The 44593-nt window shown below is 42.1% G+C and carries 34 protein-coding genes; 10 read left to right on the top strand and 24 right to left on the bottom strand.

Features of this window, described 5'->3' with window-relative positions:
* A partial coding sequence (locus F6K63_RS00440; protein WP_287310323.1) for a hypothetical protein occupies window positions 1–5754 on the bottom strand: 5754 nt, incomplete at its 3' end.
* A gap of 430 nt (window positions 5755–6184) precedes the next feature.
* Here F6K63_RS00440 and F6K63_RS00435 point away from each other — a divergent pair.
* Both F6K63_RS00435 and F6K63_RS00430 read left to right on the top strand, forming a co-directional pair.
* A complete protein-coding gene (locus tag F6K63_RS00435) occupies window positions 6185–7474 on the top strand; it encodes a glucose-1-phosphate adenylyltransferase (protein ID WP_287310321.1) in 1290 nt (429 codons plus the stop codon).
* 460 nt (window positions 7475–7934) lie between these two features.
* Window positions 7935–8960 (top strand): DnaJ C-terminal domain-containing protein, encoded by a 1026-nt coding sequence (locus F6K63_RS00430; protein ID WP_287310319.1) that lies wholly within the window; start codon window positions 7935–7937, stop codon window positions 8958–8960.
* A gap of 83 nt (window positions 8961–9043) precedes the next feature.
* On the opposite strand, the gene F6K63_RS00425 is transcribed toward F6K63_RS00430, so the two are convergent.
* From F6K63_RS00425 to F6K63_RS00320, 22 genes are all read right to left on the bottom strand, one after another.
* Window positions 9044–9586 (bottom strand): peroxiredoxin family protein, encoded by a 543-nt coding sequence (locus F6K63_RS00425; protein ID WP_287310696.1) that lies wholly within the window; start codon window positions 9584–9586, stop codon window positions 9044–9046.
* A gap of 298 nt (window positions 9587–9884) precedes the next feature.
* Window positions 9885–10034 carry a hypothetical protein gene (locus tag F6K63_RS00420; protein ID WP_287310317.1) on the bottom strand — a complete coding sequence of 50 codons (150 nt, stop codon included), beginning with the start codon at window positions 10032–10034 and terminating at the stop codon, window positions 9885–9887.
* Between the two features lie 321 nt (window positions 10035–10355).
* The gene (locus F6K63_RS00415) at window positions 10356–11435 is read right to left on the bottom strand and encodes an endo-1,4-beta-xylanase (protein WP_287310315.1); all 1080 of its coding nucleotides are present in this window, start codon (window positions 11433–11435) and stop codon (window positions 10356–10358) included.
* A 91-nt stretch (window positions 11436–11526) separates the two neighbouring features.
* Entirely contained in the window at window positions 11527–12591 is a 1065-nt protein-coding gene (locus F6K63_RS00410) for an acyltransferase family protein (RefSeq protein ID WP_287310313.1), read from the bottom strand.
* Between the two features lie 342 nt (window positions 12592–12933).
* A complete protein-coding gene (locus tag F6K63_RS00405; RefSeq protein WP_287310312.1) occupies window positions 12934–13449 on the bottom strand; it encodes a class I SAM-dependent methyltransferase in 516 nt (171 codons plus the stop codon).
* A 67-nt stretch (window positions 13450–13516) separates the two neighbouring features.
* On the bottom strand, window positions 13517–14230 hold the full coding sequence (locus tag F6K63_RS00400) for an aspartyl/asparaginyl beta-hydroxylase domain-containing protein (protein ID WP_287310310.1): 714 nt from the start codon (window positions 14228–14230) through the stop codon (window positions 13517–13519).
* Between the two features lie 54 nt (window positions 14231–14284).
* Complete coding sequence (locus F6K63_RS00395) at window positions 14285–16102, bottom strand: asparagine synthetase B family protein (RefSeq protein WP_287310308.1); 1818 nt, start codon at window positions 16100–16102, stop codon at window positions 14285–14287.
* Between the two features lie 51 nt (window positions 16103–16153).
* Window positions 16154–16825 (bottom strand): aspartyl/asparaginyl beta-hydroxylase domain-containing protein, encoded by a 672-nt coding sequence (locus F6K63_RS00390; protein ID WP_287310306.1) that lies wholly within the window; start codon window positions 16823–16825, stop codon window positions 16154–16156.
* Between the two features lie 80 nt (window positions 16826–16905).
* Window positions 16906–18027, bottom strand: a complete 1122-nt coding sequence (locus F6K63_RS00385) for a sugar-transfer associated ATP-grasp domain-containing protein (protein ID WP_287310304.1) — start codon at window positions 18025–18027, stop codon at window positions 16906–16908.
* A gap of 110 nt (window positions 18028–18137) precedes the next feature.
* On the bottom strand, window positions 18138–19133 hold the full coding sequence (locus tag F6K63_RS00380) for a hypothetical protein (protein ID WP_287310302.1): 996 nt from the start codon (window positions 19131–19133) through the stop codon (window positions 18138–18140).
* 151 nt (window positions 19134–19284) lie between these two features.
* Complete coding sequence (locus F6K63_RS00375; protein ID WP_287310301.1) at window positions 19285–20724, bottom strand: oligosaccharide flippase family protein; 1440 nt, start codon at window positions 20722–20724, stop codon at window positions 19285–19287.
* A 6-nt stretch (window positions 20725–20730) separates the two neighbouring features.
* The gene (locus F6K63_RS00370) at window positions 20731–21951 is read right to left on the bottom strand and encodes a glycosyltransferase family 4 protein (RefSeq protein WP_287310299.1); all 1221 of its coding nucleotides are present in this window, start codon (window positions 21949–21951) and stop codon (window positions 20731–20733) included.
* A 61-nt stretch (window positions 21952–22012) separates the two neighbouring features.
* A complete protein-coding gene (locus F6K63_RS00365) occupies window positions 22013–23137 on the bottom strand; it encodes a glycosyltransferase family 4 protein (RefSeq protein WP_287310298.1) in 1125 nt (374 codons plus the stop codon).
* 85 nt (window positions 23138–23222) lie between these two features.
* The gene (locus F6K63_RS00360) at window positions 23223–24455 is read right to left on the bottom strand and encodes a glycosyltransferase family 4 protein (protein WP_287310296.1); all 1233 of its coding nucleotides are present in this window, start codon (window positions 24453–24455) and stop codon (window positions 23223–23225) included.
* 59 nt (window positions 24456–24514) lie between these two features.
* Window positions 24515–25570: a glycosyltransferase family 2 protein gene (locus tag F6K63_RS00355; RefSeq protein WP_287310294.1), complete on the bottom strand. Its 1056-nt coding sequence runs from the start codon at window positions 25568–25570 to the stop codon at window positions 24515–24517.
* 14 nt (window positions 25571–25584) lie between these two features.
* Entirely contained in the window at window positions 25585–26964 is a 1380-nt protein-coding gene (locus F6K63_RS00350) for a hypothetical protein (protein ID WP_287310292.1), read from the bottom strand.
* Window positions 26961–28991 (bottom strand): GumC family protein, encoded by a 2031-nt coding sequence (locus F6K63_RS00345; protein ID WP_287310291.1) that lies wholly within the window; start codon window positions 28989–28991, stop codon window positions 26961–26963. The genes F6K63_RS00350 and F6K63_RS00345 overlap by 4 nt, the downstream gene beginning before the upstream one ends.
* A gap of 80 nt (window positions 28992–29071) precedes the next feature.
* Window positions 29072–29575, bottom strand: a complete 504-nt coding sequence (locus F6K63_RS00340) for a glycosyltransferase (RefSeq protein ID WP_287310289.1) — start codon at window positions 29573–29575, stop codon at window positions 29072–29074.
* Entirely contained in the window at window positions 29572–30033 is a 462-nt protein-coding gene (pssD, locus tag F6K63_RS00335) for a PssD/Cps14F family polysaccharide biosynthesis glycosyltransferase (RefSeq protein WP_287310288.1), read from the bottom strand. Before pssD ends, F6K63_RS00340 begins: the two co-directional genes overlap by 4 nt.
* Window positions 30034–30154: 121 nt before the next feature.
* A complete protein-coding gene (locus F6K63_RS00330; RefSeq protein ID WP_287310286.1) occupies window positions 30155–30286 on the bottom strand; it encodes a hypothetical protein in 132 nt (43 codons plus the stop codon).
* A gap of 344 nt (window positions 30287–30630) precedes the next feature.
* On the bottom strand, window positions 30631–31833 hold the full coding sequence (locus F6K63_RS00325) for a glycosyltransferase family 4 protein (protein WP_287310284.1): 1203 nt from the start codon (window positions 31831–31833) through the stop codon (window positions 30631–30633).
* A gap of 1639 nt (window positions 31834–33472) precedes the next feature.
* Window positions 33473–33595 carry a hypothetical protein gene (locus F6K63_RS00320; RefSeq protein ID WP_287310282.1) on the bottom strand — a complete coding sequence of 41 codons (123 nt, stop codon included), beginning with the start codon at window positions 33593–33595 and terminating at the stop codon, window positions 33473–33475.
* A gap of 884 nt (window positions 33596–34479) precedes the next feature.
* Between F6K63_RS00320 and F6K63_RS00315 the strand changes: the two genes are divergently transcribed.
* The 5 genes from F6K63_RS00315 to F6K63_RS00295 all read left to right on the top strand — a co-directional run bounded on the left by F6K63_RS00315 (window position 34480) and on the right by F6K63_RS00295 (window position 39691).
* A complete protein-coding gene (locus F6K63_RS00315; RefSeq protein WP_287310281.1) occupies window positions 34480–35763 on the top strand; it encodes an AAA-like domain-containing protein in 1284 nt (427 codons plus the stop codon).
* 107 nt (window positions 35764–35870) lie between these two features.
* A complete protein-coding gene (gene tmk / locus F6K63_RS00310; RefSeq protein WP_287310279.1) occupies window positions 35871–36554 on the top strand; it encodes a dTMP kinase in 684 nt (227 codons plus the stop codon).
* Entirely contained in the window at window positions 36524–37483 is a 960-nt protein-coding gene (gene holB / locus F6K63_RS00305; RefSeq protein ID WP_287310277.1) for a DNA polymerase III subunit delta', read from the top strand. The genes tmk and holB overlap by 31 nt, the downstream gene beginning before the upstream one ends.
* A 441-nt stretch (window positions 37484–37924) precedes the next feature.
* The gene (locus F6K63_RS00300) at window positions 37925–38527 is read left to right on the top strand and encodes a peroxiredoxin (RefSeq protein WP_287310275.1); all 603 of its coding nucleotides are present in this window, start codon (window positions 37925–37927) and stop codon (window positions 38525–38527) included.
* A gap of 399 nt (window positions 38528–38926) precedes the next feature.
* On the top strand, window positions 38927–39691 hold the full coding sequence (locus F6K63_RS00295) for a hypothetical protein (RefSeq protein WP_287248587.1): 765 nt from the start codon (window positions 38927–38929) through the stop codon (window positions 39689–39691).
* A gap of 114 nt (window positions 39692–39805) precedes the next feature.
* Here the strand turns inward: F6K63_RS00295 and F6K63_RS00290 are convergent, their stop codons facing one another.
* The gene (locus F6K63_RS00290) at window positions 39806–40921 is read right to left on the bottom strand and encodes a geranylgeranyl reductase family protein (protein ID WP_008186716.1); all 1116 of its coding nucleotides are present in this window, start codon (window positions 40919–40921) and stop codon (window positions 39806–39808) included.
* 1384 nt (window positions 40922–42305) lie between these two features.
* Here F6K63_RS00290 and pipX point away from each other — a divergent pair.
* The 3 genes from pipX (at window position 42306) to proC (ending at window position 44492) form a co-directional block, all read left to right on the top strand.
* Window positions 42306–42575: a transcriptional coactivator PipX gene (gene pipX / locus F6K63_RS00285; protein WP_008186718.1), complete on the top strand. Its 270-nt coding sequence runs from the start codon at window positions 42306–42308 to the stop codon at window positions 42573–42575.
* A 437-nt stretch (window positions 42576–43012) separates the two neighbouring features.
* Window positions 43013–43600 (top strand): cell division protein SepF, encoded by a 588-nt coding sequence (locus F6K63_RS00280; protein ID WP_287248583.1) that lies wholly within the window; start codon window positions 43013–43015, stop codon window positions 43598–43600.
* A 67-nt stretch (window positions 43601–43667) separates the two neighbouring features.
* Complete coding sequence (gene proC / locus F6K63_RS00275; protein ID WP_071986918.1) at window positions 43668–44492, top strand: pyrroline-5-carboxylate reductase; 825 nt, start codon at window positions 43668–43670, stop codon at window positions 44490–44492.
* Window positions 44493–44593 lie beyond the last annotated feature (101 nt).

The following is a 44593-nucleotide window of genomic DNA, read 5'->3' as shown; positions in this document are numbered from 1 at the left end:
ACTGATTTCACTGTTGTCATCGGCAGTAATGGTGATTTCTACTGCCCCAGCTGGAACAGTGTCCAGAGCAATGGTATACTCCTGTGCCTCTCCTCCTTCCGTCAGAGGGGAAATCTCGCTGATCAGTATTTGACCAGCAGCATCTGCGTCATTATCAGTAATGGTGATCTCGGTGACTGGGATAATCAGAGTATCAGGATATTTGACCTCATCTCCGGTGTTGGTAATGGCGTAGCTGATAGTGCTGGTGTGCTCACCTTCTATACTCTGGTCATCCAGCGCCTGTACCGTAATGGTTTTGGCGCTGGTATCACTCAGACTCACCACTACTTCGTTGTCGTAGATCTCCCCATCAACACTGATTTCACTGTTGTCATCGGCAGTAATGGTGATTTCTACTGCCCCAGCTGGAACAGTGTCCAGAGCAATGGTATACTCCTGTGCCTCTCCTCCTTCCGTCAGAGGGGAAATCTCGCTGATCAGTATTTGACCAGCAGCATCTGCGTCATTATCAGTAATGGTGATCTCGGTGACTGGGATATCGAGAGTATCAGGATATTTGTCTGAATCCCCGGTGTTGGTAATGGCGTAGCTGATGGTAGTGTTATGCTCACCTTCGACACTCTCGTCATCTACTGCCTGTACCGTAATGGTTGTGGGGGTAGTATCCGTTAGGCTCACTACCACTTCATTATCGAAGCTCTGCCCATCGAGACTTATTTCACTGTTGTCATCCGCAGTAATGGTGATTTCTACTGCCCCAGCTGGAACAGTGTCAAGAGCAATGGTATAAGTGCCAGACTCTCCCGCTTCCGCGATCGGGGAAATCTCCGTGATCAGCACTTGACCAGGAACAACTGCCTCATTATCAGTAATGGTGATCTCGGTGGCTGGGATATCGAGAGTATCAGGATATTTGTCTGAATCCTCGGTGTTGGTAATGGCGTAGCTGATGGTAGTGTTATGCTCACCTTCGACACTCTCGTCATCTACTGCCTGTACCGTAATGGTTGTGGGGGTAGTATCCGTTAGGCTCACTACCACTTCATTATCGAAGCTCTGCCCATCGAGACTTATTTCACTGTTGTCATCCGCAGTAATGGTGATTTCTACTGCCCCAGCTGGAACAGTGTCCAGAGCAATGGTATACTCCTGTGCCTCTCCTCCTTCCGTCAGAGGGGAAATCTCGCTGATCAACACTTGACCAGGAGCAATATCATTATCAGTAATATTGGCAGTGAATTCTGCAACTAAGCCAACAGCATAGCTTGGATCATCGGAAACCGTAATTTCTTGCCTGATTTGACTGCTGTGCTCTTCTTCAACTTGCTCATCATCTACCGGCTGCACCGTGATTTCTTTTTCCAGAGTCTCAGCGTTGAGAGTAATGACTTGCTCTTTGGCAAACTCTTCATCATCTACCTTGATTACACTCTGGTCATCAGCAGTCAGCTTAACCGTTACATCCCCAGTGGGTCGGGTACTTAAGGCAACTGTGTAAATTCCCTCTTGACCCTCTTGGACAGATACAAGACCATCCATGAACACGATTCCAGGGTCATCGTCTGCAATATTGGCAGTATATGATGGGCCTTGTCCGATAGGATAGTTCTCAGAATCTTCTGTATCGCTAACTCTGTGAGTGATGGTGCTAGTGTGAACACCTTCTACCAGAGCATCCTGAACTGCTCGTACCCTAATGGTTTCTTCGAGTTTTTCTGGGTTGAGGTTAATGATTCGCTGAGAGCCAAAGTTGATGCCATCGAGACTAATTGTACTCTGGTTATCAGCTTGGATAGTAATTTGTACTGCTCCAGTGGGAGGAGTATTCAAAGAAACTGTGTAAGTGCCTGAACCATTGTTTTCAGTGATCGTGATGGCCTGGCTGAAGATCAGCCCAGAGTCATTATCAGCAATATCGACAGTGACTTCTTCTGGTAGCTCGCCCAGGTCATAGTCTAGGTCTTCGGAAGCAATTTCATGGCTAATTTTGCTAGTGTGATCACCTTCGACCTGATCATCATCTAATCCCTGTACTGTAATTTCTTTTTCCAGGGTTTCAGCGTTGAGGATAATCTCTTGCTCAGGGGCAAACTCTCCGTCACCCACTTTGATTAGACTCTGGTCATCGGCTGTGATAGTGACTGTTACGTCACTAGTAGGCACAGTGCTTAAGCCAATTGTGTAAGTATCTTCTTGAGCTTCCTCAACAGACAAGGTGGTCTTACTGAAAACAATCCCAGGGTCATTATCTGTAATTGTGGCACTGAAGGAGCCGCTAGTTCCTAGAGGATAGTTAGTGGTATCTCCGGTTTCAGTCACTTTGTGGCTGATAGTGCTGGTATGAATTCCTTCAACCAGATCGTCATCAGCGGCTTGTACACTAATGGTTTCTTGGAGTTTTTCTGGGTTGAGAGTAATGACTTGCTCAGAGGCAAACTCCCCTTCACTTACCTTGATTAAACTATCGTCATCAGCGCTTAGAGTAACAGTTACCTCTCCGGTAGGCACAGTATTTAAAGCAACTGTGTAAGTTCCTTCCTCACCGCCTTCGATAATTGCGATCGCACCACCAAAAATTAGTCCAGGGTCATTGTCAGTAATGTCGATAGTAACATCCTTGATCTCCTGGCCTAGAGGATAATTGGTAGTATCACTTGAACCAGTAATTTCATGGCTGATAGTGCTGCTGTGGTCGCCTTCCACAGCGGTGTCATCAACCACCTGGACTGTGATAGTTTGTCGTGTAGTTCCTTGGAGCTGGATCGGAAGGCTAGGAGCAAAGTTTGTACCATCTGTGCTGATTCTAGTCTGTGGATCAGCGGTGATAGTGACTTCTACTGAACCACCTCCCACAGGAGGAGTGTTTAAACCAATTTCGTAAGTCCCGATATCCCCTTCAGTGAGATCGAGATTACTGATGATAACTACTCCAGGCTCATCATCAGTAATCTCAGCTATAACATCTGGAATTTCCAGATCCAGGGGATAGTTTGTGATGTCTTGGGATTCAGTAATCTCGTGGCTGATGGTGCTGTCGCGAAGACTCCTAAATTCAGCATCATCCTTACCGCGCACGGTAATGGTTTTAAGGGTCAGGTCACTGAATGTAACATCTTGAGTGGAAGCAAAGCTAGTACCATTATCAATACTGATTTCAGTCTCATCATCAGCTGTGATAGTAACTTTGACATCTCCAGTAGGCTGAGTGCTTAAACCAATTTCGTAGGTATCAGTACTGCCTTCAGTGACCTGAGGAGTACCAATGATAACTATTCCGATATCATTATCAGTAATTGTGGCAGTGACATCCTCAATGGGTGTGTTCTGATCGGAATAGTTTGTATCCTCTGAAGCAATGCTGTGGGTAATGATGCTGCTGTGAATCCCTTCCGGCGGCTGATCATCTACCGCCTGCACCTTGATTTCTTTTTCCAGTGTGCTTTGGTTGAGGGTAATCACCTGCTGTGATGCAAACTCTTCACCATCCACACTGATCAGACCTTGCTCATCCGCTGTAATAGTAACCGTTACATCCTGGGTAGGCTCGGTGGTTAAACTGATGCTGTAAGTACCCTCTTGACCCTCTGAGAGGGACAAAGACTTATTGGAGATAATCATTCCAGGGGTACCATCCTTAATCTCGATATCAGTAGACCATGTTCCCTGTCTTTCAGGATATTGCGGATCCACAGAATCGGTAATTTGGTGAGTGAGGGTACTGGTGTGAAGACTTTCTACCTTGTCGTCTGTTGTACCTCGCACCGTGACAGTGGTTGGTGTAGTGTCACTAAGTTGGATATTTCGACTGGTGCCAAAGTTTAAGTTGTTCTGATCCAGAGCAAGTTCACTTTCCCCATCTGTGGTGATAGTAACTCTTACGGGGTCAGTGGGGGTGGTACTTAAGGCAACTTGATAGGTTGTCAAGTCTCCACCTTCCTCAGTGGGCTCGGTTGCTGGAGTGATGATTAGACCTGGGTCATTGTCAGTAATAGTGACAATGACATCTCCAACCTTACTATTTATTTTAAAATCTGAGCCATCCGGAGCCTCAGTAATGGTGTGGGTGATGGTGCTGGTGTGAGCTCCTTCGACGGTTGAGTCATCCTTAGGCTTGACGGTGATAGTTTTTGCCGATGTGTCACTGAATCTAACCACTTGGCTGTCGGCAAATGTGGTACCTCCTTCAATACTGATCAGACTCTGGTCATCAGCCTGAATAGTAACTCTTACATCTCCACCGGGATTCTGTAGTAATCGAAGTGTGTATTTCCCTTCATTACCCTCTTCAACACTATCTTCAACACCAGTTTGACCAAGTGGGGAAGTATCAAAAAAGAAAAGGTCAGAGCTATCATCAATAATCTCAATGGTAGCGTTATCTATTGTGGTTGTAGGATAGTTGTCGGTATCGTCTGTAGCACTGATTGTGTGGGTGATTGTACTTTCGTGAGGAGTCCCTTCTGATGGGTCGTTATCTTCAGTAGCCTGCACCTTAATGGTTTGGGGTGTAGTATCGCTAAGTGTGATAGTTCCCTGGTCTACAAACCCAGTCCCATCCGGCAATTTGATCTGACTATCGTCATCAGAATCAAGGGTGATTGTTACGTCCCCAGTAGGATTGGTGCTTAAAGCAATGGTGTATTCATTTTCGTCACCTTCTTGAATCTGACCAGTAGCTTGGGTGATGATTACCCCAGGATCATTGTCAGCAATAGTGACAGTGACGTCTCCAACCTTGCTCTCTTCAAAGTTTGAACTGTTTGAATTAGTAATTTCGTGGCTAATGCTGACTTTTTGAGGTCCGGTGACATCTGAGTCTTCAGTAGCCTGCACCGTGATAGTTTTTTCGGATGTGGTGCTATTGAGGTTGATGACTTGCTCGGAAGCAAATTCTTGGTCATCTTCTACCTTGATTAGACTCGACCCATTGGCTTTGATGGTGACTTTTATGTCTCCTGCATCAAGCCCGTCTGCTTTAATGGTGTACGTACCCTCTTGACCCTCTTCAATAGACAAAGTTTGGTTATCGAAGGTGAGCAGATCTGGGTTATTGTCAGTAATCCTGGGAAAGACCTGTCTAGTTTGACCTGGAGAATATTGTGCTTGTGTTGCCTCGGATTCAGTAATAGTGTGGGTGATGGTGCTGTTGTGCTCACCTTCTAAGGTGTTGTCCTGAATCCCCTGCACCGTGATTTCGGTGGTGAAGTCGGTTTCGTTAAAGGTTATCTCTCCGGAAGAGACAAAGGTGTTGCCCCCATCTAAACTAAATTGACTCTGACCATCACTAGTTTCGATTTCGACTGTTACGTCTCCATCGGGTGCGGTACTCAACCCAAATTCATAGGTACTATTTTCACCCCCTTCAATCGGTGTGGGGGTGCCTTGGATATATAGCCCTGGGTCATTATCGGTAATTTCAAGGGTGACACCAGTAAGTTCAGTATTTACGGGATAGTTGGTTTCGTCCTCTGTGGCTGTAACAGTGTGAGTGATGGTGCCGGGGTGAATACCTTCAGGAGTAGCATCATCTATAACCCGCACCGTAACAGTTTTTTCTGAGGTGTCACTGATTACGACGGTGTGTTGGGTTCTGAACCCCTGACCATCCACATTGATTTGACTCTGCCCATCAGTTCTGAGGGTAACAGTCACGTCTCCAGTTGGCGGGGTGTCTAAGGCAATAGTATATGACTGGTCAGCACTAGTTTCAGTAAGCTCGATAGTTGTCTGTGAGAGAATAAAGTCTGCCATAGTGATTCAAAATGTTTAGTTAGTTACCTATAGCAATAGCTAGTACCAATTGCTAATTAGGGATAGCTGCATCAGAATTGGCTTGGGGTTTGGGTCAATAGGAATTGGCTAAAGCGATTTCGGACACCCACTGGTATAGGTGTCGATCTGAGTTATCCATCCTCTGGCAATACAAATGCCCGACCGGGTTTCAATTTGTCTTAAAACCTTTCCCCAATTAATTTGACCCAGCGATTTTATTGTCTTCCCCTTGACCGATTTCTGTTCACCGGGAAAGTACCGAACTTACTGTGGGGCTAACTAGGGATTTTACATAGACTTCTCGAAAACTTTGCGTTTATAATAAATTACTGGCTTACCCCCCTTGAAAACTGCCCCACACCCATCAGAGACTGGAGTTGTTCAGGCATGAGCATTTCAGAGGTGTTTTGTGAAAAAAGTTTTAGGAATCATTCTCGGTGGTGGCGCAGGAAGCCGCTTATATCCACTAACCAAGCCCCGTGCTAAACCAGCAGTGTCATTGGCAGGTAAATACCGCTTGATCGATATTCCTGTCAGTAACTGCATTAATTCTGAGATTTACAAAATCTATGTCCTAACCCAATTTAACTCAGCATCTCTCAATCGCCACATTACCCGTGCCTATAATTTCTCTGGCTTCACAGAAGGGTTTGTTGAAATTCTACCAGCCCAAAAAACTGCGGAAAACCCAAGCTGGTTTCAGGGAACAGCAGATGCAGTTCGTCAGTATCTATGGTTATTTAATGGCTGGGATGTTGATGAATACCTAATTCTATCAGGAGACCACCTCTACCGGATGGACTATCGCTTATTTGTCCAACGTCACCGGGACACTGGAGCGGATATTACTCTCTCGGTTGTACCTATTGATGAGACACGGGCATCTAGCTTTGGCTTGATGCAAATTAATGATCGGGGCAAAGTGATTGACTTTCGGGAGAAACCCACAGGGGAATTGCTCAAACAAATGCAAGTGGATACTACTGTGCTTGGACTTACACCAGAAGAAGCCAGAAATAGTCCTTACATTGCTTCTATGGGAATTTATGTTTTTAGTAAAGCAGTGATGAAAGAAGTGCTCGAAGCTAATTCTGAACACACAGACTTTGGTAACGAAGTTATCCCAGCCTCGATGCCAAAGTATAACATTCAAGCTTATTTATTTAATGATTATTGGCAAGATATCGGCACTATTGAGGCATTCTACAATGCTAACTTATCCCTGACTCGTCAACCATCACCATCGTTTAGCTTTTATCAGGAAGATGCTCCGATTTACACCCGCGCCCGTTATCTACCGCCCTCAAAGCTTTTAGACTGTCGGGTAACAGAGTCAATTATTGGGGAAGGGTGTATTCTCAAAGACTGCCGCATTAATAACTCGGTATTGGGATTGCGATCGCGAGTGGAAGCTGGAACAGTTATTGAGGACTCTTTAATTATGGGTGCTGACTACTATCAATCTTTAACAGAACGTCTATCAGCCCAAGAACAAGGTCAAGTGACTTTAGGAATTGGTAAGGATACCGTTATTCGTCGTGCAATTATCGACAAAAATGCTTGTATCGGTAACAATGTCAAAATCTTCAACAAGGATCGTGTGGAAGAGGCCAACTGTGAAAGTGAGGGATTTTATATTCGTAATGGCATTGTTGTAGTGATCAAAAATGCCGTAATTCCCCATGGAGCCGTGATTTAGTTCTATGGGCTGGAAAGGGTAAGTTCATCCACATCAAAATTAGCCACGCTGTAAGCATATGCGCTACGCGAACAGCCCTTAGCGGTCAGCCGTCAGCCCTTACACGCTTACTTTAGACAGGCTTAGCCTAAGGATTAGGGCTTAGACATGCTTAGGCTAGGTATTAACTACTAAAACCATTAACCATCTTAGGCTAGGTATTAACTACTAAAACTATTAACCATTAACCATTAGTCATTAATCATTAGCCATTGACCTTGCTAGCTAAGAGCTTGCCAAAACCGCTCAAAACACCCTTAACAGAGTATTAATATGTACGGAAATTGCGATCGCACCAGTGAGGAAGAACCGAACTAAGTTTACTTGAAACCTTTGTTACCCTGGCGTTGAGGTAGATAAACCATAATCCAAGGGCAATCACTTACCCCTTACGATCTTAGACGATTAGGAGACACTCTTGATGGCTGCGACCGACTTCAAAGACTATTACTCCATTCTAGGAGTCAGCAAAACTGCTAGTGCTGATGACATTAAAAAGTCCTTTCGGCGTTTGGCCCGTAAGTACCACCCGGACTTGAATCCTGGGGACAAACAAGCCGAGGCTCGCTTTAAGGAAGTCAATGAAGCCTACGAAGTGTTATCTGACTCGGACAAACGCAAGAAATACGATCAATTTGGTCAGTACTGGAAGCAAGCGGGACAAGGATGGTCTGGTCGTAGTGGAGTCGGTGTTGATGTTGGTGGCTTTGATTTTAGCCAGTACGGCAGCTTTGACGAATTCATTAATGAATTGCTGGGTCGCTTTAGCACTGGTGCGCCCGGTGGTGCTGGCAGAAGTAGTCAGAGCTACTCCTACCGTACGAGTACTTCTAGCTCTAATGGGTTTAATGATTTTGGTGGTTTTGGTGGCTATAGCAGCACCTCGGGCTTTAACAACACTACGGGAGCAAGTGCTGACCGGGAAGCAACCATTAGCCTCAGTTGGTCTGAAGCCTTTAATGGTGTCCAAAAGCGTTTTAGCCTAGGTAGTGAAACTATAACTGTCAAGATTCCCCCTGGTGCCAAACCCGGTAGTCGTATTCGGGTGCGAGGCAAGGGTCAGGTCAACCCTCTCAATGGGCAAAAGGGAGATTTGTATTTGAAAGTAGAACTCAAATCTCACTCTTTCTTTGAGTTCGATGGTGAGAATCTGGTTTGCGAAGTGCCAATCACACCAGATGAAGCGGTTTTGGGTGGTTCAATCGACGTACCAACTCCAGATGGCTCTGTGAGTATGAATATTCCTGCTGGTATTCGTTCTGGTCAATCTCTGCGGTTACGGGGTAAAGGCTGGTCTTTACCTAAGGGTGGACGTAGTGATCAGTTAGTGCGAATTACGATAGTAACTCCGAAAAACCTCACCAATCAGGAGCGGGAGTATTATGAAAAAATCCGTGAAAGTCGCCGCTTCAATCCCCGGAGTCACTTGTCCCAAGTTCGACTATGATTATATCTAGCAGTGCTCAATGGGGCTAGGGACTTTCCTGTTGGGTTAATTGGAGTAGGGGTAAGACAATGGAAGGTACCTCATCAGAGGGTATCGATGGCATTTAGGAGTGTCTCTACTTCGGCATTTGGATTTAGGAAAGAAAATAGATGTTGAAAGTGGAGTTTTCCTAGCTGATCTAAAAGAAATTGGCCAGGTAGGGGAGCACCCAGTGCTTGACCAAGGTTATAGGCACGAAAGGTTCTACAGTTGGGGTCGCTCAGCAGTGGCATTTGTAAACTGAGATCGTTAACAACTTGTTGGCTTTGCTTGATATCTGTACTCGTAATCATTAACACCTCAACCCCTTTCTCAGTCAAGCGTTGGTAGTTCTCATTGATGTTTTTGATGTGAGGGAAGCACAGAGGACAGTAATGCTTTTCTGTGAAAATTCGGGTGAATGCCAAGATGACCGGTTGTTTGCCCTGATAATCGGATAATTTGATCTGACGGTTATTGGTAATATCTGGTAGCTCAAAATCAGGTGTCCTTGCTCCGAGTTGTAGCGCGTTAGTTGCTGGTACAGGCACAAAATTGTGGAAGAAGCGCTGATTGATTAAGCCACTAAAGTTAAGGTCTGTGAACATCAGGGGTTCAATTCTCCTGGAGAGGGAATAGTTTATAGTCACTGTTATAGTTTACCGATAGGCACCCTCAACTGTAGGTAGTTTAGGCAAAGAAGGGCGATCGCTACCCATAAACCAGCAGGACTTACACAAAACTGGACCCATCTTCCCATCAGCACCGATTCACAATTTCAATGGGTGACAGCTTATATGGATGTTGATAGAGATAAGTGTCTGTTTTTTGGTAATGGGTAATAGACATCTCCAGGAATTGCTAAGCAATTCCTGGAGATGTCTACAGAACAGTTGGTTTTATTTTCTAACCCATTGCATTTAATCCTATATAAATTGCTGCCAATCTTGAGCCTTGAATCCGGGCATCATATTCTGCTTCTATATGCTTACGCCCTGCCTGAACCAAGTCATACCATTGCTCAGGATGAGCGACTAGCTGTTGTAAATGAGTCACCAGCCCCTCTACATCTCGTTCCTCTGCGAGTAAACCTGTAACACCATCAATGGTCAGCGGTCAGCGGTCAGCCTTGGCCAAAGGCCACGCTACGCGAACAGCTTTCAGTAACTCAGATAAAAAAATGGTTACCTGTTTTATTCACAAACTGATAGCTAATAGCTGAATGCTGATAATAGCTGAATGCTGATAATAGCTGAATGCTGATAATAGCTGAATGCTTACTGATAGTGTAATTACAAAAATATTAAAATCCTCTCTATGCAAGAAGGACTTTGATTGTTTTGAATAGAGTCTCAGTAAAGCGGATTTGGGTTCAAATCAATTTGTGATAAATGCGGGTTGGAGTTCCTCAACTAAAGCATTGTATGCTGGTTTGGGACGATAGGATTCATCAAAGAGTAAGGGTGAGTCTGGACGGTCAAAGAAGTAGGGAATCCAAGAGTAATTGTCGCTCAACCCCCAAGTTGCAAAAGATTTACAGTTGGGAGCATCTAAACAGACACTCATTATATCTCGATAAACCTCTGCTTGGGCAGCCAACTTTTCTTCTCTTGTTCCCTTGCCACTGTAGATTTGTACGTCCATTTCTGTAATCCGCACTTCTAAACCCAATTCACCCAGACGCTGAATATTGGCTGCGACTTTTTTGGGATTGGGAGGTCTCTTAATGCTAGTGTGCATCTGAAAACCGACACCATGAATGGGGACACCTTGTTGCTGCAAATCTTTGACCAAGGCATAGATGGCATTACTCTTTTTGCCTAATCCTTCTGCTTTATAGTCATTGTAGAATAATTTTGCTTGTGGGTCAGCTTCATGAGCCCAACGAAATGCCATCTCAATATATTCTGGACCAATTCCTTGCAGCCAAATGGTTTTTCTTAGGGAACCATTGTTTTCAATTGCTTCATTAACTACATCCCAAACAACTATTTGTCCACGAAAGCGACCAACTACAGTATAAATATGTTCCCGCAAGATATCGATCAATTCTTGGCGACTCCATTCTTTTTCCTTTAACCAGTCTGGTAAATTGTTATGCCACACTAAAGTATGTCCGTATACCTGCATTTGGTTAGCTTGGGCAAAATTGACGATAGTAGAAGGGTTAGTAAAATCATAGCGATCGCGTTTGGGATGCAGTCGTCCAAACTTCATAGCATTTTCTGGTGTTACCAGATTAAACTCACGAGCTAGAACTTCTTGATAAGTTTCATCTTCTCTTAAGGGTTTAGCCTGAACCGCTGTACCGATGCTGATTCCTTGCTCTTTGGCTAAAGAACGCAAGGTAGTACTCGTTGATTTTTGATTATCCTTATTCTGGGTTTGACTTATGACTGAAAAAGTAGTGGTAGTTTCTTTCGCAATCTTAGCTTGGCTATCTAATGGAGAGCTCAAAGTGAAGATTTTTAAAGTTAAAGCTAAGGAGATAAATATTAAAACAGTGAACCATTTATATTTTTTCATAATCAAGATTCTAAATCAAGAATTAGCAAACCACAGACTTTAATCCTATTTTATCTAGTAAAACGGATAAACAAAGAGAAATGGCAAGTAAGAAAAACCAGCCTAGAACCTTAATTACTAATATTTCTGAAAAATCAAAAGTAGCTTCCGCAAAAAAATTGCCGCCTAAGGAAAGTAAAATTTGACTCACGAGACCATTAATACAAAAGATGCCTAGGCTATATCTTGACAAAATGGTAACACTTTGGGTCACAAGTAAAGGGAATTTTTGTGCTTCTACGCAACTAAAGCACAGAAAAGCAACAGGTACGCTAATTAAGCAAGAAAACATTATGTATTCAAAAGGTGGAACATTGCCCGCTGTAATTTTTCCCAACCAGCTATATTCAGCCATCATCAGCAAACCACTTAGTAATAGAAGTAAAACTTTGATGTGAGCTGGAGTATGAGCAGATTTTTTCCTGATTAAAGGCAATTTGTGATAGAAATAAGCACCTAAAGCTATGTAAGCAAACCAGTAAAATAATGGAATTCGATGAAAAATTTTTAAAAATGTAGTAATTTCTGGTGCAATGATTCCAGCTAGAGAAGCCTGAATAACAACGAAAATAATAATTTGAAGTAAGAGAGCAGCCATAAGAGTTTTAAAACTATCAATATAATGCTTGGCTAAAACAAAGATAGGGATAAGTTGAAACATAATTAGTAAATAGTAAGCACCTGTAAATATTTCTCCTGTTAAAACAGCAATACTTATTGATAAAGGTGAATTGCCTGTTGCTAATTTAAGAACCGCTGCCAAGCTAAACCAAAAAGCAGTAGGAATAGCTAGACGAGACAGACGCTTGTTGAGTAAAACTAAAACTGATTGGTTGGGACGATTAGTTAATCCACGTTGTAGTAATAGAAAAGAGATTGTTAAAAATACTGGCACACAAAATCTTAAGGGAGCAAATAAAATGTCTATAAGTAAAGCACTAGAAGCATAGGTAGAGTAAGGAACAAAAACTGAGTGGTAAGAGACAACAGCAGTAATGCTTAGGGCTTTAAGAATATCAATAAAAAAAAATCTATTTTTATAAATCATAGGTCATTGGTGACAATTTAAGGTTGTGAACCAATTGTCAAAGGGGTTTCACGAAAAGGTTGGAATAAAAATTATGATTAACTTCGTTACTTATTAATACAAGGCACTATAATTAGTCTGATATTAGATTTTTACTACTGTTTTACCATCTCTAAATATTGGTGATCAGGAGCCAAAAATATTTAACTTTATTCTTACTAATTTCTGGCAATAAGCTATATATAAATAACAAAAAAACAGATAAATATTTAAATATACTTGGAATTGTTTTGGAAAAATGTAGTATTTTATGTCAATTTAAAGGAATTAAATTGACACCTATTTTCTCCTTATTTGTCTTTTCTAAAAATACAGTAAATATTGTGACAAAAGTATTTGCCAACAAATGGAAGCCAGCAGAGCAAGGAAAAGATTTTTGATTTCGGATAATACTACTTCTAAATCAAAAATATGCTCAAAAGTATCTTTCGACACAATAAAATCGAAATCCTGTTCAGGATAGTCTCGTAAGTTTACAGCCAAGAACTTTACTTTATTTTGTAGTTGAGGGTAATTTTGCTGTAAGTTCATTTGAGCAAATTCAACATCGCGATCATTTAGATCTAAACCAACTACTTGTGCTGCTCCAGACAAAGCAATATCCAAGGAAAGATTTCCTAAACCACAGCCTATTTCCAAGACTTTTGCCCCTTTAAAAGAGGGTTTTTTTTCAAGACGAGACCAAAAAAGTTCGTTGGTATTTTTTTGAGTTTGTAGATAATTTAAGGCGTGCTGAAAGTAATCTTCTGCTTCTCGCTTTAGTTGAATAGGGAAACCAAAGTCAGGTTTTTGTGTTTGGGGTTTGTTAGTAGTTGTCATTGTTTTTCTCATACAATAAAAAAATCAGTCTATAGCAGATGAGTTAACACAGAATCAATCGCTTTACTCAAGGCATACTACCTAAAAGGTGAGCTTCTCTCATTGTGTAAATTTGTCTACACAGTTTACGTAGAATTTTCCGCTTAAATCTTTCCTGAATAAAACTTTCTGGAAATAGATCTACTATTGCTTGATTTGGGGTTAAATCAAGAACCAAATGAACTCTTACTTTATCCCAGTTACTTTTTACTGTATGAGGGAATGAAAAGTCACCATAGTATAAATTTCCAGCAACCCATTGGCATACATTAGAGCAGATTTTGAACTCTATGTTAGGGTTGGTAATAATCGGAATATGAAAACGTCCAACTCTTCCATAATCAATGCTATCTTTTCCATCATAATGCCACTTGATTTTAGTACCAGGTGCTAATGCCATAAACCTTACCCTATGTTTTTCACAGGGTAAATTGTCGAGCAGTTCTTTTATATATGGGCAAAGTTCCAAAGCAGGTGTGGGTATATAAGGCTTGCCTACTTTTCTGATACTCCGATCTTCGTAGACATCACCTCCACTAGTAACTAATCCAATTGCTGTCCAGCCACCATCATGGTGATGACTAACAGAATGTTGTGTACCTTGGAATGTTTCATACACATTTTGGAAATCAGATAGTAACCTTGTTTCATCAAGTTCAACAGGTAATTTGACATTTAATGTCAAGCCAGTCAGTTTGGTCAGTAGTTCAAATACTTCAGGCATTTTTATTAAATTTCTCACAAAATGAAAGAACTAAGTCTCTATGAGCCAATTTTTACCCTAGATCCAGGAGGCTCAATTAAGGATTTTTGCAAACTTGTCATAATCTCCATCCATTATCCAATGCCAGATTTGCCAGTAGAATAAGAGCAGAGTCTCATTTTTGTATTTCATACAACGAGGTTCAAAAAGTGAATCAATTTGAGAGATTTTTACAGCATTTAAATCGGGATATTCTTGGTTAACTAAAGAAATAGTTGAATCAACTAAGCTGCTAGGAGTAAAAAAATTATTATGGTACAATCCAAATGGTTTTAATAAAGAACGGACATAATGTTTTTTTCCTAGTCGAAATGCTAAATTTAAACAGTTATTTCTTAGGGATAAAGTTTGGAGATTAGCAAACTTTCCTCCAGAAATAAAGGGAAATACACTCATGTCTGCGAAGTGATCTTGAAAGAGCTTGCGGTAAAGTTGGTAATCTACACTAAAGTCAGTTGGAAGAGAAGCAACCTCATTCCAGAAAGCTTTACTTAGACCTGGAGTAAAAGTAAAAGTTTTATTATTATAAACTTGAAGAGGGTTAGGAGCAGTGCGGTTGCGAGTTCGATTGCGAATCATAAACTGAAGAACACCAAAACCATCATTGCTGTATTTGTTTGCTTCGACTCTTAGTTGAGTATTGAATTCTTCATACATTTGCTCAGACAAACTTGGTGAAAAAATATATCTAGCAGCTTGCCATATACTAGAAGAATAGGTAGGTAAATTTTTCAGATAGTCAGTTAAGCTATATTGAGTTTCTTTTGGGAAACGCTTGAGTCCAGCACCAAAAAAGCATGCTTCCCATATAGAGTTGATACTAGAGTTTAGATACTGTACAAGTTGAGCAATAAAAAGATTTAGACTAGGTGTTGCGACCTCATTCATAATCAAATACTTAAGATATTGCTCCGAGGAGAAGAAGTCAGAATTAGTAGAAATCAGCTTGAAGGGTATATTTAACTGCTTAGCAACTTTTTCTGCTATATAGCCTTCAGCGCCGAATAACTCATCTTCATGCTTAAGTGCTAAGGCAGTAGGTTGAACTCCCATGTCAACCATTAATGCTGCTAGTAAGCGTGAATCAAATCCACCACTAAGTAGCACTGTGGTAGAGTGATTATCATAATACTCAAGATAGGCAGCAATTTCTTGTTTTAATACATGTATTAGATGGGCTGTGTCAAAGTTTTTAATGCTTAGGTTTACTTTTGGTTCAGGCCACTGCCAATAGGATTTTTCTAAGACAGTATCTTGATCTGGATCATAAGTTAAGACACATCCAGTTGAAATACGTTCAACTTGCTGAAGAGAAGTTTGGTTACCAATAAAGTGACCGAAAGATAAGAAGGCTCCCCAGCTAGCTGGATTTATATTCTTTTCAATCAAATTGCTTGCTGCAATTGCCTTAACTTCACTAGCAAAAAGTAATAGTCCCGGGAGCTTCACCACATAAAGTGGTTGCATTCCCAAAATGTCAGTTACGATTGCAAGTTTGCGGAGAGAATTGTTCCAATATATAGCGACAAATGCACCATCAAGTTCGGTTAAAACTTTGATGGCTGTGTCAAAATCACTTTCAACAACTTGGGATAATTGTTGCTCAAGATCTTTTTTGAGCGAAATAGGTGCGCCGGTAATAACTAGCAAGTTGTTTGCTATACTTTTTCTCTGTAGTGATACTCTGCCAATTTTTTGAGGAAGTGAAAGAGTTGCAACAAAACCTTTATTGTCTAATTGAAATGTATGAGAAGGACTTAATGCTTCCTTTTGCTGAGCACTTACCATCTTCTCAATAAGCTGTTGGCTATCTGGTAGAGCTTTTCCGATAAAACCAGCACATTTAAGCATGTATAATCCTCAATATAAGTACTTTAAATTAATAAATTGTTTTCTAATTAATCATTTTTGATACTTTCCTAGTAAGCGTTTACAAAGATTACGTAAAACTTTGCGTTTGAATTCTTCTTGAAGAAAAGATTTTGAAAACAGGGACTTTAATTCATCATTTGGAACTAAATCTATGACTAGGTGAATTCTCGTTTTATCCCAATTATTTTTTACCATATGAGGGAAGGAAAAATCACCATAATATAATTTTCCAGAATCCCATTTACACAAATTATGGCAAATTTTAAATTCTACTTTTGAACTCGTAATAATGGGGATATGAAAACGTGCTGACCTATGATAATCTAGAGAAGTTTTATGATCAACATGCCATTTTATCTCAGAACCAGGCTGTAACGACATGAACCTAACCCTTTTCTTATCTGCAGGTAATCGATTGAGAATATTCCTGATATAAGGGCATAGTTGCAAGGCTGGAGTTGGAATATAAGGCTTTCCAACTTTTGAAATTTCTCGATCTTCTCTAACATCTCCACCAGATGTAATTAACCCAATCGCTTTCCAACCTCCATCATTGTAGATGCCAGATTGACTGCCTTCTTGAAAATTTGAAAATACATTTTGAAATTCATTTAATACTCGTTCACTGTCAATTTCAAAAGGCATTCCCCAATTTAAAGTTAAGCCTGATAGCTGAGTTAGCAATTCAAAATAAGTAACCATGTTTTAATTTTTCCCTATATAATAGTATATTGAATATAATTCACATCATTTAGCAAAAATTACATTATTTCTAAATTTGATTAAGTATGGGGGCGTTTAATAACTTCTATAAGTTTTGTTTTAAAATTAGGTTCTAGCGCCAGAAACATACTTGCATCCCAGAGAGTATTACCTTCTATAATGCAGGGTGTCGTCGGAGTAATAGCAATATCCCAGCCAATAGTTGGTAAATTCCCAAGATCACGATGAAATTGACAAGCAAGATCAACGCATTCCTGAAACATAGGTATTTGATAGCCGTCTAAGGCAACACCAGTATTAGGATGATGGGTTACAATTCCAGGCTTACCAGGTTTTCTATATTTGAATAAGGCATTTCCTTGTAGTTTGCCAGTTTCAAGATTAATACCCGCGACCATACCTCCAGCTTTAATGTTATCGACGAAATTGCCATAGGCTCCCACTCGAAGAGCTGCAGCTAGAGGAATAGCTTTCCTATCTTTTAGGATTGTCACAAGACGAATAGTATTAATAGATGAAGGATATAGTTTAGACATGTCCTCGTGCTGAATAATCTTCTCTTGAAGAAGTGTTTTCTCTTTAAGATACGATTGGAAAGTTTTTAAGCTAACTACATCATCATTCACGAAGATCTTGCCATCCTGAATACCTAAAGTAAAAATGCCTCTAGCACCTTTGCCATAAATCGGTTTACAGAAACCACGGAAACCTTCATACTTCTCGATAAAAGTCTCATAAGACATAAGTTGTCGAGGAGAGAAACAGTCAACTACATCTGGTTCGAGGAAGGCAATATTATAGGGAGAAGGATACCCAAGAGCTTGAGCAACTAAAGCAAATAAAAACTTGTCTTTTACTATTGCTTTAGTTGTCGTACCTCCGCTACTCGCAATTTGTTTGCCAATGAGAGACATCTGTTGACGAGTCGATAGAAAGCTGTTTAAGCTTGGACTATTCTTTCTATCCAATCCATAAAAGAAATAACTAATATTAACTTCTCTATATCTCAACACCCAGTAGAGGTTATCAGCTAACATCCTTAGCTTACTCTTGTGCAGCGCTTGTGGATATAGAGTTTTGGACTCTATAGGTCCTAGAACCATTGAGGCAGCATTATAAACTTTTTCCAGAGCATTAAATGGCTTTCTCAAAGAAATAAAAAAAATCTTAATCAGATTCATTTATGTTACTTTAACTCCGCAAGTATTCACAAAAATAAAAGATATTTATTGAAAAATAATTACCTTTACAAAGCGATAGATAAACCAAATTATCTAGTTGTTATGTGAGATTAAGATAGAGTAAATAACTGGCTAAAAGTGTCTGCTAACTTAGAAGCTGCTTTTGAGCGGCTCTTCGGCTCCAATACACTTGCTTCAGGGCGATTTGACAGTAATAAAGCATATGGTGTGATGTTGACATCAACTATGTAAATTTCACCACTGTCTTGGTCTCTAAGTATGTCAAGCTCAGTGTGATCACACTCCATCAACTGACAAAATTCTAGTATTTTTGAAACTTCATTTTCTGTAAACACATTTTCAGGTTCGACAACTTCGCAGGCGACCATATCTGAATAGCCTCCAAATCGCTTTTCTAGCGGATAATATTTAAGATAAACAATAGGTATTAGTTTAGCTCCAAAAACAGGAACTCGATAATCTATGGTGAGATTTTTATCTTTCACAACATTATTTATAAGTTTTTCATAAACCACATCATCTTCTAGTTTTCTTTGAATTGGGCAGTTTAAAACTCTACCATCGTGCTTAGCATTAAGATTAGATTTGACAACACATTTCCCTTGATAAATCAAAGGATCTATTTTTAGACCATACTGAAATACCTTCTCAAATACTTCTTGAACCTTAGATTTACTAATGTCTTTACAGGCTAAATTTAAAACCTTCAGGCCATTTGTACTCATCTCATTCAATTCTCTTGGGCAGCTTAAAAAGGTTTTATCTTCCCACTTAATAGCAAGAATAGTATTTTTTGAAAATTTTCTGCTTACTCTATAAGCATTTAATAAACAAGATCTATAGAGAGAGTAAGAAGGATATTTGACAAAGGGAAATTCCGGATAAAAAACGATAGTTTTATTCCAGTTTTTAATGATTTTTTTTGTAGTTTCCAATAAAATTTTAATTATTCCAAATAAGCTACCATCATTCAGTATAAATAGTCTGTAACTGTAAATTCTCAAAAAATGATCTATTTCAAATGGTAGTCGATGGCTAATACTTGATTTAATATCGAATGTTATTTTTGAAAATGACTGAATCATACTTGCATTTTTTTGTTTATTGTTTTTGGTAGTTATTGCATCTAGCCTAATTGATCTTTATAAAAGGTGTCAATAGACATGGAATATTTTTTTGATAAACTTCGTCCTGCTTGATTTAAACATTATCTTGCTCAATACATCCAAATTGTAATTATTTTATACCAACTAAATTTTTGATATTTTGAAAAAGCATAATAGGAATTTTACCTGCTGAAAAAATTGAAATTATACTTCCATAAATGGTAAGTAATATAATGGGTTCAAGTATAAATTCATATCTATCCATAGGGAAGTAGAGTACCACTACAATAGCGATGCTAGTAGCAAGGGTTGGGAGCAAAACAGGAGTAAGTAAATCTCTTAAATTCCAGTTAGCAGCACGGCAAGTAGCTATCCAAAACCAAACGGTAGCTCCAACACCCATAACTAACGCAACCGCGATCGCTACTCCTGTAATTCCCCCCAGCCAGGTACCGACAAAGAACGTTGGTAAAGAAAGGGGCACTAAAACCCAATTAATTGCTGCATTAATATTTGGTTTGTTTAAGGCATTCAAAGTAGTCCCCAAAATGGCCATAAAGATGCGAGCATAGGCAAAAATCAACACAATTTGGAAAATGGGTACAACTTCTGTCCAATCTGGACCATACATCAAAGGAATTAACCAAGGCGCAACCACAAACCCGATACCGTGAATAGGAGCGGAGACTAAAGCGTATAGTTCGAGGATTCGGCAGACATAAATTCTCTGACCCTCGCTATCTCGCTGTGACAGAACTGAAAAATTGACACGATTGATCCGGGACAGAGCAAACCCTGGTAGCATTGCTAACTGATAAGCCATATTGTAGAAACCTAGAGCCTGGGCTCCTAGTAGCTTGCCAATGATGAAATTGTCACCGTTGGTGTTGGCATAAACAGCTAAATTGATCCCAATTAAGCTACTGATATAACCTCGTACTTCCTGAACAGCAGATGAATCTGGAATGAGGTGGTATGTAAAGCGGTATCGACTAAACCAGTGTTTTAGAGATGAACTGACTGTTGCCGATGCGATTGTACCTACAGCAAAAGACCAGACACCACCACCCAGTGCAGCACAAGTGAAGGCACTGCTAAGACGCGCCAAACTTGATGCACCGTTACAGATTGCCAGTTCTCTGAACTTCATCTGTCGCTGTAGAACTGCTGAGTGAGAACCAGCCCCTGCCCGAATCAGATAAACCACCGAGGTACAGGCGATCAGGGGCCACAGTAGGGGTACACCAAAAAACTGGGCAACAAGGAAACCAGCGAGGGCTTGTATGATAAATAAGCCAACAGAAACATTGACGCCTAGACTGTAAACCGCATTCACTAGTTTTTTATCATCCAATCCCCGTTGAACCAAGACCCCAGCAATGGTAGAGTCTTCAAACAAGGTTGATAAGGTAGTAACTAATAGAACCATTCCCCATACGCCAAAGTCATCAGGAGATAAGAGCCGAGCGAGGAAAAGCTGGGTAATAAACTTGGAGAGCTTGGCAAACATGAAGCTTGCACTTACCCACAGACCACTTTTGGCGATTTTTGCAGCATTAATCTGAGCCATACAACCTCATGCGGAAATCTGAGACAAATACAGTGAGTGGTGGAGGGTTTTGTCGTTTGCTAACTCCCTACCCTTGTGCCCCAGTCGCTCCCGCAGCTGTTGGTCTTGGCACAGCTGAAGTAGAGCTTGAACAATCTCGTCAGGAGAATTGGGGTTGACTAAGATACCGCTCTCCCCGTGGTGGACAGCATCTGTAACACCCCCCACCCGTGAAGCAATCACAGGTTTCCCGAAGTAACCAGCTTCTCGATAAACAATGCCAAAACCTTCGATGCTAGCTGCTTGAGCGTCAAAGAAGGTGAGCATGGCAAATAGATCACAGGCGGCGTAGTAACCTGCTAATGCCTCGTTGGGTACATAGCCAGCAAAATGTACCCGCTCTTCCACTCCCTTACGACTAGCTAAGGACTTCAGTTCCGACTCCATCGAACCTCGACCACAAACTAGGTAATGGACATCAAGTCCTTCCTCCAGCAGAAATGGTAAATTGAGGATAATTCGGTCAAAACCCTTACGTCGGATCAGCCGTCCGACGGAAAGAATGACAACTGCTGTTTCAGGAATGTTGTGAGCTTGGCGTACCTGCTGGCGCAACTCATTAACGCAGTCTAGCTTCCCTTGATTGCCAAACTTTTCTGGTCTAACTGTCGGGTTAATCACATAAGTTGGCGTGTCGAACTGAAAATGGTCTTTGAGGTAATCTCGCGTGAAGGAACTATTGCAAACAATCCCTTGGATGCGATTGATCGTCCAGCTGAAAAGCGATCGCAACAGGGGGTTTCGCAAAGGACAGAGGAGATCGTCACCGTGTAGGTATGCATAACAGCGGACAGGAAGCAGGTAACTCAGTAGCAGCAGTGAAGGGAAATCGTAACCATGACCCCACTCAATGTAACGATAGCGGTAGCGAAAATAGAGCTTGATTCCCAGCACCAGTGACCCAACCATATTGAAAATCTGCCGGAGGAGACTTCCTAATCCCCCAGATTGCAGGAAGTTCGGAACTAGCCAGCGATGCACAGGAAAAGGTTGCCTCTGATCAAAAGCTTGATCCCCTGAACAGGCAGCAGCTAGAACAATCACCCGTTCCGGGTCTTGCAAACAACGATTGTAGACATACTCCTCAATTCCCCCTTCCTTCGGAAAGAAAGTACGAGAAATGACCAGAATATCTGGGGAGGAGCTTGGCGCTTGGGCCGAAACATCAAACTGTGCTAGGTTTTGCATTGTGAATTCTGTAATTTAAAGTGTAGGCAAATCAGAGTTCAAGCAAAAAAGTGGAGCAAGGTTAGCCCGTTGGAGCTTGAAGTTCGAGTTTTTCTGAGTTGCTCAACTGTTGAACAATGGCTAAAAATTCAGCAGATGTTTGCTCCCAGTGATAGGAGTTGTTCACTCGCTCCCTTCCTTTTTGTCCCATGTCTTGTCTCAATTCAGGGTTAGCCATCAGTTTTGAGAGAGCTTGAGCTAAACGCTGAGAATTAGCCGGGGGAACAAGTAGTCCATTTTCCCCATCTTGAACTAGTTCAGGCATCGCAGAAACATTAGTTGTAATTATCGGCAAGCCATAGTGCATCGCTTCTATCAAAACAATGCCAAAGGTTTCTTTTAAAGACGGTAAAGCAAAAATATCGGCAGTAGAATATAACTGTTTAATATTTTCTTGGTCTGCTCCATTATGAAAAAATACACAATCTGTCATCTGCTGTTTTTCGACAAAGGCTAACATTTTTTTGTAATAAACAGAGTTGTTTTTAGGGTTGCCTACTAAATGAAGAGTGAAGTCATGACGTTTTATTTGAGCAAAGGCTTCAATTAGGTAAAGTAAACCTTTGCGAGATATATAATTAGCGATACACAGCACTTTTTTATTCGTTGTATCCTTTTCTGTTTTCGGTGAGATAGTAAATTTTTCTCGATCCAGTCCAGGGGAGAGTACGTAAACTGATTGAGGATTAATTCCTAATGAAACTATTTCCTGTTTAGAGTATTCACTACTGGTTATAATCAAATCGGCAAAAGACAATCTACTTTTTTCTTGAATACTGTAAAAAAAACGTCTTAACCAAAAACCGTCTTTACTATCATAGCCATAAAAAAGATGAACTAAAACTATAATCTTTCCTTTTCTAAAAAAACGCTGAATAATATTGGTTAAAAATAAATATTTACTAAAATAGTGGTCTTCTACTAATATTCCTTGGCATCGGTAAAGGAGCATGGCTAATATTAAGGATACTAAAAATTCTCCCAAAATAGGTATTTTTGCCAGCCTTAAATATTTTCTTCTACGATGCAAATCTACATATTCTTGCGGGATGCCTACCGCTTCTAAGTGCTGGGAAAGTTTATAATTGTAGAGTTCTCCTCCTGTTTGAGGAGGGAAAGCTCCTGTTAAAAAGAAAACCTTGTCCATGGTGTAAATTGTCTAGGGCAAAAATTGATGATAAAATTTACTATATTGTTAGCTCAACAATAAAAATAGTTGATGCTTACTGAATTTATACTCTATTTAAATCAAGACTTGAATTAGCTAAGGCTAGACCAGTAATTTGAATTATTCTTTGGGCGTAACCAGCAACGCTACAGTAGGTATCAACCCAGTCTTTACCCTTGCTTAGGGTATCTGAGGTGGTGGTAGAATTAATCACTTTGATGATTGCTTCCGCCACAGCCATCGGATTGTTCGGCTCAACAGTCCACTCCGGTGCAAAGTTTTGCAAAATCTCGTTAATTCCCCCAGTATTACTACCGACGACTGGCACACCACAGGCGACCGCTTCCACCACAGTGCGACCAAAAGGTTCTCGTGGAGCCAGACTAACTACTACATCGGCATACTTGTAATAGTCTTCAATGGCAAATGTAGGTGGTAAAATCGTGAAACGGTCTGCTACTCCTAATTTTTCAGCACTTTCTAACAAAGTACGAGTATGGATTTGACCAGGAGATTTATCTTCACCGATTATTACTCCATGGTAGAAGTGACCCTTGGCTTTGAGCTGAGCTAATACAGGAATTAAGGCACGCAAGTTTTTATCATTGACAATCCCTGGCTGATTAAGGCGGGAAGGGGTGAGCATGATACGTGCACCAGAGTTAAGTATAGGTTGTAAGTTTTTTGGAGGAGAACCAGTAGGTGGTTGATTGTTGAACTGTTCTGTATCCACTGGTTGATAGAGAATGCCTCGAATATCCGGTATCAGTTTATGGATATGATTAGCCGTAAATTGGGAATTGCAGATAGCAGCAGGAGCAAGGCAAGTAAAAGTGACCTTTCTCGCCAAGTAACCCAACGGGTTATGTGAAAGAGCCAGATCATGGCAAAAATGATAGACAGGACGATGGCTAAGACGAAGTTGCGGCACAGCTTTGAGCAGGAAGGGTAAATAACTGACTGCAACACAATTATCTAGCAGTAAAGGCCAGTCTTGCGGTTGCTGAGCTACCCATTGAAGCGCCTGCGGCAAAAGCATCTGTTTGCCTTGACGAGGAATTGACTTAATAACAGATTCTTGACCTGCATTTTTTAGATACTTTTCTAGTGTAGAGCCTGCACGAACTAAGAGGCATAATTGATCAGAAGCACCACAAAGTTCAAATCCTTTAATTAGTAGTGCAAGGCTAACTGTCATACCACCAAGACTACTACAGTAGGCTGGTATAACTACTAATTTTTTTGTCTCTCTCGACTTGCTCTTAGAATTATTGTAGTAATTAGGTAAAGTTTTCACAAGCACCTCTTATTATAGAAAATATTATATTTATAGCCGAATCAAAAAGCGTCTAATACTTAATTTATTTTTCCGGAAAGTTCATAGTTTTTGGGTTGCTTACCTGTCAGCTTAAATCGCAAATAGCGGCTCGGACCAAAACGAAGGAATACCATTCCTTCTGCAGGCGATAGAGAGCAAATTCCTCGCCGCATCAGCCTCTCGATAGTATCTTTTAGAGGATGACCGATAGCCAGAGTTTCTTGTAGGGTAAACCAAATAATTTGCAGGACTTTTGTCCAGGAAACTCCACCTTGCTCTATAGCTTTAAAGCTGAGATAATCTGAGTCTCTATTTAGATCAAATCTTTGATTGATGCCAACAGCTACAGCTGCTTTATTTATGCATTGAGCGGTGTCTTCGCGTTGTTCAATTAAATAAGGAATATTGTTCGTTTGTCCTCGCCTATTTTTCCCATGCTTCCGATAGAACATCAGCGGTTCTTTGATACAACCAATTTCTCCATAAAAAGGAATAGTTGCAGTTAAGTAAGTATCAGCAGCACGAGGACGTTTAGGAAGCGGTGCAACCTGATCTATGGCGTAGCGACGATAGGATAAGGCAGAAGTGATTGCCCAGGCATATCTTCCCCATTGCAGTAGCAAAGGTCTGACATCACCTTGACTGAAAAAAGTAGGATCACGACCGATAATATTACCTTCTCGATCTATTGAAACACGCCCGTGAGAAATTTGCACCCATTCAGGATGATCAACAAAGGCTGCTACTACTTTTGCTAACTTATCCGGGTGAAAGTAATCATCAGAATCAAGAAAGCAGACTATTTCACCTGTTGCCTTAGCAAGACCAGCATTAAAAGCTGCTCCCTGTCCTGCATTTTCTTGAAAAATAGGAATTAGTTTATCCTGATAAGATTTGATGACATCCCGTGAATTATCAGTTGAACCATCATCAACCACAATCAATTCAAACCGTCGGTAAGTCTGATTTAAAACACTTTCTATTGCTTGAGCAATAAAACGACCGTAGTTATAATTGCCAATGATAACACTAACTAAAGTATTTTGGCCAGCATTAAGAGATTTTGTGTTTACTGAAGTAAATGGCTTGAGCATATTTTGATTAAACTTTAAATTTTAGTAAAATTTAGTTGTTTTGGTGATTTTTGCATGAGTACACAGAGCAAACTAATGGGCATTACCGGCAGTTCACATTCCATCACGCAAAAGGTTAAGCTAAAGATGATAAAAATTAACAAACCAGCCATTGGTCTATCTGACTTTGTTTTGTAAAGCCAGAGAATTAGTGAGATCCAAGAAATAGCAAAAAGACTGGTTCCAATTACACCAGATCGGTAGAGTAAAGTGCCGAGTAAAAAACTGTGAGAACCAACGACAGCAGGGGCATATCCTGGTAAAACTCCTTCTCCAGTCTTAACATGACCTAGTAAAAAAACAGTGTTAGAGCTATTAACAATACCATCTATGGTTCTTCTATAGATTTCCCCTCGAACTTCCGTAGAATCAGCACGAGCCTCACCAGCGGCTTCTGCTGTACTGACTACACTGTTGAAGATGATATTAGTAACTGGGGGAATAGAAAGAGTAGTAAAACTGGTAACGGCAATTAAACCACAAAGAAACCATAATCCAAAAGTCTGACCAGCAGTAAGTAGGTAGCGCAGGCACAGTACTAGGGGTAAAGTGAGAACAACTGAGCGAGTTCCGCTCGTCAGAAGTATAAAAATAGAGGCTGAAAAGAGCAGTACAGACCAAAGGCGATTTTTGAGATCCAGAGCTAGTAAACTAGTAAAACCAACTGTTAAAGCTAAAGATTCTGGACCAGGAAAAAAATAGACATAACGCACTAGTCCAGGTAGTATAGCCTCATCAGTAGGAAAGTAAGGCATTAAATAGTTACTATTACCAGCTCCAGGCACAAAAACTCTGCTCTTACCAGTAAGAAAACCATAAAGAGAGCGGGGCGGATCGTAGTATGCTTGATGCCAAACAAAGAAGATAACTGCCCAGAGAACTACCATGAGGGCAACTACCACTGAAAAAGCCCAAGCAACTATCTGCCAGCGAACACGTAAGTTTTTGCTTTGAATATACCAAAGAATAATTGCCGGTCCAATCCAACTATTGAGTTGTGATAATATTGCGTTAGGACTGAGAGTATTGTGATGGTACAAAGCATAAAAGTATTTGGAGATTAAACTATAAACACAAAACGCTAAAAAGCCAATTACAGCTACACTAGGACGGCGCAAGCGTACTTCCCCACGGCTATATTTTTCGTAGGCAATTAAACCAATGCCGATGAGAAACATAAAATGCTTCCACCCTAGCAACCACCAAAGAGGTGTTAGAGCAACCAAGAGACAAACTACTTTTTCTGTTTGAGTTAAAATACTCCAACGAGGCAACAAACCAGAAAAAAGGCGATCGCTATCTTGATCTGGCGTCCTGGTTTGAGAAATGCTAGGTAAATAGTTTTGCTGTCTCATGAGCCAACCTCAGCAATTTTGTGACCGTAAAGATAGCTTTCAGCCTGTGTATCCACACCGTTGACCACTAGACCAATAATTTCAGCTCTATGTCGGGCTAGTTGCTCGAGGGTATCTCTAAAGGGGTTGCGATTGCTTTTACCGGGCCAAACTACAAGCAATATATTGGGCACAACAGTTGCCATGAGAGCAGCTTCACTAGTGAGACTAACTGGAGCGCTATCAATGAGTATGTAGTCGTAATGACCACTGGCTTGAGCGGTACTTAGACACTCCTCAAAACTTCCCCTAGCGACAAACTCAGCAATTTTATCCTCGTCGGGTCTTAGGGATAATAGATCAAGACCTGGTCGTATTTGGACTGGTGTCAATGGAGCCTTCGACATAGGGTACCGATCGCAACCCAAACGCTGGCTCAATTCAGCTTTGCGGAAATCACCATCCACCACTAGTACCCGGAAGCCCAAGGTAATTAATGCACTGGCTAGGCCAAGGGTGACAGTTGTCTTGCCCTCACCCGAGGTGGCACTAGCGATCGTCAAGCAGCGGTTCTTTAAAGGCTTCATACTTACAGCTGAAGCCAGCCGTTGGAACTCAATCTCTGTCTCGACTCTTGATGGAACACCTACCACTAAGTGCTTAACATAGGGAATACTCCGCAGGACTGGAAAATTTGTGGCTTGCAGGTCTTGCAGGCTGAGCAACGGATTGCGGCTTTCTAAAAACAGCACAATGGCAGTACTCCCGAAAACTGAGGCAAGAATTGTACCCAGGGCGATCGGACGGCGACCAGGACCAGAGGGCTTAGAATCTGCTCTAGGTTTCTCGAAGACCTGTACACTGGGATAGCTGCTAAATGCATTCAGTTTGCTCTGCTGCACTTGCGCCACCAGACCGTTGTAGACCCCTTCAGCAATGTCATACTGCTGCTGGAGTTGCACGAGTCGAGCCTGTGCGGCGGGAATAGTTTTGAGAGTACTGCCAAGCTGATCGATTTGTGTTTGAATTTGCTTGCCTTGACTGTAATAGGCTTCAGTCTGGCTTTCGGCTAAAATTAGTTCTCTAATCAGAACCGCAGATTCTTGACCGATAGTTGCGTTTACCCCTGGCTGAGCAGCTCTTGCTTGGGCAATATACCCCTCAATTTGACCTTGCAATTCCTCGCGCTGCTCAAGGAGCGCTTGCACCTGCGGATTTTCATTGGTGAATTTGGCTTGAGTTTGGGCTAAGAGTGCTTCTACTTCAGACAACTCCTGCCGCAAAAACTGGTAGTCCTGATTTTCTCCTAAACTTAGAGAGCGGATTGCTTGCTCTGGATTTAGCTCAAGTCGGGTAGATAGCGCTTCCACCCGAGCTTTACTCGCTCGAGCTTGGGCTAATACCTGCGCTTGTTCAGTCGTTAGGGTATTGATGGCTGTAACCATCTCTCTAGTTTGGTCTTCCGCACTGACTAAATTGGAAGAGGCTTTAAATGCTGTTAGCGCTGCCTGAGCCTGACGCAAGTTTGTTGCGGCTTGCTCGAGTTCCTTGCCCATAAACTGCGATCGCTGAACAGCATCATCCTGACGTAATTCATTCAGGCGCTGCTGAAATGCTTCAATCAAAGCAGCTGTCCTTTGGCGTGCCAACTCTGGAGTAGTCCCCTCAGCACTCAGGGAAATGATTGTAGATTCACCCTCCGGAGAGACATCGAATAAAGATTTGTACACGCTCAGGCGAGGATAAAGACTTTTTTCTGGATCAGACTCCCAAATCTGACTGATTGTGTCATTGCTCGTCATAATTGAGCTGAGATTGTTGAGGGGATTTACTTGTTGTGAGAAAGCAACGCCTGTGTCCCTGAAATCACCCAATGTGCCGAGATTTGCATTAAGATCGCTGCTGGATTTAGGTAGAATTAGCTTAGCTCTGGCTGCCCAAACTTCAGTAACTTTTGAAGCGCTGTAAAGGGCAATTGCTGACAATACAATATTCAAGCCAATTACTGGTTTACAGTGCCTTAGAGCAATTGCTATGAATCGATTCATAAGACTAAACAATCCAGATAAGTTCATTCTGGTTTATCAGAATTTATAACAACTAAAAAAAACGAATATATATAGAGCTTTTAAATCATCATAAAGTTTGACCCTTTGGAATAAATAATTGATAGATGTTCTGCTAATTTAGGTTCCTCGAATAGTTTCCTCTTAAAAGGAAGCGGTGGTTCCAATATAACTTGCTGCAATTCTTTTAAATTCAAGCAGTGAACCACACCAAATTGTTCAACACTTCGAGCAAATGATAGCTGATGATCGTCAATATGTTCGCTGTATTTTGCTAATCGTGGTATAACAACAAAGCAAGCCCCTCGATTGGCTAATGCAGTGGTAGAACCCTGACCTGCATGTGAAATAACCAATCTTGAATCATCTACGATTTTCATCAACTCTTTGGATTCGAGGAGTGGTTTTGCAGTAACCAAAGAATGCTCGAATACCGGAGAAATATCACTCACACCGTACTGAACGAAAACAGACTCAGAGATCATTTTTGTGTCCAAAAGAAACCGCAGCCATTGGATAGCACGATTAAACGGATAAGGAATTGTTCCAAGAGTTACTGTGATCACGAAACATACCCCTTAAATACAGTTTTAGCATACCTTTGGCTTAGCTCTGGCCATTGAACGTAAATTTCATCGCATACCGGATAAATGAGCTTTCCAGAAAGACTCAATTCTGTGGAACGGGAAATGCTCTCGATGAAGATAAAGCGTACACCAAAAAGTTTAGCAAGCCAAGCAAAACCTACAGCAATACTGGCTCCGGTTGAAATAATCAAATCTGGTCGCTCTTTAGCCAAAATTCTGAATATTTTTGGGATATTTATGACAAGTTTAATAAAATTTCTTGGACCTTGATAAGGAAGCCAATGAACTTGTTCTTTTCCCTTCAGTTCTTTTGTATCTTGTTTTAGATCGGTAATCCAAATTCTCTCATGCTGCTCCCAAAACGATTTAAGGCGTTTCATTGTAGAGAAGTGACCGCCAGAAGTACATACTAACATTAACTTCATTGCAATATTCATTAAATTTTGTGTGTTTCAAAATGCTTAATTTTCCCAAAAATGAGCCCTTGATTCGTAGCAAAATTCCACTTCACAATGGTTTACCAATCAACTCTATGCTCTCGGGATAACTAGAGTTAGATCATAAAGGTGTACTAGGATAAAGAACCGAATCACCCTGGGCAACGATTCTGGGATAGAGTTCTGTGCAGTAACGTTCAATGCCACCTTGCTTAACAGGTACTCCTTTGGCTCCAATTACAGCAATTTTCATGAGTTCTAGTTTTCTCTTTTACAATACTCTTCGGCAGACTAATTAAGTGGTGATGACAACCTGAGTATGTAAGGTAAGCATTCAGCCGTCAGCCGTGAGCTAAAAGCTCACGCTACTTGAGGTGCCGTCAGCTTATTTTATTCAAAAGCTGTTCGGTGTAGCGTGCGCTATGGGCATAAACTGTTCAGTGTAGCGTGGCCACAGGCCTTTGGCTGATACGCGACACGCTGATAGCTAATAGCTGATAGCTGATAGCACCTCAAGTAGCACCATCTGTAGCGCATATGCTTACTATGTAAGTTTGACTGCTCTATCTTGATTAAAGGCAGCGGATTAGACAGAGATTAGGCAGACCGTTGGTGAGCACGCTGCAGCATTTGCTCATAAACACTGCTGACAACTTTGCGAGCACTATAGGGTTGAGCCGTGCGCACACAGGAGGAGACTGGATAATTCTCTGGATGGTGCAGGACCTTACCCAAAGCATCTGCGATCGCAACTTTGGTAAGCTCGGTGCAAACAATTCCACTGTCAGCACGGAGAAAGTTGGGGGTTTCACCACAATTCGTGGTTACTACAGGCGTCCCACAGGCGAGAGCCTCAAGGACAGTCAAGGGCAGTCCCTCGTAAACGCTAGTCAACACAAACACACTACAGACACGGTATAAGTTTGCTAGTTTTTCCTGACCTACTGCTCCAAGCATAGTTACTCGCTTAGACAACCCAAAAAAGCAAATTTCAGCACGGAGTTCATCTTTTAACTCCCCATCCCCAGCAATCAGTAAGTGAACATTGGCAATATATAAACTTGCCATCGCCCGTATCAGTAACATCGGGTCTTTCTGAGGATGCAGACGACCGGCGAAGAGGATAAAACGGGTCTGTTCAGACAAATTATGCTCCTGTGCCAGAGCTTTGCGTCCCTGTTCTCGTTGCTTTGGGTCTAGGGGATAGAACACCTCGTCATCAACGGTGTTTTTTAGGTAAGCAATACGATTTGCGATCGCTGGATAACGCTGTTGATAAAACTTAGCTGATTCAGTATTGCAGGAAAAAATTTGGCTAAATTGCTTCACCAGTAAGCGTTCCATGGCAAAATAGCTTGCAGAAAAACGCTGCCAAAGAATGCCATTATTACTCGTTGCAGGATTCATCTGCTTAGCAATGTCATTGTGTACAAACAGCGTCTTCTCTCCAGACCAATTCAGGGCTGCTAAGCTGGGTTCGATGCGATGAAAATGCATGAAATCCGATGCGAAGCAACGACCGAACAGCGCAGTCGTATACTTCACCGTCGTGGGTATTAAGCCCCTAACATTGTCATCTTCCAGAGGAAACAGGGGCATAAATTGAATGGCTCGACCCGCTACTTCTCCTTCTTGCCAGACACCGGAAGCTGAAGCCAGGTCTCCTGTTCCGACCAACCGCACCTCGAACTCACTGGGAGCATATTTGATAAAGGAGCGGATGAAGGTCTGAATCCCACCAATGCTGCTATGCCAAGGATTAAACTGATAGAAAATAGTTAAAATTAGTTTCTTGGTCACTTTAATTAATAAGAAGTAAAACTGTTTTATAGTCAGGAATTTATGGTTTATAGTTTATAGATTTTATCAATTGCTTTAGGTACTTTAGTCATGGCTTTTAGGGAGTCGGGAGTCGGGAGTCGGGAGTCGGGAGTCGGGAGTCGGGAGTCGGGAGTCGGGATTAGGGAGTAGCGACTAGGGATAATAAAATTGACTGTACTTCATAAGTATGCTCAACGCTATATAGCATTTGTCAAATAGGTGAGGTACACATTTTTTTGATTTTATGGAACATAAAAAAATGCTCTTAGGTATCTGGTATGCTTAACTTGTATTAATTTTAATTAATTCAAATTAATACTGTTTATAGCTCTGATATTTTGATAATTATTTTTTTAATATCAATCGATTATCAATGCCTAAAATGATTGCTAAGCAATATTTTTAATCATTGCTTCTGACAAATTAGCATAGTCATTACGTAATTACCTATATTTTTAGGAATAGTGTGTTTACCAACTAACTAGTATTCTTGGATTCGTTACCCTTGATTCCCTATAGATATTACGTCGATGGCATTAATTAAATCCCCTAACCTAGGGTAGAAATATATTTTTTTTCCAAAGTAATTATTGGATTGTTTGAAATCATCAAAACTTGGTAAGTTTTAGTTTAATAACTAATTATTAACTACACCTTCAAAACTATAAATCAGGATAATTTTAAAAAATTGAACAGCTACTGGATTTAGAAAGTTCTAACAATAGTTTGTGAATACTTTGTGAATACTCTCAACTTAAAAAAGCTTAAAATTATTTCCAGACAAATTTTCCCGAAAAAACTGAACACTTAAGACATATTTCTGTTCCCTGTTCCCTGTTCCCTGTTCCCTGCGCGCAGCGCTATCAGTTATTAATTTTGGACTCTGATAGTCTTGGTAAAAAAACGCAGCACGATATTGATGGGAACCATAATTCCAATCAAGATGGTAGTGCTAACTAGTAGATAGGGATTGTTTGGTATCCCACATTCCGCACTTGAAAGTGTAGTTTGGAAGCTACTGCGTCCCGCTACGGCAACACAAACACTGAGAACAGGTTAATTTATAACACCTTAAGTATTCCTAATCAACAATATCGCCAGCATTACCAGAGTATAGATACTAGAGTCTACATACAACACCGAATATTACAAACTGACGTGGGGACTATCGGTTCACAGTCTATCGCCCTGAATTTGATCCCTGAGTCTCAGAGCCACTCCATCTAGACCGTGATACACCCATGGTTTTGTACCGCCTTGTTATTGTGGCAAATGTGACCTTGCACTGTCAATAAAAACCCAATAAAAACCTGTAGCCAATGTCTTATAGGATTTGGCTACATCGTGGCGGCTATCTGCTGGGCATTTAGCCCACTAATCTACCGCTTTATTGAGACTATTATCAATTAACCCGAAATTTGACGGAAAAATTTGCCTAAAAATTATTTTTAAATATATATTAAACGTGTATTTACATAAATTGTCAAGTGTTCAATGTAACTAATTTACTATGCTGCCACCTAACTATCCATTCCGTGCCATACTGGAATAAAGCTATAGGTGCGCGCATCCTGATCTGATCAGGTTAGTGATCCCTAAAAGCCTGTGTAACTCTTAACTAGAGAATTTCCATCTCGGTTGATGGCAGTAGGGAGTCGGAACCCACCCCTAACCCCTCCCAGGAGGGGAAGATAAGGAGATGGGGAGAATTATTCCGAAATTTTTGTGTATTTTGATACATATTTTTCAGATTTTATACGTAGCAATGCAGTGAGCCATGGGGGGTTTACCGCACTATCGCTTTGCATCAAGACCATGAAAGTACCTACTCGCCCCTTTTTAAAACACCTACCCTTGTAAGGGAGTAGGGAGTGACCCATGGAAAAAAAGCAAGTTTGTTAGTCTTAAGCGATCGCTAAATCAAAAATCCCATATCATTTAATTATACCACAAAAGATTTTTGCAAGAGGTCTTATTAAACCCTCTTTGAGCCTCTGTTGGCCAGCTATGGGCAATCGCTCTAGACTCGTTTAAATCTTTAAGTGCAATCACGTAGCGGCTCCAAAGGAGCATCGCCCAAATCAAAGGCCAGCCCACCCACTTTTCTACCCTAGGGCTGGTTCAAAGTCGGACTCAAATGTGATTGCATATGAAGTGGGGAGATAGGGAGATAGAGGTGCGACCCCGCACTTTTTCAAAACTAAGTGTGAAGGCGCACCTCAAAAATACCCTATCCCCATCACCCCAGCTCCCTTTCAGGCGATTGAGCTGGCAATTTATTCCTGAAAATGAAACAGCTCTGCCCTTCTACTCGATTTTTAAGTAGATACACAAAATTAATTGCACATTTTACAAAACTAAAAGCCTTGCAGGGTAAGGGTTTTAGTTTTGTAACTAGGTAATTAATTCTGTGTAAATGCTTACCCCCTCAGGTTTGCAACTTTTGTCCTATACTTAGAAATCTTATTTCTAATCATTTAAATAAATGATCAAAATTCCTTATAATCAGTCAAATAAAACAATTGATATACCTTGGTTTTGGTCATCTCTGACTCAAGACCATCAGCAAAAGGTGCACATAGTAAGACGATGTCAGTAGATCAGCTCATAGATGTACTCACAGTTATGGGGTACGCTAAATTGACTTCCCTTCAGGAATGGATTCTGTACCAAGCTTGGGAAGAAAAAACCTATACCGAGATGGCGGAGGAGATACACTACGGTAGTGAATATCTCAGGAGAATCGCTTCTAAGTTATGGCTATTGCTCAGCAAGATTTTTGGCAAACCAATCACCAAGGGCAACTTCAAACCAGTTTTAGCTAGCATTCCTCTGAGTCCCTTACACCAAGAGCGAATCGAGCAATATTACCAATCCTTGAGCCAATGCCCAACCTTTCCCATTGGAGTAGTCCCCCTATCATCAGCGTTTTACATTAAACGTCCCGTTGTCGAAGAAATGGCTTACCAAGCCATTGAACAACTCGGAAGTCTAATCCTGATTAGATCCCCGAAAGAGACCGGTAAAACCTCTTTGATGCTGCGGATAGTAGACCGGGCAAAATCCCTAGGTTACGGAACAGTATGGATTAATTTTGCCCAAGCAGAAAGAGCGATTTTAAGTAATTTAGATCGGTTATTACGTTGGTTGTGTGCTAATCTATGTAATCAACTGGTGCTTGCCAAGCAATTGGATGAGTATTGGCATGAGGACATCGGCAGCAAAGCAAGCTGTAGCTCTTTTTTTCAAGGACATATCTTAGAGTCCCTTGAACAGCCCCTAGTTTTGGCGATGGATGAAGTGAATTTGCTCCTTGAGCATAGGCAAACAGCTCTTGACTTTTTTATTCTGTTGCGATCTTGGTCTGAGGCTGCCAAACACGTCACACCTTGGCAAAAGCTGCGGCTTGTGCTTGCTTACTCCACAGAAGTTGATATTCCTGTTACAATAGCTGACTATTTATCGAATTTAGGATTGCCCATTGAATTACCCCAGTTTAACCTTCAACAAATTCAGCAGTTAGCCCAGCTTTATGGACTCGATTGGTTTAGAGGTCAAGCTAGGGAGAAATTAATGGCTATGGTGGGGGGACATCCGAAATTAGTGCAGCTTGCTCTCTATCACTTGGCTTGTCAAAACCTTAGCCTAGAACAACTTCTTGATCAAGCACCTACCCGAGAGGGAATTTATAGGGATCATCTGCTGCTAAAATTAACTAGACTTAGGCAAAATCCTGAGTTAGCCACTTTCTTCAACAAGGTGATTCAAACCGATAGAGGTGTTGAGTTAGATTCAATCTTAATCAATAGATTAAAGAATCTAGGTTTGATCATCTTTGACGGAAATCACGTCATGCCAAGTTGTGATTTATATCGTCAGTATTTATTAGCACAGCTTAAGGAGGCGTGATTGATCGCCAAGCTAATTGGAACCGCTGAATGCCTGAGCTTGTTCAAGCCATTGTTTAAGCTGTAGGCTATCAAACATTAGCGCCATGAGTAGTAAAGGAGGTAGGCTTGAGCGGTAAGCTAATTGTTTTCGAGGGAGTGGAAGGCGGTGGTAAAACTACCCAACTGCAGCGATGCTCAAATTGGCTTCGAGCTGGTGGCTTACAAGACTGTCTAGGTACTTTGGATCAAACAATGCCCGTTGTAGTCACTAGAGAACCGGGCGGAACATTATTAGGTGCTAAGGTTCGCCAACTGCTACTAGATAGAGATTCCTCACCGATTCACCCTCGGGCTGAACTTTTACTCTATGCTGCTGATCGGGCTGAACATGTTGAAGAGTTGATTAAGCCACAGTTGGTCAACGGAGCAATTATTTTATGCGATCGCTACACGGATTCCACAATTGCCTACCAGGGTTATGGCCGAGGTATTGACTTGAAATTGATCGAGCAGCTTAATCAAATTGCTACTGGTGGACTGGAAAGTGACCTCACCCTGTGGCTAGATATTGATGTCGAAATTGGTCTGGAACGGGCGCGACAGCGGGGAACCGTTGACCGCATGGAGCAAGCTGACTTAGCATTTCACCGACGAGTGCAGCAGGGATTTCAGGAGTTGTATCAACAAAATCCCGATCGGATTGTTCGGGTAGATGCTAGTTACAGTGAGGAGGAAGTGCATAATGCCATTCAGAAGATTTTGCGTGAACGGTTTAGAACATGGTTCCAGGAGCGTTCGACTTTATCCTAGGGCAAGACCAAGCGATCGCATTATTGAACGGAGCAATTACAACTAACCGCATTGCCCCTGCCTACCTGTTTGCTGGTCCATCTGGGGTGGGGCGGAGTCTGGTAGCACGGGCTTTTATTGAACAGTTGTTTTGTCAAGGTATCCCCGCTGATGGGCAAGTCTCAATTAAAAAACGACTGATTCAGGGCAATCACCCGGATGTATTGTGGCTAGAGCCAACCTATCTCCACAATGGTACACTGGTGTCTGCTACAGAGGCTGTCCAAAAAGGAATTCAGCGTCAGGCACCCCCCCAAATTCGGTTGGAACAAATTCGGGAAATTGCTCGGTTTCTGAGTAATTCTCCTCTAGAAGCATCACGTAAGGTGGTGGTACTAGAGCAAGCAGAAACTATGGCAGAGCCAGCAGCCAATGGTTTGCTGAAGACTCTCGAAGAACCGGGAAACGCTACGTTGATAGTGATCGCACCTAACACTGAATCTTTGTTGCCGACCCTAGTGTCTCGCTGTCAGCGGATTCCATTTTCTCGGCTGGGGCCCGAAACTATGACAACAGTGCTGTGGCAAACCGGTCATCAACAGATTTTACAGGAACCATCAGTACTCGCTATTGCCCAGGGAAGTCCGGGGGAAGCGATCGCTGCTTTTGAGCAACTCAAAGCCATGCCCCCAAACTTACTCACCCAACTTACCCAGTTACCCCACACATCCCGTCAAGCATTAGCACTGGCAAAGGAAATTGACAACAACCTGGATACCCACACTCAGCTTTGGTTAGTGAAGTATTTACAACACTGCTACTGGCAATCACACACTCAACCAGAGATGATTAAAAAGCTAGAGCAAGCTCGGCGATACCTGCTCAGTTATGCTCAGCCGCGATTGGTTTGGGAGGTAACCCTGTTGGAATTGAGTATTCTTGAAGCATGAAGGGTTAGGAGTAAATTATAAAGCATGAAGAATAAAGTGTAAAAGAGTAATTGGGAAGGATCAACGATAAAGCTCCATCAAATATTTCCTAATACTGGATACTTATATGCGCTCTTACCATTAAGAATTAAATTCGCCACGGGTCGCACCTGAAGGAAAGCCTACTAATCAAAATCGTTATGACTATGATCTAATTGTAAAGGTTCGTAAATAATCAATTAGATTTGATACCATTTGTGTGGTAGGTTACAGATCATGTCATGGTCTCGGCATGGACATGGGATATTGGTTAGATTTATTATCCATGAACTCCCTCTCAAGATGTATCTTTTTAGCCAGCACTTTGAGAAATAGTATGGGTAGCAAGGTTTGAGGTGACCACCACTTGATCAGCAATCTGTAGCCAACTGACACCCTAGACACTATAAGGAGAATAACGACATGACTACGACAGAAGGATGTCTCCGGGTAGGCCAACTGGCTCCCGACTTCACGGCCACTGCTGTATTCGAGCAAGAGTTCAAGACAATTAAACTGTCTGACTATCGTGGTAAATACGTCGTTCTGTTTTTCTATCCCCTAGACTTCACATTTGTTTGCCCTACTGAAATTACTGCATTTAGCGATCGCTTTGAAGAATTCAAAGAACTAGGCACCGAAGTCCTTGGCGTCTCTGTTGACAGCGAATTCTCTCACCTGGCTTGGATTCAGACTGACCGCAAGAATGGTGGTGTAGGCGATTTAGCTTATCCTCTGGTTTCTGATATCAAAAAAGAAATCAGCACGGCTTACAACGTTCTTGACCCGGAAGCCGGTATTGCCTTGCGTGGTTTATTCATCATCGACAAGGAGGGCATAATCCAGCACGCTACTATCAATAACCTCTCCTTTGGTCGTAGCGTTGACGAAACCCTGCGTACCCTGAAAGCGATTCAATACGTTCAAGCTCATCCCGATGAAGTTTGCCCAGCAGGCTGGCAACCAGGTGACAAAACTATGAACCCTGACCCTGTTAAATCAAAGGTTTACTTTGCTGCGGTATAACGGAATCACGAATATCTCCGCCCTCCTACCTTGAAGACTGAGCTTTGATACTGGGAAATTGAGTGGGTATAATACCTGTTCAATTTCCCATTAACATTATGAGGGTAGTGATAAATAGGTAGTGATAGAACATTGCATTTCTGGTAAGCAAGTTGACCATTGCTCGATTAGGAAATCTTATCTAAATTCCTAATAGGCTAGAGGATATAGCACGGCAGTAAAGGAAAACAAAAGTTGCTATCCCCTCGCACTACAACAGTCAAGAATGCTCGTTCTTTGTGGCAAAATGGTCAACAAGTCTGTGTCAGTACCTACACATGTTGGTCCGCATCATATAGTGAGTAGGGAGGAGTGTCAATCGATTGAATCAAAAAATGGCGCTGCCTGGGAGGAAGTACAATGTCAGAAGAGCAAAAACAGCAGCCAGAAGCGGCAAATGATCAACCAATGCAAACGCCGCCGACACCATCAGTGACAGATAAATCCAAAGACAGCTTGGAAACAACAAGTCAATCGCCTCAGACCACTGGCAAGGGAAAGTTATCGTCTTCTGAGCCTAAGTCTGGATTAATGAATCGCTTGCTGCCGATTCTTAGTACTCTTGGCCGGTTGTGGGATGGCACCTTAAAAAAAGTCCGCTCCTTGTTACCGGCAGCTTGGAATGAAAAACTGTCTGATTGGATGTTGACTGGTGCGATCGCAAGCGTGGTAGTAGTCATTCTATGGACAACACTAGCGCTTCTACCAAAGACACCAGCACAGGTGGCACAAGTTACTGCTGATACCATTAATTCTCCACAAAATTTGGAAGTTCCTCAGGAATCACAACTTGTGGAATCGGAACCCATACCCACACCAGAGTTAACTCCTGAACAAAGCCTGATTGTCGGAATTCAAAATCAAATTGCGGCTATTACTGCTCAGTACGGTAATGACCTGATTCAAGCAATTGAGGCGAACTTTCTCAGAAGTATGCTCTTGGTCAAGGTCAGTGATGAGTGGTACCAACTCAACGATGCTCAGCAGAATACCTTAGCTCAAAGGATGCTGAGTCAGTCTCAACAATTAGACTTTAACAAGTTGGAAATTACTGACCTAGAGGGAACGTTACTTGCCCGTAGTCCTGTGGTGGGGTCAAGTGTGGTCATTTTTACCCGACATTAATGGTATTATCTGTTGAGGGTTGAGGGTTGAGGGTTGACAGTCAAGTGTCCACCCTCAACAACCCCAACTATTTATGTGATAAGATACCAGACAAAATTAATTATCCTATCACCATTATCCCCCGCTTAATGGGTTCAAGCGCTTCATGGCACGATTTACTACTTCGGAGTAGCGTAATTGCCCACACAGAATGTTGAGCATGATTTGAGTAGCAACGGGTTTTTTAACGCCGACTTTGTACCCAATTCCGGGAAAGCTGTAGAACGCACCAGCGAGCTTAGCAGCCCAACTCATATCAGTTCCCCGTTCTTGCTGCATCACCTGGGTATAGTTTTCTAAGGCATCGGCTTGACCTGCCAAAGCTTGTTGAATGGCCTCAGCTGCTTTCATGCCACTAAACATGGAGGGTCGAATTCCCTCAGCAGTCATGGGATCCACCACACAAGCAGCTTCCCCAGCTAATACAGCATTTTGTGTATGCAGCTTCTCCTCACGTTCCCAGACGCAGATGGCACCTTCGTGCTGTTTACAGCTACTCAGGTCTAAGCCGGATTTCTCCGCATAACCTTTGACTATCTTTTCGATGTCTTTCAGGTCACCACCCCGTAAGGAGCCAAGACCAATGGAGTAGCCTTCGGCTTTAGGAATATTCCAGATAAAGCCATTTTTGACCTGACCAAAGTCAAAATGGATCTCGGTACTATTGGTTTCCGATTTGGGCACCTCTAGGGCTAATGCCAGACGTGACTTACGTTCTTTGAATCCCAACCATTTTGCCATCGGTCCAGTAGCACCGTCAGCTGCAATCACGTAGCGACCTTCAACAGTCCCATTGACAGTGTTGACCTGCCAGTGGTCTCCCTTAAACTCCACCCCTGTAACTGCTGTATTATCTCGAATTTCAGCACCTTGTTTTTGGGCTTGTTGGATGAGATAGTGATCGAAAACATCCCGTTGCACCATCCAAACCGGTTCTTGAGTGTCCAGTTTCACTTCTACTGGGTCATCCATTTTCCAGGTGTAGCGTACACTCTCAGCTTTCAGAGATATGGCAGGTGTAAAGTCGAAATCAAACCACTGTTGCACTTGTGGGGAAACCGCCCCACTACAAGCCTTGTACCGGGGTAAGGATTCTTTTTCTAGAACCACCACAGACTTTCCACCTTTAGCCAGGTGATAAGCAGCAGTTCCACCAGCCGGTCCCGCACCAACGATTATGCAGTCAAACATGATGTTTCTACTTTACTCCTCAAAGATTTATCGATTGAAGTTCACAGACTAACAGCCCAGTGTGTCAGCCTACTATCCAAATTGAGTGACCAAATTGAGTGACCAATTTACCAGGACTTACTCACTAAGATGCCCAGCAATTAAGACAAACTAACGGGCATTGTAAAATCACTATCAATTCATAATAATGACCCTACAAACATTGCAGGGTCGAGATTAGGCTATTAGGAAAATGCTTACCCTTAATCAATAACATCCTGAAAACGCCTAATCATTTATTATCTGGATGCACCTCTACTGATAGTTTTTGTCTCTTGTTCACTCCAGTTTTCAGTCATTAGACTCGTTAATCCGGATAGTTTAGTCTGCTAATTACTAGGGAAATCATTAGCTTATAGAACCATTATCGACCTAGAATTTTTGAAACATGTGGACTTCTGAGCAATCTTTATTAAAATTTCACGAAGTCACAGCCAAAACTATTGCCAAAACTATTAGTGTATTTTTTTTGCTCCCCATCCTCTTCCCCTATGGGCTTCTTCTAAATCCTCAGTCGATCTCCAATCGGTTGGTATCGGTATTGAGGAGTTCAACCAAGGTAGGGGAGATTTGGATTGTGGAGATTTGGGTAGACTTGGTAAGTAAGATCCGATTAGGATTATCTTGCAATTCTAATGCCGTCAGAAACAATATGACCCAATCCCCTAATTGTTCTCCCTGGCGAACTATAATCCACCAATCAAGCTATTATCTCTATAACTTGGTTAAAGTCTTTAGGAATTGTTAGGGTCTTGCTGACTCCTAGTCTTACCTAGATTAACTAACGAACCAAACCCCTGGGTAAGCATTCAGCCGTCAGCTATCAGCTATCAGCTAATGCGCTACGCCCACGCTACTTGAGGTGCTATTAGCTAATGCGCTACGCCTACGCTGTCTTGATGCAAAGCGCGAGTGGGGGAAACCACGGCAGTTGCTCATCGGGAGGGGCTGCGTGGGTCACCTGCGTCCGCACCTTGAAAGCCCCGTGGTAACCCCCTTTGGCGGCACTGCCTCCCCGTGAGGCCACTGCATCGCTACTAGAGGTGCTAGCAGGCGCTTTAACTGCACGGGGTCGGATCAGTAAAACGAGCAGGGATTTTAAACCAGCCGTACCAGCACCCCCGATGCTGGTTTACTACCGACCGTTGATTAGCTGACGGCACCTCAAGTAGCGTGAGCAATACGCGATGCGTGGCCATAGGCCAAGGCTCAAGACTGATAGCTGAATGCTTACACCCCTGGCACAATATCACTAACCTGACTAAGGGAAAGTAAGTCATGGAAATGACTTATTTGACCATTACCAGATAGTTCGGTGCTCAAGTCCCGCCTAATATGGATTTTGATGAGTTCTGAAAACTACCTCAATCACCCCAATTTTGGTCTACTGTTTCGAGTTTGCATTGTTGAAGAACAACAAGAGTTGTTCACTACGATCTATGCCCACAGACTTTTCTTTTTGGTGAAAAGTACCACCAATGGTATTGCCTTTGAGCCAATCAGTCGTTCTGAGGCTCGGCTGTTGGTAGAAAATCGCCTTCGCTTACTTAGGCGCAGTGGTTCATCGGCTGACTATGAGCAGCTTCGGATTATCCATCAGCAAACCTTCCAATAAGTTCCATTAGGAAACCCGTTCGGGTTAATTGGGAGACTCCTTGGAGCCGGACAAGGTGAATGGGCTGATATTACCGCCAGAAGTAGGTATAAACGATGATTGTGAGGGTTTTCTGAAATTAGGTTATGGCTAGAGCCTTGTAATGGGGTAGTATATACCCAACCACATCCATCATCAATATTGCCCTCTTATATATAATGGCATAACCTTTTGCTAAGTGTTGGTTTCGACAACTACACCCCGAGCAGAAGGCAGATATATATTCTATATTGATAACCTTGTGGTGTTCTCAAGGGTGAAAATTATTAAGTAAGCTTATGGGGTAAGTTAGACTGTTTACGTTCTAGTCTAAGCATCTACTCAAGACTGCTGCCCTAGAGAAGGTCGATTATCGGTTTTGCAGAAGCTTACACTAAAGTTGTGATGGAGAGTTGACTATGAGCGGTATTTTTAATAAGCTGCGCGATTTCGTCGGTCTGAATGAGCCAGTGGAATACGAATACGAATATGAAGACATGGAGGGGGATGCCTACCCAACTCCCTACCCACAAGAGCAACCGGTGCAACCGCCATCAGAGGAGGAACGTCCAACCAGACGTCGTTCTCGGGAGCGGACAACGGTATCAGAAGCAGGCGTAGGGCCATCTCCCATCAATAATGTGATTGGCATGCCTGGAGCAGTCAATGGCATTTCAGAAGTGGCAGTGATTGAACCTCGTTCCTTTGAAGAAATGCCCCAAGTGATTCAGGCACTGCGGGAACGGAAGTCGGTGGTCTTAAACCTGACCATCATGGATCCAGACCAAGCACAACGAGCGGTGGACTTTGTGGCTGGTGGGACTTACGCTATTGATGGTCATCAAGAGCGTATTGGTGAAAGTATTTTCTTGTTCACACCAAGCTGTGTTCAGGTAAGTACTCAGTCTGGTGTGATTCATGAGATACCTACTCCCCAGGCCCCTCCTTCCCGTCAGACAGCTCCGTCACCAGCCTGGGGTTCTGAGCCAGATCAGATGGCTCAGTAAGAGTCAGGACTTGACAAGTGTCTAGTGTTCAAGAATAACATTAATATTTGAAAAGAGAGGTGTTGGGTTGCCTATAAAACTTGGCATAATTGGTGGCGGTGTCATGGGAGAAGCCCTCCTATCCCGTCTACTTGCCCAACAACTTTACCAGCCTGATCAGGTCTTGGTGAGTGAGCTGCTGGAGCAGCGCCGTGATGGTTTGGCGCAAAAATACGGGATAAGGGTCACTGCCAATAACCAAGCGGCAGCGGCAGCATCAGAGGTTTTGTTACTGGCAATTAAACCTCAGGTATTTGAAGCGGTAGCGGCAGAACTGGCAATGGGTAGAGGTGACAACGGTCACAGCTTAGGAACGTTGCCAATGGTGATTTCAATTCTAGCTGGAGTGCCTCTGGAACGACTGGAAACCGCTTTTCCATCCCAGTCAGTGATCCGGGCAATGCCTAATACTCCTGCAACAGTTGGGGCGGGAATCACAGCACTAGCTGCTGGAAAATGGGTTTCGCCTGATCAAATGGAGCGAGCAAAGACAATTTTTAGGGCTGTTGGTGAAGTAGTCGAGATTCCGGAACACCTGATGGATGCGGTGACCGGTTTATCTGGGTCAGGCCCAGCTTATGTGGCGATTTTGGTGGAAGCCCTAGCAGATGGGGGCGTGGCAGCTGGATTACCCAGAGCGATCGCATTGCAGTTGGCACAGTCTACAGTATTGGGGACAGCCCAGCTGTTAAAGGAAACTCAAATACATCCAGCTCAATTGAAGGATCAGGTTACTAGTCCTGGGGGAACGACAATTGCTGCGATCGCTAAGTTGGAGAAGGCTGGTTTTCGCTCGGCTTTGATTGAAGCGGTTTTGGGGTCTTATCAGCGTTCTCGGGAGTTGCGGGGTTGAAGGTTTAAAGTTTGAGGTTGGAGGTTGGAGGTTGGGGGTTAAAGGTTGAAGTTTAAAGGTTAAAGGTTGAAGGTTGAAGGTTGAAGGTTGAAGGTTGAAGG

Source organism: Moorena sp. SIO1G6 (assembly GCF_010672795.1).
Classification (GTDB): Bacteria; Cyanobacteriota; Cyanobacteriia; order Cyanobacteriales; family Coleofasciculaceae; genus Moorena; species Moorena producens.
The sequence above is the reverse complement of the archived record's forward strand: the minus strand, read 5'-3'. Positions and strand labels throughout refer to the sequence as shown.

Coding starts and splice junctions, on each gene's coding strand:
- F6K63_RS00425 (WP_287310696.1), bottom strand. CDS start 9,586: ATGTTCACAGACCTTAACTTTAGTGGCTTAATCAATCAGCGCTTCTTC.
- F6K63_RS00345 (WP_287310291.1), bottom strand. CDS start 28,991: ATGAATCGATTCATAGCAATTGCTCTAAGGCACTGTAAACCAGTAATT.
- F6K63_RS00330 (WP_287310286.1), bottom strand. CDS start 30,286: ATGAAAATTGCTGTAATTGGAGCCAAAGGAGTACCTGTTAAGCAAGGT.
- F6K63_RS00375 (WP_287310301.1), bottom strand. CDS start 20,724: ATGGCTCAGATTAATGCTGCAAAAATCGCCAAAAGTGGTCTGTGGGTA.
- F6K63_RS00315 (WP_287310281.1), top strand. CDS start 34,480: ATGGGGTACGCTAAATTGACTTCCCTTCAGGAATGGATTCTGTACCAA.
- F6K63_RS00295 (WP_287248587.1), top strand. CDS start 38,927: ATGTCAGAAGAGCAAAAACAGCAGCCAGAAGCGGCAAATGATCAACCA.
- pipX (WP_008186718.1), top strand. CDS start 42,306: ATGAGTTCTGAAAACTACCTCAATCACCCCAATTTTGGTCTACTGTTT.
- F6K63_RS00370 (WP_287310299.1), bottom strand. CDS start 21,951: ATGCAAAACCTAGCACAGTTTGATGTTTCGGCCCAAGCGCCAAGCTCC.
- F6K63_RS00320 (WP_287310282.1), bottom strand. CDS start 33,595: ATGTATCAAAATACACAAAAATTTCGGAATAATTCTCCCCATCTCCTT.
- holB (WP_287310277.1), top strand. CDS start 36,524: ATGGTTCCAGGAGCGTTCGACTTTATCCTAGGGCAAGACCAAGCGATC.
- F6K63_RS00410 (WP_287310313.1), bottom strand. CDS start 12,591: ATGATTTATAAAAATAGATTTTTTTTTATTGATATTCTTAAAGCCCTA.
- F6K63_RS00430 (WP_287310319.1), top strand. CDS start 7,935: ATGGCTGCGACCGACTTCAAAGACTATTACTCCATTCTAGGAGTCAGC.
- F6K63_RS00405 (WP_287310312.1), bottom strand. CDS start 13,449: ATGACAACTACTAACAAACCCCAAACACAAAAACCTGACTTTGGTTTC.
- F6K63_RS00350 (WP_287310292.1), bottom strand. CDS start 26,964: ATGAGACAGCAAAACTATTTACCTAGCATTTCTCAAACCAGGACGCCA.
- F6K63_RS00290 (WP_008186716.1), bottom strand. CDS start 40,921: ATGTTTGACTGCATAATCGTTGGTGCGGGACCGGCTGGTGGAACTGCT.
- F6K63_RS00280 (WP_287248583.1), top strand. CDS start 43,013: ATGAGCGGTATTTTTAATAAGCTGCGCGATTTCGTCGGTCTGAATGAG.
- F6K63_RS00365 (WP_287310298.1), bottom strand. CDS start 23,137: ATGGACAAGGTTTTCTTTTTAACAGGAGCTTTCCCTCCTCAAACAGGA.
- F6K63_RS00300 (WP_287310275.1), top strand. CDS start 37,925: ATGACTACGACAGAAGGATGTCTCCGGGTAGGCCAACTGGCTCCCGAC.
- F6K63_RS00385 (WP_287310304.1), bottom strand. CDS start 18,027: ATGAATCTGATTAAGATTTTTTTTATTTCTTTGAGAAAGCCATTTAAT.
- F6K63_RS00380 (WP_287310302.1), bottom strand. CDS start 19,133: ATGATTCAGTCATTTTCAAAAATAACATTCGATATTAAATCAAGTATT.
- F6K63_RS00390 (WP_287310306.1), bottom strand. CDS start 16,825: ATGGTTACTTATTTTGAATTGCTAACTCAGCTATCAGGCTTAACTTTA.
- pssD (WP_287310288.1), bottom strand. CDS start 30,033: ATGAATATTGCAATGAAGTTAATGTTAGTATGTACTTCTGGCGGTCAC.
- F6K63_RS00355 (WP_287310294.1), bottom strand. CDS start 25,570: ATGCTCAAGCCATTTACTTCAGTAAACACAAAATCTCTTAATGCTGGC.
- F6K63_RS00395 (WP_287310308.1), bottom strand. CDS start 16,102: ATGCTTAAATGTGCTGGTTTTATCGGAAAAGCTCTACCAGATAGCCAA.